Consider the following 57,671-nt stretch of genomic DNA (forward strand, 5'->3'; position numbering starts at 1 on the left):
ATTGTTCATCCTTTAGATGGAATGCCTTTGTCTTTGCCTCTTCGAGATAATAATAGGCCGAATCATATTTGAACGATTTGTATTCATCAAACAAGGACATATAAGTGGTATACAAATTCCGATCGTCTTGACTAACCGTAAACTTGTGGATGCTTTTTTTGAGTAGGTTGATTCGGGCATATTTTTGTTTTACAAATTCATTCTTGTTCAAAAGCACCTTGTCGAGTTCCTTCAATAAAGGGTCGAGTTCTTGGGCTTGAAACATGAAAGGGCTGGTTAGAAAAAGTAAAACTAAAAATCTATGCATGGGGTTGTAATTATGACTTCAAAAATATTCTTTTTTTCAAGATGTGTTTTTGATTGGTTAAATATAATGCAAATTTTCCATTTTGATAATAATTGGCTAATGGATGGCTATTATACGAAAAAAAAGAACCTATTATTTTCCATATTGCTATAAAATTATAGGTTTCAGACTTTGATTTATCTGTATAACACCTTGATTTTTTTTAGAACTACAACGTTGTAATGAATTGAAAACAAAGCGATTGTTTGTTTTTGATCGTTAGATTTATCTTGATTTTTCTCCAATATTTTTTTTTAGTTTTTTTTAACAACTAGCTTCGTGAAATCGTTTTCGTAGAAAACATATTATCTAACTAAACTACAAATTTTATGAAATGTAAACTTCTTTATGGATTGGCGATGGTCTGTTTGCTGGCTTTTGGCTGTAGCAAAAATGACGACGGTAGTCACGTAGCACCCATTACGCTTTACGAGAAAGTAAATGGAAATTGGGGCTTGATGAATTTAAAAATGGTAGATGAATTTGCAAAAAAAAATGCCATTGAACCGAGCGAACAAAATTTGAGCTCGATGTTTAATTATGCTGATTTTAAAATCAATTTTAATGTAGATGAAAAAATGCAGCCTACATCGTATGAAGTTTTAGGAGATGTTCCGCCATTATTTGCACCAACAGGCTATTGGGAATTGAGTGCGGCTTTTCAACCAACCGGACAAATTCCGTTGATGATCTATTTGTACAGCGATGTACAAAAAACACAAAAAACTGATGAATTACGATTGAGTTCGGTTCCCGGAAGCAACGGAGAGATGGAAATTCAACTGACAAGAACCTCCGAAGGAACTCCCTTTATCACTTATATCTTCAAGTTAAACACTCTTAACGAATAACAGATTATGAAAAAAATTATACAAATTGTTTTATTGACTTTTTTGTTGTTGCCGAATTTTGTTAAGGCACAAACACAAGAGGCTGGAGATGTCGGGGCGATGTGGTCGTTTCCTGTAGTATATGAATATGATGAAGAAGTGACGTGGTATTTTGATCTTTCGGGAACTACCTTTTTGGCAGAAAGCGATGTCTATCTTTGGATGTGGTCACCATCTGAACCAGATGCTGGAAACTGGGAAAACTCATCAGAATTTGCAAAACTAACGTATGAAGGAAATATGGTTTGGAGTAAAACGCTCACGCCAACCCTTTATTTCTCAAAAACACCAGAAGAAATTGCAGCAAGTGCTGGCTTTTGGTTTCGCTTGAAAGACAAAACAGGAACATTGCAATCTGGTGTGGCACAAGTGGCTTATACTAATTTCACTACATTTTATACCGATAATCAATTGATTAAGTCCTATCCTTCAGCTCCAACATTGGACAAGGGAATCAGTATTTTATTCAATTCTAATTTGCAACCGGGATTTGAAGGAGCAACGAGTGTGCATTTTCATAGCGGTTTGAACAACTGGGATGTGAAGCAAGAATATCAAGCGTGGTTGCCTGAAATTGTAGAGAAAACCAAATTGAAAGATCTTGGAAACGGCTTCTATAAAATGGATTTAATTCCGAATGAATATTATGATGTTCCAGATGGCTATGTGATGAACAACTTGGTTTTTTTGATGGTCAAGGACGAATGGGCGGCTACCACACCCGATCATGTTTTGAATGCTGGAGAATACATTCCGCCACCACCACCAGAGTTTCGTTTTTTTCCCTTGCAGCTGAGCAAGAAAGATTTTTTAGGGATTATGCGAAAAAATAATGAACCAGGAGTGAACAAATTGGTGTATACGATTACAGCAAATGATGTAATACTTACAGGAGAATTCACTGGAAATGTTAGTGAAATCAAAGGATTTGTGAATTTGGTAACGCCACTTCAAAATGTCGAGAACCTTACTTCAATTCATGTTTTGGTAAAGGATAACAACAATAATGTTATATCTGATACTACGATTCCGCTCAAAACGGTAGACTAATTATTTCACCATCAACTAAAAACAATTCTAATGAATAGTACACATATAAATAAGGTTCATGAAAAAAGGACTTCCAAAATGCTGGTTTTCCTGATGTTTATGCTTTTTCTATCGGCAGGTGTTTTTGCACAACAGAAAAAGCTGGTTTCAGGTGTGGTTTATGACACGACCAATTTTGCATTACCTGGAGTAACCGTAACGGAAGTGGGAACAACAAATGTTACCGTAACAGATGCCGACGGAAAATTTGCCTTTCAAGTCACCATTGGAAGTTCAATCGAGGTATCTTATATTGGTTATGTTTCGCAAACTGTGGTTGTGGATGCCAACACTTCAACTTTTACATTAAAGCTACAGGAAGATACTTTTATGCTCGATGCGGTTGAGTTGGTTTCGGTAGGATACGGAACCATGCGAAAATCAGATTTGACAGGAGCTATTTCTACCGTCAATGCGGATGATTTGGTAAAAGGAGCAATCTCTTCTACTGAACAAGTTTTGCAAGGAAAAGTGGCGGGTTTGACAATTACTCGAGGAACTGGCGATCCAAGTTCAGGATCCTCCATCCGTTTGAGAGGAGGAACTTCGTTAACGGCAAGTAACAATCCTTTGATCGTGGTAGATGGAATTGCAGGTGTCGATATCAATGTCGTGCAACCAAATGATATCAAATCGATTGATGTTTTGAAAGATGCTTCGGCAACGGCAATCTACGGTTCCAGAGGAGCAAATGGTGTGATTATCATTACGACAAAAGGCGGAACAAAAGGAATGTCAATCAATTATAATGGTTTTACAGGTGTTGGTTTTGCATCCAATCGTTTGGATTTACTTTCGGCTGACCAATGGAGAGGTTATGTTCGCGATAACAATATCACCGATGCGATTGATTTTGGTGGAAACACCAATTGGCAAAAAGAATTGGAGCAAACTGCTTTTACACAATCCCATACTTTAGGGATTAATTCTGGAAATGAAAATAGTGGTTTGAGAACTTCTTTGTCCTATTTTGATAATGAAGGAATCATCAAAACATCAGGAATTGAACGTTTGAGTGCTAATATCAGTACCTATCAATATGTTTTGGACAAAGCCTTGAAGTTTGATATGGGATTGTATGCCAATATCGACAAATGGAGTCCGTTGGATTACAGGATTTTTGAAAGAGCCATCAATTTGAATCCAACCATTCCAGTTTATGATGCCAACAGAAATTTCACTTCAGTGGGAGGGACACTTTATGAAAATCCGGTGGAAATCTTAACCAACAGAAAGGTAGATAACAAACGCCACCGACTTTTAGGATACTTCAAAACTGAAGCTAAATTGTTTAACGATTTCTTGGCGGTTGTCAATACTTCGCTAGAACATAATGCTATGCAAGGAAGTACCTACAAGCCATCCTATGCGGTTTTAGAAGGTTTGTCAGAAAGGGGTTATGCCCAAAAAACGTATGGCGAATTTACAAATGCTCAAATTGAAGCTTATGTAAACTATACCAAAACCTTAGGAAAAAATAACTTCAACGCCATGATTGGTTATTCGTATTTGGAAAATATCTACGAAGGTTTTGGAGCTCAACGAAGTGGTTTTGAAACGGATATTTTCGGATACAACAATTTAGGTGCGGGTTACAACTACCGTTTGGGAGATGTGTATTCCTATAAAGGAAAATCAAACTTGGCCTCTTTTTTCGGAAGAGCCAATTATTCCTATGACGGAAAATACATGTTGACAGGAACTGTTAGACGTGACGGATCAAGCCGTTTTGGTGCCAATAACAAATGGGGTGTTTTTCCATCGGCTTCTGCAGCTTGGACAATCAGCAGAGAAAATTTTATGGAATCAACTTCTAATTGGTTGAGTAATTTGAAATTTAGAGTAGGTTATGGAGTAACGGGTAACCAAGACGGAATTGGAGAATACAAATCATTGTCCATTTTAGGAGTGGGCCAGGATAGTTATTATGATCCGGTTACGGGAACGTGGAGTTTGGCCTATTCGCCAACACAAAATCCAAATCCAGATTTGAAATGGGAGTCGACTGCACAAACTAACATCGGTATCGATTTTAGCCTTTTTGACAGAATCACAGGATCTTTTGAATGGTACAATAAAACCACCAAAGATTTATTATATACCTATCAAGTGCCACAACCACCTTATCTAGTAGGGGTTATGTTAGCCAATGTTGGAGAATTGTCGAACAAAGGAATCGAACTTTCTTTGAACGCCAATATTGTGAAAGGTGACAAATTTTCGTGGGATGCAAATTTGGTGTTTGCCAAAAACAAGCAAAAAATAGAGAAACTTTCGAACCAGATTTATGAAACCGAAGAAATTTTCAGCGGATCGTTGCATGGTCTTTCAGGCATGTCCAATCAATTTTCTCAAATCATTGCCGAGGGTTATGCAGTTGGAACTTTTTGGGGTTATGAAAGCTTAGGGGTTGACGAAAGTGGAGAAATCATTTTGGGAACTGAACAAAAAGCAATTGGCGATGTTCAGCCTGATTTCACTATCGGATTAGGAATGAATTTCAACTATGGGAATTTTGATGCAGGATTCACTGGTTATGGAAGCTTTGGACAAGAAGTTTTGAATGCTACAGATATGATGTTGTATGATAATAACAGGCTTCCGGCTTATAATGTTGCCGATGATTTCTTGACAAGTGGCATTACTTCGGCACCACAATTCTCAAGCTATTGGATCGAAGATGCTTCGTTTTTCCGTCTTCAAACCGTAACGTTAGGCTATACCATGCCGTTCAAGAAAGCAGGAACTAAATTAAGAGTGTACGTTTTGGGAGAAAACTTGGCAGTATTCACAAAATATAGCGGTGTAGATCCAGAGATTGATCTAACGGGATTATCCAATCCTGGAATCGACAGGTTTAACAACTATCCAAGGCCAACCACTATTTCGTTTGGATTGAATTTTACGCTAGCAAATTAAGAATTGAAAATTATAAATTTTAGAACAATGAAAATCAAAATAATAGCAGCAATTGTAATCGCAAGTTCACTGTTTACTTATTCTTGTACCGATTTGGATGAAGAATTATACGACAGGGTAGAAGACGGCGATTTCGGGCAAACGCCTGGTGAAATCCAAGCCTTGGTTGGTGGAGCCTATTCTTCCCTAAGAGGTTTTGGCGATGCCATTTCAAATTCATATCCTACTTGTGAATATGTTTTCTTTTTGAATGAAGTCGCTTCGGATGAGGCTACGATTCCAACAAGAGGTACCGACTGGTATGACGGAGGCCAATACCAAGATGCTCAACGACACATGTGGAATGCTGATAACCGAATGATTTTGTCTTCTTGGCGTTATTGCTACACCGGAATTGCAAAAATCAATTCGATCATTTATCAAATCGACAAGTCTGGATTATCAGATGAAGCAAAGGCACCCATTTATGCTGAATTAAAATCAATTCGTGCCTATTACTATTACAACCTTTTGGATATGTTTGGGAATGTACCAATTGTAACCAACTTTGAAGATCAAGGTTTGCCATCAAATTCTTCACGTCAGGAAGTATATGATTTTGTAGAATCAGAATTATTGGAAGCTTTGCCGCTTTTGCCAGCCAATAAAGTCTATTCAAAATTCACGCAAAGTGTGGCCTATTCTTTATTGGCAAGATTATACCTGAATTCTGAAGCTTTTGTTGGAGTGCCAAGATGGGTTGATTGTATCGAAATGTGCCAGAAAGTAACAGGATATTCACTAACAACCGACTATTTTGCAAGTTTCCTGACCGAAAATCAAACTTCGTCAGAAATTATCTTGGCCATTCCGTATGATTCTGCAGCTGGAACTGTAGGGAATTATTTGTCCTCAATGAGTTGTCACTATTTACACCGATTAACAATGTCACCAACCGGAGATTATCAATGGAGCGGAAACGGAATTTGTGCTCAACCTGGTGTTTATTCTACTTTTGAAGATGTTGATAAGAGAAAGAAAGCGATGCTTCAGGGCGATCAGATCAATATGGCAACAGGAAATGTGATTGTTATGGACAGTGGAGAACCATTGACTTACACGGAAGAAATTGTAAACTTTACCAATGCGAAACAAAACGAAGGGGTAAGATTGCACAAGTATGAAATGAAAGCGGGCGAAAAATGGGAACGTGACCACGACTGGGTAGTCATTCGTTATGCCGAAATCTTGATGATGCAAGCCGAATGTTATGTACGTCTTGGTTCACCTGGTCTAGCTGAACCTTTCATCCAACAAATTACTTCTCGTGCAGGAACAGAAATGCCAGCCGTTATCGACTTGGAATTCTTGGATAAGGAATTGCTTCGCGAATTTATCTTCGAAGGAAAAAGAAGAACCGATAATATCAGGTTTGGAACATTCTTCCAGCCTTGGTGGGAAAAAGGAACTTCGGATCCTACAAAAGCAATCTTCCCGATTCCTGCTTCGGTTTTGAGTACCAATACAAATCTGGTTCAAAACCCTGGATATAATTAATTTCTAAAGGTCAGCCTTCCAAAATTTTGGTTAGTTTTACCGAAGGCTGGCTTTTTAAACATTTTAAATCATTCAAATGAAAAAAAATAGCACAATGATACTCACGCTTTTGATGGGAATTTTTACCCTCATGGGATGTGAAAACGACAATAAAGATTCTAAATTGTCTGCACAAGAATTCGAGCCCATTCCCGTTACAAAAACCAATGAGACAAAAGTATATATGCATTATATGGCATGGTTTGAAACAAAAGAAAGTAATGGAAACAATCAATGGGGCTACCACTGGACAATGGCAAACATGAATCCAGATAATGTTGATGCAAACGGAAAAAGGCAAATTGCAGCACATTATTATCCGTTAATCGGGCCTTATCATTCAGGCGACAAAGACGTTTTGGAGAATCATTTATTGATGATGAAATATGCCGGAGTCGATGGTCTTTTGATCGACTGGTACGGAACTTATGACGTAAACGATTACCGAATGATAAAGGAAAACACCGATGCTTTAGTAGAAATGCTCGACAAAGTTGGTTTGGAATATGCCATTGTCTATGAAGACCGTTTCTTGAATAATATTGTAGATGCCGGTTTGGCTACAACAGCTGTGAGTGCTGCAAAAACCGATCTGGCATTTCTGCAATCGAATTATTTTGGCGATAGCAATTACATCAAAATCAATGATAAGCCTTTATTGTTAAATTTTGGTCCAATCACTTTGCAAACGCCAGATGAATGGACAAATGTGTTCAGTTCTATCAATCCAAAGCCAACGTTTTTAACCTTGTGGTATGAATCAGGTGATGCTGGAGCCAATGCTTCGGGAGAATATTCATGGGTATATCAGGACAATTCGCACATTTCAAATTTCTACACTAATACTCTCCCAAATCTAGGTGTAGGAATGGGAAGTGCCTATCCTGGTTTCCGTGATTTTTATGCAGAAGGTGGAGGAGGAGAAGCCATTGGTTGGACAATAGAACACAACAATGGTGCTACTTTTGACGAAACACTTGCAATGGCCCAAACAGCTGGAGTTGAGCATTTGCAATTGATTACTTGGAACGATTTTGGCGAAGGAACAATGATTGAACCAACCGTAGAATTTGGATATTCGTATGTAGAAAAAGTGAAAGCTTTTGCTGGAGTTCAATCGACCGTGAATGCTTTTCCAGAAATCAGCAAATTATATGATTTGAGAATCGAATATAAAGGAAATGGAGAAATACAAGCAAAATTAGACCGTATCTTTGGCTATTTTATATCGATGCAACCCGAAAAAGCAGTAGAATTACTAAATGACTTTGAATAATTAAGAAAAACGAAAATGATTAAATTAAATAAAAGCCTTTTAATGGTTGCCTCGCTTTTGATAGCGTTTTCAACCTATGCTCAAAAAACATACAAAATAAAATCGCCTGGAAAAAAGAATGAACTTATATTCAATCTTACCAAAAATGGCGAACCGCAATACCAATTTTCATTCGACGGAAAATCGGTAATCGAGCCATCGTTGTTGGGTTTTGAATTTCAAGAACAGGCAAAAATGACAGCTGGTTTCACAGTTGTTAAGGCAGAGGAGAAATCTACAAATACGGTATGGGAACAGCCTTGGGGTGAGTTCAAAAAAGTGAGAGACAACCACAACCAGCTGATTGTTCATTTGCAGGAAACAGCAGGGGAGAAGCGTTTGGTGGACATCATTTTCAGGGTTTTTGACGATGGATTGGGTTTCAGATATTTTTTTCCTAAACAGCCAAATTTGGACAAAGTGAAAATCTCCAATGAGATTACGCAGTTTACTTTTCCGTTTGATAACGATGTATGGTCGATTCCGGTTCACCGAGAAAATAGCTACTATGAGAGTTTCTACAAAAAAACTCCGATGAGTCAAACCGATACAATCAACACGCCAGCTACTTTTGAAACAAAGGACAAATTATTTGTAGCGATTCATGAGGCTAATTTGACCGATTTTGCTTCAATGACGTTATTAAAAGCTAAAGGGAATCAGTATAAAAGCGACTTGGTGCCGTGGAGAGATGGTGTGAAAGTGTATGCTCAAACGCCTTTCGAAACGCCTTGGAGAACGATTATAGTAGGGACAAAACCCGGAGATTTGATGGCTTCAACAGTGATGCTAAATCTAAATGAACCTACTAAAATAAAAGACGTTTCGTGGATTGAACCTTCAAAATATATCGGGATTTGGTGGGGAATGCATTTGGAAAAATACAGCTGGGGACAGGGACCAAAACATGGAGCAACAACTGAAAACACAAAAAGGTACATCGATTTTGCTGCTCAACACGGTTTGGACGGTGTCTTAGTTGAAGGTTGGAACATAGGTTGGGATGGCGATTGGACAGCCGATGGAACTTCGTTCAGTTTTTTAAAGGCTTATCCCGATTTTGATTTGGACGAAATTACGGCTTACGCCAAAAAGAAAAACGTTCGTCTTATCGGTCATCATGAAACGGCGGGAGCCTCACAGCATTATGAAAGTCAAATGGATGAAGCTTTCAAGCTGTATCACTCTAAAGGTGTAAATGCTGTTAAAACGGGTTATGTGAACAAGTATTTGGACAAGAAAGAATGGCACGATAGCCAATATGGTGTTCGCCATTATAGAAAAGTAATTGAAACGGCTGCAAAACACCAAATCATGATTGACAATCACGAACCTGTAAAAGGAACTGGTTTGCAAAGAACTTATCCAAACCTGATGACACAGGAAGGTGCAAGAGGTCAGGAATACAATGCTTGGTCGGCTGATGGAGGAAACACGCCTGAACATTTAAATGTTTTACCGTTTACACGTATGCTTTCCGGACCGTTGGATTATACACCAGGAAATTTCGACTTTGATTATAAATTGCCTCAAGGAGCAAAAGTACAAACTACTTTGGCAGCACAATTGGCTTTGTATGTGGTGTTATTTAGTCCGTTGCAAATGGCTTCGGATTTACCTGAAAATTATGAAGGCAAGCCCGAGTTTCAATTTATCAAGGATGTGCCTTGCATTTGGGCAGACACTAAGCCACAGGATTCAAAAATTGGAGAATATACAGCAATCGCTCGTAAAGATTGGGATACAGAGGACTGGTATTTTGGAGCAATTACAAACGATAAAGTCCGTGAGATAAAAGTTGATTTGTCATTTCTGGAAAAAGGAACAAGCTATACCGCAACCATTTATCAGGATGGTCCTGGAGCCGATTATAAAACAAATCCATATCCTGTTGTAATTTCTACGAAGACAGTTGATCGTTCAACAGACTTAAGCTTTAAGTTAGCTAGTGGAGGTGGAGTAGCTGTAAAGTTTGCCGCTATTAAAAAATAAGTTTTGAGTTAGTTAAATTGCATGCCTCGTGATGATTTCGTCACGAGGCATTTGCATATTATAAGTTACATCTCTCTGATTAAAATCAGAGATTACAAAATGGGTCAAGCCTCTGGCTCTTAAACTTGATGTGAAAGTTCCGTAGGAACGAAATTACTGAAGCAACGAATTTTAATCCGTTGGATATTAGAATATAAAACTATGAATTTCAATCCGCAGAATCGTGCAAAATCAATTCCTGTTTTGCACCATTTTCTTAATAATTACAATTTGTCCCAAATGATAATGCAAATGTTCGATTATACCACTAAGATTTCGATAATAGTTTCCGTATTTTTCATCTATAAAATCTTCAAAGAAAATACTTTCGGGCAATTGTTCGATGAGGTTGGCAAATTTTTCGGCATCAGCCCAAGTTTTCTCTAAAAGTTGTTGCCAATCTTCTTCGGACTCAATGGGAGGATGCAGGAAACTGTATTCATCTTTTGCATTTAAGGGTTTGCCTTCCAAAACTTCTGCAACAGCACTCACAAAATAGCCCACATGATAGGTAAGAACAGCAATCGTATTGAAAGAATGGATCTGCTGGGTGGCGTGTTGCCAATTTACATCGGATAAAGTATCTTTTAGATTCGAAACGCTCCAGTTGCCACCGAAGTAAACATCTCGTAAGTGTTTTGCTATTTGTTGAGGTAGGTTCATGGTTTTATTTTTTTACAAATAAAGATATTATAAATTTTTGTAGTAATTCTTAAAATTAATGATCAACTAGCCAATATAATGTGCTAATTTCCTCTAATCCGATTAAGTATTCCAATCATCAAAGCTTTTCCATCACGCTTTTGTTTCGGAACTCCATCTGCTTTCAATGTGCCATTTTTTTCCCTAAACACATAACTGAAGGCAAATTGTGATTGGTTAGAATCTGTATTGAGCAGTCCAAAACGCAAGTCGTTAAAGTAATAGAGATTGTCTTTTTTTGTAATAATAAACCAGCCTTCGCTCACTGTTTTGAGTGTTTCAAAATCTGGATTTCCAGCAAGTTCTTTTGTGAGTTCGTTGTTCTTTTTATAACTATTAAAAGTGATAGGCTGACTATCAAATATCGAATAATCTCCTAAAAGATAGGCGTCTTTTGTAGCAACATTGGCATTCCATAAGATACAGTTGAAGGCGGTTGGCTTTACGATAAGATCATTATAAGTAATATTTTGACTTTTTAGTGCTGTTTCAAATTGATGCAAAGCGTGAAGTTTTAATCCAGAAGTCAGAGCCAAATAACCCGAAGAGATGTAAATACCTCTTAGCACATATTTTTTTCGTAAAGAAAATGTAGGCTTTCGCCAAGCTATTAGTAGCGAAATCAGCAAAGGTAACGTGTACAACGGATCAATAACGAAGATTGTTTTTAGTGCAATTCTGTCATGTAAAGGCCAGAAAATTTGTGTTCCCCACGATGTGAAAATATCCAGAAGAACGTGAGTCAGTAAGCACCAAAACACTAGTAAAGAAGAACTCTTGAAATCAATTTTTCCTCTTTCTAATTTTGTTATGATCCATCCCAATATTGGCGAAAGCAAAGCAAAAAACAATAAAGAATGACTGAGGCCTCGATGAATGGCGACACCATCGACAGGTTTCAAAAAATGTCCTACGACGATATCTAAGTCAGGAATAGTGCCTAGAATTGCCCCATATAGGAAGGTTTTCCGTTGCAGTTTTTCACCCGCACATAATTCGGCTGTTGCAATTCCTAAAACAATCTGAGTAAATGAATCCATGAAGTAGCGCTTGAATTGCAAATTTAAGGTATTGCGACTTGAAAATAGTAGCATTGATTCGAATGTTATAACATCGCTATAAGATTTTATTTCTATTTTTACGCCAAATAAAACAAATAACAAACAATTATGGCTTCAGGTTTTTTTGCAATTTTAGATGATATAGCGGCTTTGATGGATGATGTTGCAGTAACGAGTAAACTGGCCACACAAAGAACAGCTGGAATTTTAGGTGATGATTTGGCTGTAAATGCAGAAAAAGCAACAGGTTTCCTTTCTTCAAGCGAATTACCTGTTTTATGGTCTATTACAAAAGGTTCTTTCATCAACAAGTTGATAATACTGCCTGCGGTTTTTTTATTAAACTATTTCTTCCCAGTTGTAATTACAATTATTTTGGTTTTAGGAGGGGCTTTTTTAGCTTACGAAGGTGCTGAAAAAATTGTAGAATTTGTATTTCACCGTCCTAAGAAAGGTAGTGAAGTGCTAATAGAGAGTGATTTGCCTGAAAATGCTGCAAATTCTGAAAAATCAAAAATCAGTTCTGCTATAAAAACAGACTTCATTCTTTCTCTAGAAATTGTGATTATTGCTTTGGCAACAGTCATAGAACATGAACATCCTTTATTGACACAAATTCTTTCAGTTACTTTTGTAGCAATTATAGCAACAGTTGGTGTCTATGGAATTGTAGCCTTGATTGTAAGAATGGATGATGCTGGGCTTTATCTTATAAAAAAATCAAACGATAAAGGTTTTTTAGCATTTTTAGGTCAGTTTTTAGTAAAAGCCTTGCCTATCATTATCAAGATGCTATCTGTTGTAGGAACTATAGCTTTATTGTTGGTTTCTGGAGGTATATTTGTTCATAATATTGATTATTTACACCACAACTTACCTAATATTCCTTCCATAATTAATGAATTTGGAGTAGGACTAATCGTAGGATTGTTAGTTGTTGGTGTATTGACAATTGGGAAAAAAATAGTCCCGACCAAAAGTAAATAGCATCATTACTTCTATATAAAATTCAGCCATAATTTTGATTGTTTTTCTGTAGCAGAATCAAATTATAAGATAGAACTCTACAGATGTTTAATCTATTATTTGATAGCTTTTTTTTCATATTCTTTAATTTTAGTCCATAAAAATTATACATAATATAGTTTTATAAAAAATAATTATTACATTTGTGTAATCGATTACAATAAAATTATAGTATGATACATTTTAGTTTCCGTTATGCAACAAATCCTTCTGATGTAGTTGCCTATGGCACACAGAAAATAAGAGAACAATTTTTGATAGAAAAATTATTTACTCCAGAAGATATTCATTTGGTCTATTCAATGTATGATCGGTACATCGTTGGAGGGATAATGCCAGTGAAAGAGAATTTAAAACTGGAAACGATACCCTATTTAAAATCAGAACATTTTTTAGATAGAAGAGAGCTAGGAATTATAAATGTTGGCGGAAAAGGGACTGTGAGTGTTGACGGTGAAATCTTTGAATTAAGCAAAAAAGAAGCTTTATATGTGGGAAGTGGTGCGAAAGAAGTCATTTTCTCAAGTCTTGAAGAAACCCCTGCTTTGTTTTATATCAATTCGGCTCCAGCACATGCTCATTTTCCAAACAAAAAAGTGACTAAAGAAAATGCGGAAATTGTTCATCTTGGTGAAGATAAATATGCCAACAAGCGGATTATCAATAAATTAATCGTAAATAGTGTAGCTCCAACTTGCCAATTACAAATGGGATTGACTGAACTTTTACCAGGAAATATCTGGAACACAATGCCTGCTCATACTCATAACAGGAGGATGGAAGCCTATTTCTATTTTGATTTGGAAGAAGGACAAACCATCTGCCATTTTATGGGCGAACCACAAAACACAAGACACATTTTTATGCAAAATCATCAGGCGGTTTTATCACCAGAATGGTCGATTCATTCTGGAGCTGGAACCTCTAATTATTCCTTTATTTGGGGAATGGCCGGTGAAAATTTAGACTACAGTGATATGGACATTTGTCCTCCAAACGAACTAAGATAAGCTATGCAATTATTCAATTTAAAAAATAAAAACGCCCTGATTACTGGTGGAACTCACGGGTTAGGAATGGCTATAGCCGAAGGTTTGGCAATCGCTGGAGCACAGTTAATTATTACAGGAACAACGCCTTCAAAAATGGAGGAAGCAATTTCTTATTATACTTCAAAAGGATACCAAGCAAAAGGTTATTTATTTGATGTAACTGATGAAAAAGCAGCTGCTGAAAACGTAGAAAAAATCATCAACGAAGTTGGTGACATCCATATTTTGGTCAATAATGCTGGAATCATCAAAAGAGAGTTGGCTATCACAATGCCGGTTGCCGATTTCAGAAAAGTCATTGATGTAGATTTGGTTGGACCCTTTATAATGTCGCAATTGGTTGCAAAACAAATGATTGAACGTAAAGAAGGAAAGATTATCAACATCTGTTCAATGATGAGCGAATTGGGCAGAAACAGTGTTTCGGCTTATGCTGCAGCAAAAGGCGGACTAAAAATGCTCACGAAAAATTTGGCTACTGAATGGGCAAAACACAACATCCAAGTCAATGGAATTGGTCCTGGTTATTTTGCAACTTCTCAAACCGAACCCATTCGAGTTGATGGTCATCCTTTCAATGAGTTCATCATCAGCAGAACTCCAGCAGCACGTTGGGGAGATCCCGAAGATTTGGCGGGAACGGCTGTTTTCTTGGCTTCAAAAGCGAGTGATTTTGTAAACGGACAAATAATTTATGTTGATGGAGGAATCTTGGCCACCATCGGGAAACCTTCAAACGAAGAATAAAATATTTTAAAATGAGTACGACTTTTATTCACGACAATTTTTTATTAGAAAATAAATATGCTGAAGAATTGTATCACAATTATTCTAAAAATCAGCCAATTATAGATTACCACAATCATTTATCACCTAAATTGATTGCCGAAAATTATAGCTTTAAAAACATTTCCGATGTCTGGATCAACGGCGATCATTACAAGTGGAGAGCGATGAGGACGTTAGGTGTAAACGAAAAATTCATTACAGGAAATGCTTCTGACAAAGACAAATTCTTGCAATGGGGAAAAACCGTTCCATACACAATGCGAAATCCTTTGTACCATTGGACACACTTGGAATTGGCACGTTATTTTGATATTTATGAGTTTCTAAATGAAAAATCTGCACAAGCGATCTATGAAGAAACCTCTCAAAAATTAGCCACTCCAGAGTTTTCTTGCCAGAATTTACTAAAGAAAGCCAATGCAGAATTGGTTTGCACGACAGAAGATCCGACGGATAATTTGGAGTATCATCAGGCACTTAAAAAAAGCGATTTTTCGGTAAAAGTAAGTACGGCTTTCCGTCCAGATAAAGCGATTTTGATTGGTGTGGAAACTTACAATGATTATATAGATACGTTGGCTAAAGTTGCTGATTTAGAAATCAATACCTATGATGATTTATGCCAAGCACTTTCCAAAAGAATTGAATATTTCAACGAAAATGGTTGCAAGCTTTCCGATCACGGTTTGGATCAAATTTATTTCGAAGATTTTACATTGACAGAAGTGAAATCCATCTTCCAAAAGAAGCGAAAAAATCAACCTGTTACAGAAACGGAAGCATTAAAATTTCAAAGTGCCATTTTATTGTTTTTATCAGAAATGTATCATCAGTATGGATGGGTTCAACAATTTCACTTGGGTGCTTTGCGTAACAATAACACCAGAATGCATAATATTTTAGGTCCTGATACAGGCTGGGATTCGATTGGAGATTTTTCTCAAGCCAAGAATTTATCAGGATTTTTAAACGCCTTGGATAAAAAAGATAAACTGGCCAAGACAATTATCTACAACCTAAATCCGGCTGATAACGAAGTGATGGCAACGATGATTGGAAATTTCAACGATGGAAGTATCAAAGGAAAGGTACAATTTGGTTCAGGATGGTGGTTTTTAGACCAAAAAGACGGAATGACAAAACAGATGAACGCCCTGTCAAATATGGGGCTAATCAGCTGTTTTATCGGAATGCTGACCGATTCCCGAAGTTTTCTATCGTTTCCAAGACACGAATATTTCAGACGTGTTTTGTGTAATCTTTTAGGCGATGAAATCAAGCGTGGCGAGTTGCCAAATGATATGGAATGGATTGGAAAAATGGTGGCAGATATCAGCTATAACAATGCAAAAGAATATTTCAAATTTTGATTTGTGATGGAAAATATACAATCTGAACCCACTATTTTCTTTGAAAATGATGCCATTGGGTGGGAAAGAATAGATGATTTTATCGACCGACAAATTGTAGGTTATGATGATTCCGTAATGATGGTCAACGTCCGTTTTAAAAAAGGAGGCATTGGTTATTTACACCATCACGTTCACATTCAAGTGACGCATATCGCCGAAGGAAAGTTTGAAGTTTCTATCGGAAATAAAAAAAAGATATTAAAAAAAGGAGATTCTTTTTTCGTTCCTTCCAATGTGCTACACGGTGTGATTTGTCTGGAAGATGGTTTGCTGGTGGACGTTTTCAGTCCGATGCGGGAAGATTTTATAAAATAATACAGCAAAAAATAAATGAGTAAAGTAGTTACTTTCGGAGAAATAATGCTACGTCTTTCGACGGAAAAATATTTGCGTTTTTCGCAGTCGAAGAATTTTTCTGCAACTTATGGAGGAGGAGAATTCAACGTTGCAGTTTCTCTTGCAAATTATGGAATTGACGCTGAATTTGTAACGCGTTTGCCAGAAAATGAGATTGGCGAATGTGCTTTGAAAGAAATGCGAAAAATGAAAGTCAATACTCAAAATGTAATCTTTGGTGGTGACCGTTTGGGCATTTATTTTTTGGAAACAGGTTCTGGAAATAGAGGAAGCAACGTCGTTTACGACCGTTCCAACAGTGCGATTGCATCGATTGAAAAAGGTGCTTTCGATTGGGGAAAAATCTTCGAAGGAAAAACATGGTTTCATTTCAGCGGTATCACGGCAGCAATTTCAGAAAACGCGGCTGAAGAATGTTTGATTGCCATTAAAACCGCTCACAGACTTGGTTTGACCATTTCCTGCGACTTGAATTATCGTTCAAAGCTATGGAAATATGGCAAGCAACCAAGCGAAGTTATGCCAGAAATGTTAAGCTATTGCAATGTGATTTTAGGCGATATTGATACCGCAAATTTTATGTTGGGAATGAAAAAAGTGGATCCTGATTATACAGATGAAATTGCTTTAAAAGGATTTTATTCCAACATATTTGAAAAGTGTCCGAATCTAAGGATTGTAGCAACGACTTTGCGTTATTCGGTTAGTGCTTCGCATCAAAGAATAGGCGGTGTTTTATACGATGGAAATTCCATTTATAAAGCTGCCGTAAAAGAAGTCACGCCAGTTGTAGATCGAGTAGGAACAGGCGATGCCTTTATGGGAGGTTTGGTTTACAGCCTTATTTCTACACCCGAAAATTTACAGCGAAACATTGATTTTGCAGTTGCAGCTTGTTGTTTGAAACATACGATTGTTGGCGATTATAATTTGGCAACATTGCAAGAAATTGAAAATATAGTTAATGGAGATTCTTCGGGAAAAGTTTCTCGATAATTAAAAAATAAACCAAAATGGCACAATTTACTCGAATACAAGTTGTTCAAGAAATGAAGGAAACTGGTTTGGTTCCTTTGTTTTACCATCCTGATATTGAAGTATGCAAGAAGGTTGTAAAAGCTTGTTATGATGGAGGGGCCCGACTTTTTGAATTTACAGCAAGAGGTGATTTTGCTCACGAAGTTTTTCAAGAATTGATGAAATTTTCCATCAAGGAAATGCCCCAAATGATTCTTGGAGTGGGGTCTGTAACCGATGCAGCAGCAGCTTCATTTTATATGCAGATGGGTGCTAACTTCATAGTAACTCCTGTTTTTAGGGAAGATATTGCAATTGTTTGCAATCGAAGAAAAGTGCTGTGGTCACCTGGTTGCGGTTCATTGACCGAAATTGCAAAAGCTGAAGAAATGGGTTGTGAAGTGGTAAAATTATTTCCGGGAGATGTATATGGACCACAATTTGTCAAAGGTGTTTTGGCCCCACAACCTTGGACCTCGATAATGCCAACTGGTGGTGTTTCTCCAACAGAAGAAAGTTTGAAACAGTGGTTTGATGTAGATGTTATTTGTGTTGGAATGGGAAGCAAGCTCATCAGCGAAAAAATAATTGAAAGTCAAGATTTTGCCAAATTAACTAACGAAACTCAAAATGCTTTAAGTATTATAAAATCTATTAGAAAACAATAACCTCGATTAACCAAAACCAACCTAGAAACCACCAAAACTATGAATGAAAAACCAACCAATAAGGCAACCAATTTCAGGTGGAGTATCTGTGGATTGCTGTTTATTGCCACAACGATAAATTATCTGGACAGGCAAGTGCTTTCCCTAACGTGGAAAGATTATATCCAACCAGAATTTCATTGGAACAACAATGATTACGGAAATATAACGGCTTTGTTCTCCATTTTTTACGCAGTAAGTATGCTTTTCGCAGGGAAATTTGTGGATTGGATGGATACAAAAAGAGGATTCCTTTGGGCCATTTTCATTTGGTCGATCGGAGCCGTTTTACACGCTTTTTGCGGTATTGCAACTGCAGGTTATTTGACTGGAAATTGGTTCATTGGATTTGCAGAATCAAAGGAAATCATCAGTAATGTTAGTGATGTTTCGCTGGTAATTAGTACGAGTGTGACGCTTTTCATTTTTGCAAGATTCGTTCTAGCTGTGGGAGAATCTGCAAATTTTCCCGCTTCAATAAAAGCAACTGCCGAATATTTCCCTAAGAAGGACAGGGCTTTATCTACCAGTATTTTCAATGCTGGAGCCACAGTTGGAGCTTTGGCAGCACCATTGACCATTCCTTTTATCGCAAAAGCGATGGGTTGGGAAATGGCTTTTATCATCATCGGTGGTTTAGGTTTTGTTTGGATGGGATTGTGGATTTTCTATTATAAAAAACCCGAAGTTCACCCGAAAGTAAATGCTGAAGAACTGCTTTATATTCAACAAGATATCGAAGATTCGGTTGTGAATGCGACAACCGGAGTTGAAACAAAATTTACTTTGGCACAATGTTTCAAATACCGTCAGACTTGGGCTTTTATCTTTGGAAAATTCATGACTGATGGCGTTTGGTGGTTTTATTTATTCTGGACTCCCGCCTATTTGAGTTCGGTTTATGGAATGGACAGTACAGAAAGTGCAATTCCGCTAGTAGTTTTATATATGATTACACTTTTAGCGATTATCGGCGGTTGGTTGCCACGCTATTTTGTAGATAAAAAAGGAATGAATCCGTATGCAGGACGAATGCGAGCGATGCTGATTTTTGCTTTTTTTCCGTTGTTGGCTTTGTTGGCACAACCTGGAGGCGAAATCAGCTATTGGATTCCTATTTTAATCATCGGAGTTGCTGGAGCTGCACATCAGGCTTGGTCAGCAAATATTTTCTCTACAGTTGGCGATATGTTCCCAAAAAGAGCCATTGCAACCATTACAGGAATTGGTGGCATGGCGGGCGGAATTGGTTCTTTTCTCATCAATAAAAGTTCAGGTGTTTTGTTTGATTATTCCCATAAAACGTGGACAACTGTTGATGGAGTTCCGTTTTTAGAGAAGTTTCCTCAATTTGTGAATGAACGTCTTCCAGAAAATTTCTTTACAGAACTTGAAAAATCTGGAGTAGTTGTAGTCGACGGAATCAACAAAGGTTATATGATTATTTTTTCTGTATGTGCTGTCGCATATCTCATAGCTTGGGCCGTGATGAAAACCTTGGTTCCAAAATATAAAATCATCAAAAATTAAGAAATGAAAACGGATACAAAACAAAAATTGAATAGAAAAAATTTAGGTAAAGAAGTAAAGCTTCCTATAAAATTGGTGCAATTTGGAGAAGGAAATTTTTTGAGAGCCTTTGTAGATTATGCCTTTCAAGTTTTAAACAAAAAAGTAGATTTTAATGTCGGAATTGCCGTTGTGCAACCGCTTGAAAACGGATTGGTACACCTGCTAAATGACCAAGATGGATTGTACACTTTGTTTTTAAATGGCATTAAAAAAGGCGAACAAATCCAAGAGATTGAGGTCGTTGAAAACATCGTAAAAGGAATCAATCCTTATACTGAGTTTGATCAGTTTTTGGCTTTGGCCAAAGAAGAAGAATTGGAGTTTGTTATTTCAAATACCACAGAAGCCGGAATTGAATTCATTGATTCTGACACGATGGAGATGACGCCACCAAAGGCTTTTCCAGCCAGATTGGCGGTTTTATTATACGAACGTTTCCGTCATTTCAATGGCGATAATGCTAAGGGTTTGACGATAATTCCGTGTGAATTGATTAATCATAATGCCGACACTTTGAAAGCCATCTTATTGCAATATTGTAGCCTTTGGAATTTGCCAGAAACATTCAAAAATTGGTTGGAAAATGCCTGTACGTTTCATAATACATTGGTGGACAGAATCGTTCCAGGTTATCCAAGAAATGAAATTGAAGAATACAACAGCAAGATTGATTATGAAGACAATCTGATTGTTACGGCCGAACCCTTTTTCCTTTGGGTAATTGAAGGCGATGAAAAATTGAAAGCAAAATTGCCTTTTGATAAGACGAATTTGGATGTAAAAATCGTTTCAGATATGCAACCGTATCGTACCAGAAAAGTGCGAATTTTAAATGGAGCACACACAGCTTTGGTTCCGTTTTCGATTTTATATGGAAATGAAACGGTGAAGCAAAGTGTTGACAATGAATTCACTGGCGATTTTGTAAACAAAGTGATTTTTGACGAAATCAATCCGACTTTGGATATGGATAAATCAGAATTACAGCAATTTGCCGAAGAAGTTTTGGACCGTTTCAGGAATCCGTTTATCAAGCACCAACTTTCGGACATTGCTTTGAATTCAATTTCAAAATTTAAGGTTCGCGTGTTGCCAAGTTTGTTGAAATACGTAGAATTGAATCAAAAACTTCCGGTTTATTTGACATTTTCTTTGGCTTGTACGATTCGTTTTTACCAAGGTGAATGGAATGGAAAAGCGCTGCCAATAAAAGACAACCAAGAAATTGTAGAGGCTTTCAAAGAAGCCTGGAGTTCAAATGATACTGAAAAAGTAACGAAAGAAACTTTGGCCAATACCGAATTTTGGGACCAAGATTTGAACCAAGTAAGAGGCTTGACAGAAGCCATAATCCTTGCCTTGAATGAAATTGAAGCTAACGGAATTGAAAAAGGTTTCGAGAATTTTAAAAAACAATTTTAATTAAAAATTGAGATGAAAAAACTAATTAAAGTAAATCCTGCCGATAATGTGATTGTGGCCTTGACCGATTTGGTGCAAGGTGACAGGGTGGAGTTCGAAGGGAATACAGTAATCCTTGCCACAGATGTAAAGGCGAAACACAAAATTGCGGAACACGATTTGAACATCGGCGACAGCATTTTTATGTATGGTGTTTTGGTTGGAAAAGCGACTCAATTCATCCAAAAGGGAGAAGTTTTGACTACTTTAAATGTAAGACATCAAAGCGAAAAAGTAACGCATAAAACAGCAACATTACCTTGGACAGCTCCAAATATTTCCAAATGGGAAGAGAAGACTTTTATGGGATATCACCGTGAAGATGGGCAAGTGGGAACTGCAAATGTGTGGTTGTTTTTTCCATTGGTTTTTTGTGAAAACAAGAATATTGAAAAGCTGAAAGAGGTTTTTGAAAATGAATTGCTTCCAAAAAAGCAAGACGATTATCAGATGCTTTTAAGGTCATTGATGGGAAATGAGGAAGCAGAAACTCCAAAACCAACAGACGGAAGACCAGAATTAAATAATATTGAGGTAAAATTCATCACTCACGCTGGAGGTTGTGGTGGTATTCGTCAGGATTCGGAAGTGTTGGCAAAACTTTTGGCTGGTTATGTAAACAATCCGAATGTGGCTGGAGCAACGGTTTTGAGTTTGGGTTGTCAAAATCTGCAAATTGATATTTTCAAGAAAGTTTTGAAAGATATGAATCCAGATTTCAACAAAGAAATTCTGATTTATGAGCAACAGCAGATGGGAACGGTCGATCACATGCTACGAACGATTATTAAAGATTCATACAGTGCGATTTTAAAGGCAAATGCCATCGAAAGAAAACCGGCTCCATTGTCAAAGTTGGTAGTTGGTTTGGAATGTGGCGGATCTGATGGTTTCTCTGGGATCTCAGCAAATCCGGCACTTGGTGTAGTTTCTGATATTATGGTAGCTTTGGGTGGAAAGACAATTTTAGCTGAATTCCCAGAACTTTGCGGAGTCGAGCAGGAGTTGATGAACCGCTGTGTCGATGAAGAAAAAGCCAACAAATTTCTTTCGTTAATGAAGGCTTTTGAGAAATCAGTTGTGGATGCGGGTTCAGGATTTGATATGAATCCTTCTCCAGGAAATATCAAGGACGGATTGATAACAGATGCAATGAAATCGGCAGGAGCCTCTAAAAAAGGAGGTGCTGCACCAATTTCGGATGTTTTGGATTATGCAGAATATGTTTCAAAACCAGGTTTGAATTTGTTGAATACTCCAGGGAATGATGCAGAATGTACCACAGGATTGGTAGGCTCTGGGGCAACTGTTGTTTTATTTACCACAGGTTTGGGAACTCCGATGGGAAATCCTATCGCACCAGTTGTGAAGATTTCTTCGAATACCCATTTGGCACAAAAAATGAGCGATATTATTGATGTTGATGCAGGAGATGTGATCAGCGGAACCAAAACGATTTCGGAAGTTGGCGAAGATATTATCGATTACATTATAGAAGTAGCAAGCGGAAGAACCACTACAAAAGCCGATTTGCTCCAGCAAGATGATTTTATTCCTTGGAAAAGAGGAGTTTCTCTATAAAACTAAAATCCGTTTAGAATTTCTAAACGGATTTTTTTATTTCTTCGGAAGTGTTTTTTTAGTTGATTTTCTTATAATTAGCTCAGGTTCCAAAACTACCTTCTTTTCAATTTTTACCTTTTCGGAATTGTTGACCTGTTCCAAAAATACTTTGGCAGTTATCTTTCCCATGTCCAATGGAAATTGGTCTATCGTACTGATTGATAACTCCATAAACTTAGTAAAGGGCTCATTACTAAATCCAATAACAGAAATATCATCAGGAATTTTATAATTTTTAGCCCTTAATTCCTGGATAGCACCAAGTGCATCCCAATCGCTTGAAGAGAATATTGCATCGGGTGGATTTTTAAGTTTCAGTAGTTTTTTTACGGCTTTTTTACCGTCTTCGACATTACTTCTTGTCTTTACTACATATTCTTCAATGTAATCGATTCCATTATCTGTTAAAGCTTGTTTATAACCAGTAAAACGATCATTGAAAATCTCGATGTTCAAGTCCCCAGAAAAATGGGCAATCTGTCTACAACCACTTTCAATTAAATGCTTGGTGGCTTTGTATCCGCCATCAAAATCATTGATGGTAACAGAGCTGACATTGTTCATCGTTTTCTTTCTATCAAAGAAAATTAGGGGAACATCTTTTCTTAGTATTCTTTCAAATGAAGCCACGTCTTTACTAGAAGTAGAGATAAAAATACCATCTACTTGAGAATTTAAAAGTGCATCAATATTAGCAATTTCCTTGGCTTCATCTCCATTGGTTTGACAGATGATGACATGGTATCCAAATGGATTCAATTCCTCCTCAATTCCTCTGATTACTGAACCAAAAAAATTACTGTCGATTCTGGGTACAATGACACCTACATTGTTGCTTTTTCCACTTTTCAAGGCTAAAGCAAGTTTGTTTTGTTCATACCCCATTTTTTCGGCGGTCTTTAAAACTAATTCTTTGGTGGCTTTGCTAATGTTTGGATTATCATTCAGTGCTCTTGATACCGTGGCTGCTGTAATATTTAACGCATTGGCAATGTCATAAATGGTGAATTTCTTTTTCATCAAATAGTTTCTAGTTACTATAGCTTCATTTATTTTTACAAATGTATGTATTTATATCGTAATAATTTTGGCTTTTTTTTGGCCAAATTTCACGCAAATTCCGCCTTAATATGTGATATGAATATTTTTTTTAAGTTTTTTTTAAAGTTTATAAAAAAAAACTTTGTTATTATTAAAGGATTAATTATTTTTGGTAATCGATTACATAAAACGAAATATTCAAAATGCTAAATCATACCAAAAATAGTTTAAAAATTAAAAATATACTCGTACTTGGAATTCTTCTTTTGATTTCCTGTAAAAGTATGGATTCAGTTTCGCGATCCGAAAGTTCACAAGACCCTTGGAAAAAATTAATAAAAATTGAGCAGGCTATTAAAGAGCCTTTTTTTAGAACAGCAAACTATAACGTTATAGCGTATGGAGCTGTTGCTGATGGCAAAACGTTTTGCACTGAAAATTTTAAAAAAGCAATTTTGGCTTGCTCGGAAGAAGGTGGAGGAAGAGTTGTGGTTCCAAAAGGTAAATACTTGACAGGGGCTATTCATTTAGAAGATAATGTTAATCTTCATTTGGAAGATGGTGCCGAAATTCTTTTCAGTACAAATCCAGAAGATTATCCGATGGTGCATACTTCGTTCGAAGGAATGGAATTGATGAATTATTCTCCTTTGATATATGCTTTCAATAAAAAAAATATCGCCATAACAGGAAAAGGAATCTTGAACGGTCAGGCAAATCAAACGAATTGGTGGCCGTGGAAAGGCAGTACTTCCGAAGGTCATGATTATGGTTACAAAGAAGGAATGCCTTCTCAAAAAGATAAATTGAATCTTCCGGTCTTGATGGATATGGCTCAAACCGATGTTCCTGTCGAAAAAAGAATTTTTGGGAAAGGACATTATTTGAGACCAAATTTTGTGGAGCCTTTTGGTTGCACAAATGTGTTGATCAAAGATGTGAAAATCATCAATGCTCCTTTTTGGATTTTGCATCCAATAAAATGTACAAATGTAATTGTTGAAGGTGTAAATATCGAAAGCCATGGTCCAAACAACGACGGTTGTGATCCTGAATATTCTAAAAATGTACTCATCAAAAATTGCACTTTTAATACTGGAGATGACTGCATTGCTATAAAAGCGGGTAGAGATAACGAAGGTCGGAAAGTGGCCATCATGAGTGAGAATATAATTGTGAGAGATTGCAAAATGATTGACGGGCACGGAGGTGTTGTAATCGGAAGTGAAATGTCGGCGGGAGTGAAAAATGTTTTTGTTGAAAATTGCACAATGGACAGTCCAAATCTGGATAGGGCAATAAGAATCAAAACCAATTCCCGAAGAGGTGGAGTTGTGGATGGTGTTTATGTTCGGAATTTAACTGTAGGGAAAGTGAAGGAAGCTGTTTTGAAAATTAATTTGCACTATGCCATTTATGGAGATCAAACGGGGACTTTTATACCAAAAGTAAAGAATGTGATTTTAGAGAACGTTACCGTGAAAGACGGAGGGAAGTTTGCCATTTTAGCCGATGGAATAGAGAGTTCGCCTATAGAAAACATAACATTTAAAAACGTCAAGATAGAGAAAGTTGGAGAAAACTTTTCCTTGAAGCATGTTTCTAATTTACAAATAATAGACACTTATATTAATAATAAAAAAATTGATCAAGCAAACTAGATAACCAACCATTAAATTAACCAAACTCATTATGAAATTCAAATTTTTAGTTTTGAATAGATTTAAATTCATTTTAACGCTATTCTTGTTTTTGTCCGTATTGGTAGTGCAAGAAACCCAGGCACAAAATAATACGGTTCAAGTATCGGGTACCATTTTAGATGCTGCAGATGGATTGCCATTGCCAGGTGTAAATGTTGCCGAAAAAGGAACAACCAATGGAACTTCAAGCGATTTTGATGGAAACTATTCTTTCAATGTTAGTTCAAGCAATGCTATAATTGTAATCAGTTTTATGGGGTATAAGTCTCAGGAAATTCCATTGCAAGGTAGAACTAGTGTTAAAGTAAATTTGGCTCAGGACGAACAAGCTCTTGAGGAGGTGGTAGTTATTGGGTATGGAACATCTAGAAAATCAGATCTTACGGGAGCGGTTGGGATTCTTTCGGGAGAAGAGATAAAGAAACAACCCATTGCAAGTGTTGCAGAAGCCCTAACAGGAAGAATGGCAGGTGTGAGAGTAACTTCGTCCGAAGGCTCTCCAGATTCTGAAATAAATATTAGGATTAGAGGGGGAGCTTCATTGTCGCAAGATGCATCACCTTTATATATAGTAGATGGTTTTCCTGTAAATGGTATCAATGATATTTCTCCTTCTGATATTGAGAATATTACGGTTCTAAAAGATGCTTCCTCAACTGCAATTTATGGATCAAGAGGAGCAAATGGTGTTATTTTAATTACTACAAAAAGTGGTAAAAATGGCGAAAAAGTTAATGTTTCATTAGACACCTTTACCGGATTTAAAAAAATAGCCAATACGATAGATGTTCTAAATCCTGCTGATTATGCAAAATGGCAATATGAATTTGCCGTGCTTAAGGATGATTTGGAATCTTACGAAACGCTTTTTGGACCTTATAGCGAAATAGGGCAATATGATACCGCTAAAAACACTAATTGGCAAAAAGAAATTTACGGACGTACAGGAATGGTGCAAAATCATAATCTTGGAATCCGAGGTGGATCCGAGAAGTTTAGTTACAATTTCAATTACGTTCGATATGATGAAGATGCCATCATGTTGGGGTCTAATTTTAAAAGAGACAACCTTTCGTTGAATTTAAAAAACAAAGCAAGTGACAAGGTTGATGTATCGTTTACAGTTCGATATTCAAAAACAAAAATTGAAGGGGGTGGAGCCAATGAACAAAAAGAAATTTCGTCTACTGATTCCCGTTTGAAACACGTTATCGGATATTCGCCAATAGATATTCCGGGCTTGATTACAGATGATACAGATGAAGCTGTTGCAGGTTATCTTGTAAATCCATTTGTTGCAGTTGAAGACAATGACAGAAGACAAGAAAGAACAAATTATAACATGCTTGGAGGTTTGAATTGGAAGATTACTGATGACCTTCAATTAAAAACTGATTTGGGATTGGATTACTATCAATATGCTGACTATCGTTTTTATGGACGTTCTACTTATTATGTAAGTAATATACCAACGGCAGAAAACCAAGGATTGCCAGCCTTAATTTTTAGTAATCGTGACGACTCTCGATTTAGAAATGCGAATACTTTAAATTATGATTTCAAGAAAATTCTTGGCGAAGACCACAGCATAAAATTGCTTTTAGGAGAAGAGATGATCATCTATAAATCAAACACATTAACAAATGTGGTTCATGCTTATCCAAAATTATTCAGTTTTGAAAATGCGATGAATTTAACTTCCCAAGGAACTCCACAATCGGTTATTAATTTCAATAATCCAGATGATAAATTATTATCTTTTTTTGGAAGGATAAATTACGATTACAAGAACCGTTACCTTTTTACTGCAACCTATCGTGCTGATGCTTCAAGCAAGTTTTTAGACAATAACCGTTGGGGATACTTTCCTTCAGCAGCTGTGGCATGGAAGATATCTGAAGAAAGTTTCCTGAAAGATGTTTCTTGGATTGATTTGGTAAAAATGAGATTGAGTTATGGTAAGGTTGGTAACAACAATATTCCAGATGGTCAAGCTGTTCAGACTTTTCAGTCTTTTAATAATGGATGGATAAACGGAGTGCCTAATTATTTGGCTTCAACCAATGTAATGCCTAATCCAGATTTGAAATGGGAAACCACAACGACACAAAATATAGGCTTGGATTATGAGTTTGCAAAAGGTCGTTTCAGCGGTTCATTAGATTTCTATAAAAACATAACCGAGGATTTATTGCTTCGTTTTCCTGTAGCAGGTTCAGGATATGAATTCCAATACAGGAATATTGGAGAAATACAAAACAAGGGAATTGAAACAACAATAAATTTTGATGCTATTAGAAAGGAAAACTTTGGCTTGAGCCTTTCTTTCAACATCGCCTTTAATGAAAACAGGATTAATTCATTAGGTATAATGGATGATTTTACATTCTCTTCTACATGGGCTTCTACAGCAATTGGAAACGATTATGCAGTATACCAAGGTCAGCCAATTGGTATGATGTATGGCTATCAAAGTGATGGTCGTTATGAGGTTTCGGATTTTGATTATGCAGATGGAACTTATACGTTAAAAGAAGGAGTTGCAGATGGATCGTTGGTTGTTGGAAATGTTGTTCCTGGATCAATGAAGCTAAAAGATATAAATGATGATGGTATTGTTGATGAAGACGATCTTTCAATTATAGGTAACTCAAACCCTAAAAACACAGGTGGTCTGACATTAAATGGAAGAATTTATAATTTTGATTTTTCAGCCGCATTCAACTGGAGTTATGGAAACGACATCTATAACGCAAGTAAAATTGAGCATACTTCAGCTACAACTTCCTCACCAAATGGACAATATAGAAATCTTACCAATGTGATGCAAGATGGTTCCAGATGGACTAATATCAATGCTTCTGGAGAATTGGTAACAGATCCTACAGAGCTATCTGCATTGAATGCCAATACAACAATGTGGTCTCCTTATATGCAACGTTTTGTGATGAGCGATTGGGCTATCGAAGATGGCTCTTTCCTTAGACTAAATACATTAACCCTTGGATATAGCCTTCCTGAATCGATTATCAAGAAACTTGGGATTTCACGATTTAGATTGTATGGAACCATGACAAACGTATTTGTGCTAACCAATTATTCAGGTTTGGATCCGGAAGTTTCAACTCGTAGAGCTACACCGTACACTCCTGGTGCGGATTATTCACCTTATCCTCGTAATAGACAAGTTGTTTTCGGTCTGAACTTAAATTTTTAATCAAAAAAAAAACTTACAATGAAAAATAAAATAGTAATTCCAGCATTATTGTTCTTCGCACTGGCATTGTTTTCCTGTGATGATTTTGCAGAAGATTATTTAGATGTTAAGAGTGAATCCACTTTAGACGAATCAGTGATTTTTTCTACACCAGATTTGGCCGAAAGTGCTGTTAACGGAATCAAAATCCCTTTTGGTGAAACCAATTCCTATAGAGGTCGATTTCTTCCATGGTATGGGTTCAATACTGATACAGAATGGTATAACGCATCAGAAAGTACTTCAAGTGACAAGCCTGATTTAGCGATTTATGATGCTAAGCCAACTAACAGCGAAATGAATTCAACCAATAACGCTTGGGAGATGATGTTTAGAGGAATCGAACGTGCAAACCTTTGTATCAGAGGATTACGAACGTATGGCAACCCTGTTCCGGATTCTCAATTAGGATATCTTCTAGGCGAAGCACTTACACTAAGAGCCATATATTATGCAGATTTGGTAAAGGCTTGGGGAGACGTTCCAGCCCGATTTGAACCGATTACTTCAGAAACAATCTATATAACTAAATCTAGTAGGGATACTATTTACAAACAACTTATTAAAGATTTAGGAGAAGCAGCTACTCTAGTTCCTTGGCCAAACGAAACTGCTGCAACATCCAGTGTAGAAAGAATCAACAAGGCTTTTGTTAAGGGGTTTAGAGCACGTCTGGCTCTTGTTGCAAGTGGTTTTCAGCAATATCCTGACGGAGTTAGAAGAAGTAACGATCCTGAACTTTCTGTAAATGCAATGTATACTCTTGCATTAAGTGAGTGTAAAGACGTAATCGAAAGCGGAAAAGCTCATCTGGAACCTTCTTTTGAAACATTTTGGAAAAAATATAATCAAGAAGTAACAGCAGCGGGAGGAGAATCACTTTGGGAAATTCCTTTTGCAGCAGGTAGAGGAAGGATGCTTTTTACATTTGCTGTAAATCATACTAACAATGATCAATATCATGCCAATGGAAACAACAGGGGCGGAGTTTCAGGACCTCTTCCAACTGTTTTTTATGACTTTGATGAGTTAGACACTAGAAGGGATGTAACTTGTGTTCCTTATAAATATGGTCCAGCCGTAAATGGTATTGCTAAACAACAATTGGGAACATTCAATAAATGGTGTTTCGGAAAATACCGCTACGAATGGATGAACCGTTTCGTAACTTCTACAAATGATGATGGTATCAATAAAATATATATGCGTTATGCCGAAGTTTTATTGATGGCTGCCGAAACTGCTAATGAGTTAGAAGGTCCTGGAGCTGCTGCAATTTATTTGAAAGAGTTAAGAATGAGAGCATTCAAGCCAGAAGATCATGCACAAAAAGTAGATAACTATGTAAACTCTTTAACCAGCAAGGATGCGATGTTTAATGCAATTGTAAACGAGCATAAATATGAATTTACAGGCGAAATGGAACGTAAGCAAGCGTTAATAAGATGGAATCTATTAGGAACAAATTTAGATTTGGCCAAAGAAAAAATGATCCAATTGAGAGATAGGACAGGAGAATATGAAGATGTGCCAACTGTTTTGCATTTTAAATTTGCAGCAGATAATGAATCATTGATCATCTATGGTTTGAATAGAGGTGAACACAATAGTCCTGGTCCAGATTATACCCCTTATGATTGGAATGCTCTTTCGGATTCTAAAATAAATTCACTCTACAAAGCTGGTATTGATCCAGATAATCGACAGTTTTGGCCAATTTGGCAAGTATTCATAGATAATAGTAATGGTACTTTAGTGAACGATTACGGATATTAAGAGTTAGGTAATTTGTATTAGTTAGTTGGGCTTGTTGATGGGATTAGTTGTCTTTCTTGATAATTAATGATTTGAGAATTAGATTTTAGTGATCGAAATGTGTAAATCTTAATTACTAAAGCAACTAATCCCTAGCAAGCTTTTTTATTTTGAAATAAAATCCAAAAGCAAGTTGTCTCAAATGAAAACATTATGAAGAAAATCAACAATTTCTTAATTTTATTGCTAATCAGTTCGTCGCTTTTCGGACAGGATTTTCCAGACAATACTCATAAATGGATGCGAAATCCCGATAACGGAGACGGAACATATAGCAACCCAATCATCAACAGCGATTATTCTGATCCTGATGCAATTAGAGTTGAAAATAAATTTTACATGACCGCTTCTTCCTTTAATTGTATTCCAGGTTTGCCCATTTTAGAGTCGGATGATTTGGTAAATTGGAAATTGATTGGTTATGCTCTAAATAGACAAAAACCAGAAGTAACTTATGATCTTGCTCAACACGGAAATGGTGTTTGGGCTCCTTGCATCCGATTTCACAAAAAAGAATTTTATATCTATTATCCCGATCCCGATTTTGGAATTTATATGACAAAAGCTCAAAAACCCGAAGGCCCTTGGTCCGAGCCTGTGATGGTGAAATCAGGAAAAGGTTTGATAGATCCAACACCGCTTTGGGATGATGACGGGAAAGTCTATTTGGTTTATGCTTTTGCAGGAAGTCGGGCAGGAATTAAAAGCATATTGACAATTTGCACCATGAATTCCAACGGAACATTAGCCAACAATGATGATGTTCTTTTGATTGATGGCCATGAAGAAGAACCAACAATAGAAGGACCAAAAATCTATAAGAGAAACGACTATTATTACATTTTTGCACCAGCTGGTGGAGTAGCTACAGGATGGCAAACCGTCATGAGATCTAAAAATATTTACGGTCCTTATGAAAAACGCAAGGTATTGGATCAAGGAACAACAACAGTAAACGGGCCACATCAAGGAGCTTGGGTAGAAACAGCTACTGGCGAAGATTGGTTCCTGCATTTTCAAGACAAAGGTATTTTTGGAAGGGTTGTGCATTTGCAACCGATGAAATGGGAAAATGATTGGCCTTTTATGGGGATTGATACTAATGATGATGGAATTGGTGAACCTGTGACAAAATTTAAAAAACCGAATGTTGGTAAATCTTTTCCAATGGTTTCGCCATCCGATTCGGATGAGTTTAATGAGCCAAAATTAGGTTTGCAATGGCAATGGCATGCGAATCCAAAAGTAAATTGGGGCTTTCCAAGTACAATGGGATTTTATACACTCAATTGCATTCCAAAACCGAGACAGGCTCTTAACCTGTTTGATGTTCCGAATTTACTATTGCAAAAATTTCCAGATGATAATTTTACCGCTACAACAAAACTTCAATTCAATTCTTATTCTGATGGAGATGAAGCTGGACTTGTAATTATGGGTTTGGATTATAATTATCTGAAACTAAAAAAAGCAAACGGAAAAATTTTTCTCTCCCAAATGATTTGTAAAAACGCCAATAAGAAAGAGTTGGAAAAAGAAATGGAAAATGTGGAACTAAAAACCAACATGATTTTTCTTCAGGTGAAAGTAACCGAAAATGGAAATTGCACTTTTGCTTTCAGCGAAGACGGAAAAATTTTCACGAATATCGGAATACCTTTTACAGCGAAAGAAGGCAAGTGGATTGGTGCAAAATTAGGCTTTGTAGCACTAAGGGAAGACTTTATAAACGATGCAGGAAACATAAAAATAGATTGGATACGCTTTAATAAAATACAATAGATAGATATGGAAAAAATAATGGCTTTTTTGATTCTTATTTTGATTGGAACTTCTTTTACTTCATCTGCTCAAGACAAGAAAATAACTTGGAAAAAAATTACTGAAAGTGAAGATGAAAGTTGGTTTGCATCGGATGAAGCTAAAAATTATGCAGAAAATGTGCTTTTATACCAGCGAGAAATTGGCGGATGGCCAAAAAACATTGAAATGCAGGAAAAAATATCGGCATCAGAAAGACAAAATCTCATCAAACTAAAATCGGACCCAAAAGGCTGTACCATCGATAATGGAGCAACGTGTCAGGAAATGCTTTTTCTGTCTAAAATGTATAAGGCAAATCCAGATGAAAGATACAAGACTGCTTTTCTAAAAGGGTTGATGTATTTGATTACAGCCCAATACAAAAATGGAGGCTGGCCTCAATATTATCCGTTGAAGGAAGGATATTATACTCATATTACTTACAATGACAATGCAATGGTTAATGTCTTGAAGATTCTCAACGAGGTAAAAAATAAATCAGGCTTCTATTCAATTCCTGTTTCGGACGAAATCATCAACCTTGCAACAACTTCTTTCAGCAAAGGAATTGATTGTATAATAAAAACACAATACAAGCAAAACGGAAAACTTACAGGCTGGTGTGCTCAACATGACCGAGAAACCCTACAACCAGCAAAGGCTAGGGCTTATGAGTTACCTTCTCTCAGCGGAAAGGAATCTTCAAAGATTGTATTGCTTTTGATGTCAATTGATAAACCATCCAAAGAAATAATTGATGCTGTCGAAAGTGCCGTTGCTTGGTTTGAAACTACTAAAATTAAAGGAATCAAGATAGAATCTGTAGCAACTGGAAAAGGAGATAAAAAAGACAGAGTGGTTGTGGAAAGCCCCGATGCAGAGCCTTTGTGGGCGAGATTTATGGAACTCAAAGACAACAGGCCATTTTTTTGTGACAGAGATGGAGTGAAAAAATATGCTTTGTCTGAAATTGGTTATGAACGTAGAAACGGCTATGCCTGGTACACTAACGAGCCGAAAGAAGTCTTGAAGAAATACAATAAATGGAAAAAATCTTTAGAATAATCAGGAGTTAGCAAACTTTTAAAAACACATTATTATGCAAAAAATTACTCAATTGCTCGTTTTGTTTTTTATCGTGACAGGATTTTCAGTACAATCGCAAGTCACTGATGTTTGGGATTTTGGTGCAACCCAACTGGACAACACTTTGTTCAATAATCAATTGAATGAAACCATTATTAATTCTTGGTATGATAGCTCCATTACTCCTGGAAGTGCCGGTACAACCAATACATTTCCCGTGAGTTTTATAGCTGGGGCATTGTCTTGGACAGGTGGTGCAAGTGACAGGCTGAGAACAACGAATACTGCATTGACAAGGTACGACAACAATATTGCCAGTGTGACAACACACAACGGAAGGGTTTATTGTAATGCTTTTGCTCCACTTTCTAACGGATTGCCAACTTCGCGCTATTTTACTTTGGCCTTAGATGAAGATGATGAAGTAAAAATAATTGCCAGAGGCGATACGGCAGGATCTTTAAGTTTTGTTTACCAGTCAAATCCAGAACTTCAAAATGATAGTTTTCCAATAACAGCAACTTCAGGAAGTGTGACAGAGGCTAGTTTTGTGGCAAAAAATGCAGGAAATTATATTTTTTATGATGCTTCCGCCAAGGCCAGTATTTATAGGATTTATAGAAAAGATGCGGTTTATACTTCCGTAACCGGAAATGTAGATGTTTCGCAAGCGGTCGGAATTCCAGAAGGCTATTCGGTTGTTTTTACAAACCTGGCAGGAAAATCTTGGACAGCTACAATTAATGCTGGCGTATATAATATTTCAGTTCCGGTTGGTTATGCTTATACTTTGAGTTTGGCAGATGCAAGCGGATATATCATTACTACAGGAGATTCATTTGACACTACTGGTGTTGCAACGCCTTCGGTTGATCATAATATTGCAATTACTGGAGTAAATTTATTTACGGTTTCGGGAAGTATCAGTGGTTTGGGAACTTCAATTTCAAATCTTGGTTTGATGTTCACTCCAGATCCGGCAAGTAATTCAGCTTATACACCATCTCCAATTTTTGATTTTGAAACTTCAACTTATTCTGTTCAATTAGAACCCAATATACAATATACCATCACGGCCCAAGGTGTAAATGATTTTGAAATAATTGCAAATACAGTGACGGTTTCAAGTCAAGATACTTTTGATATTGTTTTTACTCCAAAACCGGTCTATCCAGTAACAATCACAACAACAGGTTTGACTGAAAATCAATTAAGCGACTTGCAATTGACGTTTACCAATTTAAACGAAAGTGGATACAGCTATACATTTGAGGAGTTGAATTCGATTGCATTACGAAACGGAACTTACGGAATTTCCTTCAGCGGATTGGATAATCATCCTGTTGAATTGGGATTAACATCAAATTTAGGTGTAAATGGGGTTGGGACTTCAAAAACGATAAACTTCAATCCAGTGACGGTTTGGTCGTTTAATGATAAAGCAATCAATTCCAGTACAACTGCTTATTATAAAGGTATGGTGTTGACAGGTCAGGTTTCAACCGTAACCAGTTCGGGGCATTTGACTGCAAAAACCGAAGCGACAATGCAAGTTCCAATACTTCCCAACCAAAAGGTTATAGTGTCCTACTATTATTCGGCTAATTTTTCGATTGAAGGGGGAGCTTCAATTACTACAGCATCTAACAGCACTTCAATCGTAGAAAATGTCGAATATGTTTATACTGGAATTACACCCGGAAATGTAACCATCACCGTTGGTGGTCCATCCAATCTGACTAGTTATTTTACAGAAGTAAAAACGGTTCCCAATGTTGCCTACAGCCCTATAATTACAGTTGGAGTTGATAAGCAATATCAAACCATTAACGACGCGCTTTTGGCAGTTTCAAACATGACAAGAACCAATACAGATAGGGTAACCATCATGATTGATTCAGGAAATTATGAAGAAATGTTGGTTATCAATCAAGCAAATATCACTTTGAAAAATGCCTCTACAACTCCAAATATTGACTTGATAAACGGTGGGGTTGACATAACGGATGGTGCTGTAAGAGTCACATCCTATTATGGTCATGGATATAGCTATTACAGTATGGCATCCAATCAGAAATGGAACCAGCAAACCTTGGATGTGAATTTGGCCAACGGAAATTTTTCCTATCAAAATGCTGGAGCCGGAACCACGAATGGTTCTTTTTGGAACGCTACAGTTGTGGTAAATGCAAATGGTTTTGAAGCAGAAGATATTATTTTCGAAAATTCGTTCAACCAATACATCTCAATAAAAGAATCTCAGGATGTGGTTGTGGCTTGGTCATCGGGAAGTCCGGGAGTAAGGCCTACAAATAGCGGAAACACAGAGGTCCAAAACAAGACATTTGTAGAAAGAGCGGCGGCTTTGGCTGTCAACAATAATGTTCAGAAAGTTGTTTTAAATAAATGTAGGGTTGTTGGCCGTCAAGATTCTTTTTTTGGTGGAACTGGAGCTAGGGTTGCGGTATATAAAGGAACGGTCATGGGGGCTGTCGATTATATTTTTGGAGCTATGGATGCGGTTTTCTATAAGACAGAATTAAGTATGAATACAAGCGATCAATCCAGTGATGTTTCTTATATAACTGCTGCACAACAAGCATCGGGTAGGGGATATTTGATGTTTGAATGCACGGTTACTACAGCTGAACCTTTAATTGAAACGGCTTCAGTATATCGATCAAAACCGGGATATTTTGGACGTCCTTGGTTGGCCACTACCAGCGAAGTTGTTTTTTATAATACTACTATTGAAACTACAAATTTTCCAGGTTATGAAGGAAATTCATTGATTCTACCTTTAGGTTGGCAAAATACCTTGGGAGGAACATCAAGCGGAATGTATGAATACGGAACAATTGAAAACTCAGGGATTGATAATTCTTTGACTCGTGCCAATTGGGCAACAAATCTTGTAACCCCTGTGCTAAATGATGGCACTTCAATTACAACATTCAATTTTACAAAAGGTACCGATGATTGGGATCCTTTTCCGGAACTAATCAATAATGACCTGGGAGTTGGGATGTATAATCCACAATCGGAGGTGAAAGTTTTTGCGGTTGACAGTTCAATTTACATTCAGAATGTCTTGCATAAAACACAAGTCAATGTATATGCGGTTAATGGGGTTTTGGTAAAATCATCAGAGATAGTAAGTGACAGTAACATTGACATTAGTGATGGTATTTGGATTGTAGTGCTGAAATCTACGGCTGGATATAAAGCTGTAAAAGTAATAACCCATTGATAGGATTGCAATTCTAGCAATCATTTTATTTTTCATCTATTTAAATCAATTTTTCATAAAAATTAACGCCTATTTTTTTGTAGATCAAAATTATATAATTACTTTTATGTAATCGATTGTATAAATTTTTTAATCAACATTTTAAACTATTAATTATGAAAAAAACATTACTATTCTCAATTTTTGCATCTTTCCTTTGTTCGACTATGTCCTATTCCCAGACAAAAGTTTGGGATTTTGGAAATGATAGTGATACTTGGCCTTTAAGTTCAGGAATTTCTTCTGAAGTGATTGTTGATAATTTGGGCTTGTTTCCAATTGCAACCAATACCAATTTCGCTGCAGTTACTGCTCAAAACAACACTTTTTCTGATGGTTATACATCAGTAAATCGTTTCCAAATGAATGGTGGAGGTGGTGTTACAGCTCCAGATTATATGCCTATTCAACGTTTTTTATATTTTGATGTAGATAGTGATTGTGTCGTAAAAGTATGGTTCAAGACGGGAAGCAATGGTGCCGTAAGAACTGTCATGGTAACAGATGGTACCTCTTTGGTAGGAAGTGCTACAACAAATACGGGTTCCAATACTGATACAGCAATTATTACTGCAAATTACACGGGAACAGGCGGAAGACTTTATATTTATGGTGACGGAACAGCCAACAACTTGATGAAAGTCCAGGTTACTGGTGCAACCGTTAGCACAACTACCTTGTCGAAAGATGATTTCCATGCAAATGTTTCGAACGTTTTTTCTGATGGAAACAAGGTATATTTAAGCAATATTAAATCAAATACAGAAGTAAAAGTTTATAGTGTTACTGGGGCTTTAGTAAAATCTTTTGCTACTTCATCAGATATAGATTTCCAATTGGATCAAGGTCTATTTATCGTTAACGTAAAATCAGCTGAAGGTGCTGAAAAATCAGTTAAAGTTGCCTTGAAATAATTTTGCATTAAATTAGATAGTTAGGTTTAATAAATTGTGTTTTTTAAGAAGCAGTAAATGAAAATTTACTGCTTTTTTTTGGCGTTTGATGAGATGAGATATGAATTAAATATTAATCGATTACAATGTTGAAGCTTACTAAGATGGTATCAAAATAAAAGATAACAAACAATAACAAAAAATGATGACACTAATTGCATGAATTTCTGCGAATTAATTGGTTGAAATCTGTATTGGAAAATAGATTTCAAATCTATTGTAGTTTAGCCAAAATTAATTTGTGAAATTAGTGAAAGCTTGCAAATGCATATCTAGTAAGGATGGCGTTATGCTTTCCTTAAAAAAAGGCCCTTTCAAAATCATGAAAGGGCCTTTTAAATGAATATAATTAAATCGCATTAAATTACTTCTTGTTTATCTTCTTATCAAAAACACCTTCATTGGTTTGAATCTTAACCAAATATATACCACTGCTCAATTCGCTAATATCAATTTTAGCAGTATTGTCTCTGATTGTTTTAACCAGTTGCCCGAGAATACTATAAACCGAAATACTCTGAATAATTTGATTGTCTGAAAGTGAAATGTTCAGCTCATTTGTAACAGGATTTGGATATAAAGCGATATCATTTTTGGTAAAATCATTTGTTCCCAGGGAACTGTATTGGGTTTTGATGTAGTATAAATTCGTAGTACCTCCTTTTGTGATTGTGTTGGTTCCTGCAGGAACGTTCGGGATAATTGCTACACCTGAAGAGGCTGTGTGATTGACACCATTAAGCTTAATAACGCCATTAAAGGTTGGATCAAAAACCAATGTTAATGTTGAAGGAATTAAAGTAGTATAAGTAATTACGGTCGGAGTTTCAATCTTTAAACGGGCCGTCAATGTCAAATCATCATACGTGGTTAGTCCTGGATTTGAATTCATATTGGCAGATGTAAAGCTGTAGAAAGAACTCGTTAATCCCGAAGTGGTAAAATTATGGATTTCATCTCCAGTAGGAGGAAGTCCAATAGTTATCGAACCAGAGCCAGATACTGAAGTTCCTGATGTTCCGGTTGTGGCAATAGTAAAAGTTATATCACCCGTTGGTGTCCCGGATACTGTAACGGTTTTGTCGGTCATATTTTTAACGAAATCAATCCCAAAAGCCGGTAATCCGGTAACGGTTACATCGGTTGCGGTTCCGCCCCAGGTGAAAACCATAGTGCTTATTGTACTTCCTTCGGTAACAGTTTGCTCGTTGTTTTCAGGAATAATCAAGGTTTGACTACTTTCAATTGGGGTTATTCCTTGAATCGCTACCAACGAGGATGTATATCCATTTAAAAGTGCCATCAGGCCTGCATTTACAGCTGAGTGGGTATCATCGATTGCATTGTTGAAAGTCCAACTGATATCTCCTCCAGAAACCCTTCCAGAATAGAGCATTACATTATCTTTTGCAATTGCTGGAGCGTCAATAACTAAGTCGTTTATATATAATGTCGCATCGGTATCAAAATTATTATAAGGAGTATTGCCCTGAAAAGAAGTGATGGTATTACTTACAACTTCGTTTCTTGTAGTAGCTACATAAGCGTCAAACTGACTAGGATTTGTTGTAGCATTGTAAGGAAGAAAGCTTGTTTGTCCGCTCATTTCATTGTTGAAAGCTTTAATAATTCCGCCATTTTCTCCCGAGAATGTTCCATTTGCACCACCTAGGATATCGGTTCCTTGTTTGGAAATCATCATAGGGTATTTGCAAGTGCGGAAAAAATTCCCTTCTACAAAAACCGATGAACCCAATGTGGATCCTACGCCATATTTAGAAATTCCGTCAAAATAATTGTTGTAAACGTGTGCTGAATAATAGCGAACCCTTGGATGACGCGAATCTGAATGATCAAACCAGTTGTGATGGTAGGTGATATACAATCCTGAAGTGGTATTTTCGCTTAAACCCAAAAGACACGATTTTCCTGTATCCCAAAAATGATTATAGGAAAAAGTAACATAAGTAGATTTTTTGCAATCCAATGAACCATCGCCCTTCACTTGATCGGCATCTCCACCAGGAGCTCCATAAAACATATCGCAATGATGCACCCATACATATTCATTGTCTTGTTGAAGGCTAACATTGTCGCCTTCGCTTGCATTTGTAAGCATAAATCCAAGATTTCTGACCTCTATATTCGATCCTTTCTTGATGCGTAATCCCCATCCGTTGACTAATGCATCTGAACCCACACCTTCAAAAGTGATAGAACCATTAATATTGTTGTCATTTTCAATCACGATGTCGCCACTAAGCATATAATTCAAATCAGTAATATTCCCTATCAATCTCACAATCAGCGGACGATTGTCATCTCCTTTTTTGTAACCGTCCAAAATGGTTTGCAAACCCACACAAGGATTGTTATTGGCTCCGACTACTACAAGCGAAACCGTGTTTTTTGTCTCTTCGGAAATGTATAGAATAACAGCATTAGTTTTTACAGTTCCATCAAGATTGTAGCCTCCTGGAATTTTATTATTGCTGTGTGCGAAACCATTTCGGTCATGGGCCAAAACCGTAACACTTTCAGAAATCGTTGCTTCTCCTTCTATATTGGCTGTAACGGGAACCACTTTTAAAGTATAATTTCCTGCCGAAAGCCCGAGTACATCTGCCCGAAAATAGCTTCCATAACTCCTAATCAGTTGGGTGTCGATTATTTGGTCGGTCAAACCGCCACCAGTGTAGTAAACATTATAACTGTCAACACCTTCAACAGGGCTCCAAGTAACATATGCTGTTTCTAGCCAACCTGTTGCTTGCGTGATGGTAACGTTTTGTGCCTTCATTTGAAAGGAAAATAAAAACAATAACGTTAACTGTACTATTTTTTTCATAAGATAATTTTTGATAAGCTATAAAATTTTATGTAATGGATTACACAAAATTATAAATTATAAAATAACAATCCAATGTTTTTATGCTAAATAAAAATAAAACCAAAATATTTTATGATAAATTCAATGTATATAAGACTTTATAAGGAAATCTATTCATTAAGGATATTCTTGTTTAGGTGAATTTAAGATCTAAACGTATGGGACTGCTGACTCTAATAGAAAAATATTTAGCTTTAAAATGTCATTTTCTCCTATTTTTTATAATTTAATGGAATATTGATGGTTTTTAAAGTTCAGTTTATATTCTCTTTTTTTAATGATATTATTATTTTGTGCCCTATTATCAATACGATATTAATTTTTGGTCTAATATTTTTATTAATATAGTATTTTTAGTATTTTTGTGTAATCGATTACTTTTTTTAAATAAGTTTTTTGAACAAATTTTATATTTTTAATGTTTAAAAAATTAATAATGAGATATTTAGTTATTTTTTTTGTTTTAATGAATTTGAATTTGGCTTCTGGTCAGGTTACAAAGGATACTTCCTTTACTATTTTATCAGAATATAAAAAGCAACTAAAAAAATATCCTTCTATAAAAATTGTAGAACCTCAAAGGAATCCATTGGTTTTGGAACAAAAAGATATTGTTTATACTTATCAAAAACGACCTTTACACCTTGATGCCTATCTTTTTAAGTCCAATAAAAAACTTCCAGCGGTTGTAATGCTTCACGGTGGCGGATGGAAATCGGGCGATAAATCGATGCTAGAACCATTTGCAGAAAAAATCACATTAAATGGATATCAATGTTTTGCTATCGAATACCGTTTATCCGATGAAGCTCAATATCCTGCAGGAATTGATGATGTACTAAAGGCCATTACATTTATTAAAAATAATGCTGAAAGATTTAATGTTGATACTTCCAAAATTGTAATTCTAGGACAATCTTCTGGAGCTCAAATGGCTTCTTTGATCGGAACAAAATACAATACAGAAGTAAATGCAATCATTAACATTGATGGCGTTCTGGCATTTCATCATCCAGAATCATCAGAAGGTAAATATGCCTCGTTATGGCTTGGCGGAACGTATGAGGAAATTCCCGAAATTTGGATGGATGCATCGGCACTATCTCATACAGACGAAAATACACCGCCCATTTTGTACATCAACAGTCAACACGAACGTTTTCACGCAGGTAGAAATGATATGAACGAGATATTGAAAAAGCATAAAATTTATTCAAGAATAGAAACCATTCCGGATAGTCCACACACATTTTGGCTGTTTGAGCCGTGGTTTGACAAAACGGTACAATACACACTCGATTTCCTAAACGAAAAATTAAAATCTTAAATAATGAATTCATCCAAATTATTTCTAGCAACTTCAATTGTTTGTCTATTGGCAAGTTGCAGTTCGAAACAATCAAGTTTGCAATCTAAAAACCAAAAAACCTATGCCGAAATTTCGATAAAAGAAGGAGGAAAATGGAATGGAAAAAAATACGAAGGTGGTACTTTTAAAAATGTCGAAAATTTAAAAGTTCCCGAAAGCCACACCGATCATTCGTTTTACATTCGCTATGAAGGTCCGGGTTGGGAAAGCAATAAAGTAGGATACAGGCTTTACCTGGATTGGCGAAATGCGATTGATATTTACGGAAAGAAAACAGATACTTTGGTCTTGTCGCAAGTAGGTCAGGATGGTTTTGATTCCTATCACAATATGAGCGATTGGGGAGCTGATATTTTAAAAGTGGCCAAGGGTATGGGAGTTGGCTCCATCGGAAGGATTCTCAATAACGAAATGCATCATTTTAAGGAAGTAGATTCTACCTTTGCAAAAGTTTCCAATGAAAAGCACAACTCTGAAGTGAAAGTGGATTATTTTGGTTGGAAAACCAATAACCAAAAAAACAATCTGCAATCGTGGCTGACTATTTTTCCAGACGAACGTTATACGAAACATACGATCCAATCATCTGAATTGATGGACGGAATTTGTACAGGGATTGTTAAACTGAATAATCTTCCTGTCATAGAAAAATCAAGTGAAAACAAAAAATGGGCTTATATTGCAACCTATGGCGTTCAAACTCTTTTTGATGATCAACTTGGAATGGCGGTTTTCTATGAAGTGTCAACTGCCGAAAAACCTTTTGAAGGGCCACATGATCATCTGATTCAGTTTAAACCAACAAAAAATAAGATTACGTTCTATTTTCTTGGAGCTTGGGAAAAAGAACCGAACGGCATTAAAAGCAGGGAAGCCTTTATTCACTATTTGGATGAAAATTTAAAAAAACTAAACGATGGCAATTCACTCAATTAATATGAAAAGAAGAAGCAAATTATATGTATTGATTGTTGCAACATCGATAGTGATGGGGTGCAAATCCAATAAAACAGTTACAACCAATTCTAATTTGGAAGTTCCAACAGAGTTAAAATGGTCGGAAAGAATGGCTTTAACCTTGATGAAGCAACATCCAAATGCTTACGAGATTGATCATAAAACCCAACCAAAATGGGATTATGTTCACGGATTGGTCATGACTTCTTTTGAGAAATTATACGAAGAAACCAAAAAGCAAGCCTATTATGATTATCTAAAAGGATATTATGATGCCACGATTCAGCCCGACGGAAGTATCCCAACCTATAAATTAGAGAATTACAATATTGACATGTTGGCGTCAGGAAATGCACTTTTTTATATGTATGACACGACAAAGGAAGAAAAATATTTGAAGGCTTTAAAGTTACTCCGAAGCCAGCTGGAAAAGCATCCTCGAACTTCTGAAAAGGGTTTTTGGCACAAGAAAGTCTATCCAAACCAAATGTGGCTGGATGGTTTGTATATGGGTTCGCCTTTTTATGCACATTACACGGTAAAATTTGAAAACGGAATAAATCTGGACGATGTTGCACTTCAATTTGAACAGATCCAGAAGCATTTGTTGGATGCCAAAACAGGACTTTTATACCACGGTTGGGACGAAAGTAAGGAAATGGCTTGGGCCAATAAGCAAACAGGAACTTCACCGAATTTTTGGTCAAGATCGTTGGGTTGGTATGCCATGGCTTTGGTCGATGTGTTGGACTATATGCCAGAAAATCATCCGAAACACAAAGAATTGGTTGTTTATTTGAACCAATTGGCGGAAGCCTTGAAAAAACAGCAACACGCTTCAGGACTTTGGTACCAAGTTACAGATCAGGGAAATAGAGAAGGAAATTACTTGGAAGCATCGGGAACGGCCATGTTTGCTTATTCTTTCGCGAAAGGAGCAAATAAAGGCTATTTACCAAAAGAATATAAAAAAGTAGCCGAAAAGGCATTCGACGGATTGACAAGGGATTTAGTGAAAATAGCTCCCGAAGGTTATGTTATTATTACAGAAGCTTGTGCTGTTGCAGGTTTGGGAGGAAAACCCTATCGCGATGGATCTTATGAATATTATGTAAACGAACGGAAGCAAGATAATGATCCAAAAGCAACTGGGCCGTTTATCTTAGCAGCTTTAGAATTAAATAAATAAGCAATCCAGATGCAAAAAACAATTGTACTTTTTCTCTTGCTTGTTGTTTTTTCAAAGGGTCAAGCCCAAATTTTGAAAACTTCTTGGAAAGATATTGTCAATAAAATGGATGAGGCTTGGTTTCAATCTAAAGAAGCCGAGGAAATAGCCCAAAATGTTTTGTTGTACCAGCGGGATATTGGAGGTTGGCCTAAAAATATCCAAATGCAGGAACCGCTTTCTGAAAAGGAAAAGTCGGATTTGGTAGCCTTAAAATCCAGTTCAAAAGGATGTACGATTGACAATGGTGCTACCATTTTGGAGATGCTTTTTTTATCCAAAATCTATAAGCAAAATCCAAAGGAAGAATATAAAAACGCATTCTTGAAAGGATTGGATTATTTGTTGATGGCACAATATGAAAACGGTGGATGGCCTCAATTTTATCCGTTAGAAAAAAAATATTCTTCACACATTACCTACAATGATGATGCTATGGCAAATGTGATGCCTATCTTGAAGGAAATAAAAGATAAGACGGATCATTTTTCAATCCAACCTTCGCAAGAAATCAGAGAAAAAGCAAGCCGGGCATTTGATAAAGGAATTGATTGCATTTTGAAAACCCAGTACCGACAAAGAGGCGTTTTGACAAGCTGGTGTGCTCAACATGATGAATTTACGTTATTACCAGCCGATGCACGAAGTTTTGAATTGGCTTCCTTGAGTGGTTATGAGTCGGCAAAAATTGTATTGCTTTTGATGGATATCAAAAAGCCTTCGCGTGAGGTGATAACATCCGTAAACAGTGTCGTTGACTGGTTTGAAAAAACTAAAATCACGAATTTAAGAGAAGAGCGGATTTATGATGAGAAGGGCAAGATGATTGATAAAAAGATGGTTCCTGCTGAAAATGCCGAACCAATTTGGGCTCGTTTTATGGAATTGGAAAACAACAAACCATTTTTTTGTGACCGTGACGGAATCAAGAAAGATTCTATTTCTCAGATTGGTATCGAAAGAAGAGTGGGATATGCTTGGTACAGCTCAGCTCCACAAAAGGTTTTAGATAAATTTGAAAAATGGAGCAAGCAAAATTTTATCAAAAAGCCGGTTGATGAAAACTATGTAACCGTTGCCCAAGATGGTTCTGGCGATTATACTTCGATTCAGGAAGCTATCAATCAGGCAAAGGCTTTTCCATATGAAAAGATTACGATTTTCATCAAAAATGGGATTTATAAAGAGAAAATAAAAATCCACGAGTGGAACACCAACCTGCAGTTAATCGGCGAAAGCCAAGAAAAAACAATTATCACATTTGATGACTATTTTGGCAAAATGGGTTTGGGCAGAAACAGCACTTTTTATACCTATACTTTGATGGTTGATGCTGATGATGTGGTGTTGCAAAACCTTACCATTGAAAATGCTGCTGGAGAAGTTGGTCAGGCTGTGGCACTTTCGGTAACTTCAAATAGGGTGGCGGTTATAAATTGCAAACTACTTGGAAATCAAGATACTTTGTATGCAACAGGAACTGGAAAACAATATTTTAAAAATTGCTACATCGAAGGTACAACCGATTTTATCTTCGGAAGTGCAACTGCATTTTTTGAAAATTGCGAGATTCACAGCAAAAAAGATTCCTTTATAACGGCGTCTTCCACTCCGAAAGATAGCAGTTTTGGTTATGTTTTCACTAATTGCAAATTAACAGCCGCCGATGATATTTCTAAAGTATATCTAGGACGACCTTGGAGAATTTATGCTAAAACAGTATTTCTGAATTGCAATTTAGGAAATCATATTTTGCCTGAAGGATGGCACAATTGGTCGAAGCCAGAAGCTGAAAAGACTACTTTTTATGCTGAATTTAAAAATAATGGTGAAGGTTCAAAAACGCAATCACGGGTAAAATGGTCTTCTCAGCTTTCAAAAAAGGAAGCAAAAAAATATACGATAGAAAATATTCTAAAACAATCACAGCCTGATTCAAAAAAACATTGGTATGAAATGAGCATGCCCTAAAATTGGTCGCAAAAACCAATGAAGATATGTGAATTACATATGACCGATAAAAAAACAATAAACAGCTACATATGAAAATTTATAAGACTTTATTTTTAGTTTTAATTTTGGCTTTTGGATGTAAGAGTGCCCAAACAGTAGATGGAAATTCTCCAGTTGTGATTTACACCATCGGAGATTCGACTATGGCAAACAAACCAAATCCTAATGAAAATCCAGAACGTGGCTGGGTTCAGGTTCTAAGTCCGTTTTTCAACGAAAAAGTAACAATTAAAAACCACGCGGTAAACGGAAGAAGTACCAGAAGTTTTAGGGATTTGAAGCATTGGCAACCGGTTTTAGACTCGTTGCAACCTGGAAATTATGTCTTTATTCAATTTGGCCATAACGATGGGAAAGATACCGATCCCACACGTTATACCAATCCGCAAACTTCTTACCGACACAATCTAATGCGTTATGTGGAGGAAACTCGTGCAAAAGGAGCGATCCCAATTTTGTTTTCATCAATTGCCAGAAGAAAATTCAATGAGCAAGGTGTTTTATTGGATTCCCACGGAAATTATACTTTGCAGGCACGTCTGGTAGCTCAAGAAATGAACGTTCCTTTCTTTGATATGCAATATTATACCGAACTTTTGGAAGAATCCTATGGAGTTGAAGGTTCCAAGAAACTGCATCTGCATTTTGCTCCAAATGAAAATAGTTATATCCCAAAAGGAATAGAGGACAATACGCATTTATCGGTTTTAGGAGCTACTGAAATTTCTAAGATTTTTGTAAATGAATTGAAAAGACAGAAACATCCTTTGGCAAAGTATGTTAAGGAGTAAGAATTTCTTAAATTTTGATAATTTCAGATAAAAGTTAGAATTACTTCCCGATGCAAAAATTCGCAAAAATATTTCCCAACAATTCATCATTGGTAACTTCTCCTGTGATGTTTCCAAAATGATACAACGCTTCCCGAATATCAATAGCCATCAAGTCACTTGGTAAATTGGTTTGTAAGCCATAATTTACTTTTTGAATTTCTTCCAAAGCTTTCAATAACGAATCGTAATGTCTTGTATTTGTGATGATTGTTTCATTATTTCGCAAAGCACCCGTGTTCACAAACGAAAGTAATTGCTTTTTTAAATCCTCAATTCCAGCATTGTTTTTGGCAGAAATCAATTCGAGTTTCACGTTTAATGGTTCAAGTTGTTTTTTGATATTTTGAACCTCGTTTTCCGATAGCAAATCAACTTTATTAATAACAACAACCAAGGGTTTTAAAGGAAACTGATTCTTTATTTTTTCGATTTCTATGATGTATTCAGAGCTTTGAACTTTAAACTTTAAACTGTCAAATAAATAAAGGACAACCTGTGCTTGCTCAATTTTTTCAAAAGTTTTTTTGATTCCAATGCTTTCCACCACATCTTTAGTTTCGCGAATTCCGGCCGTATCAATAAAGCGGAAACTCATGCCATCAATTATCAGTTCATCTTCAATCGTGTCGCGAGTCGTTCCTGCAATATCCGAAACAATGGCTCGTTCCTCGTTTAATAAAGCGTTTAAAAGTGTCGATTTTCCAACATTTGGTTCGCCAACAATGGCAACTGGAATTCCGTTTTTGATAACATTTCCAACGGCAAACGAATCGATAAGACGTTTCAGGACAAATTCAATTCGGCTTAAAAGTTCATAGAATTGAGTTCTATCAGCAAATTCTACATCTTCTTCGGCAAAGTCTAATTCGAGTTCAATCAGTGATGCAAAATTCAACAATTCCTCACGCAATTTGGCAATTTCATTACTAAAGCCACCACGCATTTGCTGCATGGCAATTTGATGCGAAGCTTCGTTATCAGAATTGATCAAATCAGCAACAGCTTCGGCTTGAGAAAGATCTAATTTGCCGTTTAGAAAGGCTCTCAAAGTAAACTCTCCCGCTTGAGCCATTCGGCAACCTTTTCGCAATAATAATTGTATAATTTGCTGCTGGATATAGGTCGATCCATGACAAGAAATTTCAATCGTGTTTTCGCCCGTATAGGAATTCGGCCCTTTAAAAACTGAAACCAAAACTTGGTCAAGCACTTTTTCTCCTTCCACTATATGTCCCAAATGAATGGTATGGGTTTTCTGTTTGGCAAGATTTTTTCCTGAAACCGACTGGAAAACGCTAGCTCCAATATTGATAGCATTTTCACCCGAAATACGAATAACAGCAATCGCTCCCGCTCCAGAAGGTGTTGCCAATGCCACGATAGAATCCTGATTGATCATAAAAAAAATATTTTGTGCAAAAGTAATTAAAAAGGAATTAATGATCGGGATGATTTAAAGATCGAAAGATCCCTTGTGAGGATATTGAGTCTTTCAGTCATATAGCTTTTTTTTAAATCATTTTTTCGTTAAATATATGTAAAACTGATAATTGTCATACTAATAACTTGAATGTTTTCGTAACTTTAGATTGTTAATTAACAACCGCAATCGCTATGAGAAAGATATTGTTTCCCACAGATTTTTCAGAAACTTCAAACAATGCCTTCGTTTATGCTTTGAAACTCGCCGAGAACATTGGAGCTGAATTGATTACACTTCATGTTTATGAACTGCCAATTATCGATATGAGTTATACGGATATCCCTGTTTATCAGGCAGAAGTTTATGAAAGCTTGGAGCTGAACAACTTTGAAAACTTCAAGGATCAGATTCCAATGTTAAGAAAAATCGCTGAAAAACATAAATTGGAACACATTAAAATCAGCAATGTGATGTTGCAGGGTGACTTGGTTGCCAATATCATCCAAACAGTGAAAGATGAGTTTATAGACTATGTCGTAATGGGGACTGGTGGTGCATCAGGTTTGAAGGAGTTTTTCATTGGCTCTACAACGGCAAGTGTTATGACAGGAACAAAAGCATTAGTGTTGGGTGTTCCTGCAAATTCTGAATATGAACCGATAAAGAAAATTGGCTTTACGACACAATTCACTATCGAAGAATTGGATGCTTTGCGTAAATTAATTCCGCTTGCAAAAGGTTTTAAAGCAGATATTGAATGCCTGTTTGTAAAGAACAGCGAAAACGAGGTTAATGAAGTAATCATTGCCGATTGGAAAGTGATTTTCAAGGAAGAAAAAGTGACGTTTCATATTATCGAAAGTAAAGATGTAGAAGACACTATTGTAGATTTTGTAAACCTTTACAGAATTAATATTTTAGCTATGCTCAACCAAAAAAGAAGCTTCTGGGAAGGTCTTTTCCATACCAGTTTAACCAAGAAAATGGCCTTTCATCTCAAGATTCCGTTATTGGCACTTCATAATGATTAGTTAATTTTGGCTTTCGCCAAATAATTGCTGCATCTTTAAAAATAGTATTCTAAAAGCAAAAAACCGTAACTCAAATTGAATTACGGTTTTTTAAATATAAAAAATGGTTGGTTGATTAGCGAATTTTAGTTGTTCAGCATTACAGGCATCACAAGCATTGTAACGGTTTCACCATCTTCAAGTCCATCAACAGGAGTCAAAATACCAGCTCTGTTAGGTAATGACATTTCCAATTGAATTTCATCCGATTGAAGGTTAGTAAGCATTTCGGTAAGGAAACGTGAGTTGAAACCAATTTGCATATCGTCTCCTTGATAATCACAAGTCAAACGTTCTTCTGCCTTGTTTGAGTAATCTATATCTTCGGCAGAAATATTCAATTCTGCACCAGCAATTTTCAAACGGATTTGGTGTGTAGTCTTGTTTGAGAAAATCGCAACACGACGAACAGAACTCAAAAATTGAGCACGGTTAATCAATAATTTGTTTGGATTTTCTTTCGGAATTACCGCTTCATAGTTTGGATATTTTCCATCAATCAAGCGACACATCAAGATATAATTATCGAATGAAAAAGTAGCATTCGAATCGTTGTATTCAATTTTTACTTCAGCATCAGATGCACCTAAAATACTTTTCAAGATATTTAAAGGTTTCTTCGGCATAATAAAATCAGCAACCTGAGAAGCTTTCACATCTGTTCTTGCATATTTTACCAATTTATGAGCATCTGTTGCCACGAAAGTCAAACCTTCTGGAGAAAACTGGAAGAAAACGCCAGACATAACGGGTCTCAAATCATCATTTCCTGCAGCGAAAATCGTTTTGCTAACGGCAGTCGCCAAAACATCAGCAGGAACCAAAGTCGTAGAAGGATCGTCCAAGCTTACAGATTTTGGAAATTCGTCTCCTGGAGCATACGCCAAGGCATATTTACCAGAATTAGAGCTGATTTCGATGGTGTTATTATCTTCAACGGTAAAAGTTAGAGGCTGTTCTGGAAAAGTTTTAAGGATTTCCAAAAGCAATTTTGCAGGAACGGCAACGCTTCCTTTGCTTGTAGAATCAATCTCAAGTGTGGCTGACATTGTTGTTTCTAAATCGGATGCAGAAACAGTCAATAAATTATTGTCTAATTCAAAAAGGAAATTATCCAGGATAGGCAAGGTATTGTTGCTATTAATAACGCTACCTAAAACCTGTAATTGTTTTAATAAGTACGAACTCGATACTATAAACTTCATTGTCATTTTTTTTAAATCAAACACTTTTTGTGGAGTGTATTGTTTTTATGTTCCACAAATATATCTTAAAGAATCAAATATTGGAAACAAATTTATTAACATTTATTCTTTATAAATTTCAAAAGACAAATTCTAAAATCCAAATAAATTCCAATTGTTTAAATTTCAAAAACTTAAATGTGAAATTTTGGAAATTATTTCTTCACAAAATAGGTTTTGTTATTTGTGTTTTGTCTTTTGGGATTTCCCTTAGCTGTATTTTTTCTTTCTCAAAAAGGTAAAAACTAAACCAAAAATCCCTAACAAAATAATTGGTAATCCGACAGTTATAATTTGTGAGAAGGTATAATTATCGGCAACTTTTTGATCGTCCAGCAAAGGCAATTCGATATTTTTGCTTCGGATGTTGATAAGTCCGTTATCATCCAAAAGATAATTCACGCAATTCATCATAAAATCTTTGTTGCCATATACCTGCTGTGTCCATTGATCTAAACCATTTACGAGCGGTTTTTTGTTGACATAATTGTAGTTTACGATGTCGCCATCAGCAATCACAATCATCTTGTTTGGAACTCCATCGTCAGCAGGTTTTGGAATTGAAAAAGGTTTTACTCTATTTTTGAATGCAGATGTAAAATTTCCTTCCAATAAGGCTCCCGTAATTTGATTCCCACTATTAAAAACAGATTCATCAAGCTCTTGCATAAACTGGTTTAAACCCACCAAAACAGGTGTTCCAACTACTCTCGATTGTGGAGAGGTTTTCAATAAAACGGTTTTCTTGATGTTGTTTTTTAAGGTATCAATCTGGTTGGCAAATTCCATTTTTACCAAATTGATATTTTTATTAATTGGATGGTTTTCTTCCGATTTTAAAATAGGAGAATACAACCAATCGATAGGAAAATCAGCACCTTCGGCAGATTTGGCAGTAATGGGTGTCGACAATAAATCCTGAACCAATCGAGGATTGATTCGGACGCCATATTTAAAGAACATATCATCGATATTCAGATTATTGGCTGTAGCCAAACTCATCTGTTCCTCATTTTGAAGATGATCGAGGTCAATATTTACTTGATCAATCAGCCAGATGGTTTTCCCACCGTTCATGATATATTGATCCAAAATGTATTTTTCTTCATCAGAAAAAGCTTCGGTTGGTTTGGCAATTATCGCGGCATCAAAACGTTTCAAATTTTCCAAAACTTTTGGCAAATCATTTTTTAAAGAGTCAAGATTGAATTCGCCTAAAGCGTAATATTCTTTCGTACTCAATAGAAAATCAGCCAGATATTTGTCCTGCATTTCGCCATTTCCTTTCAGGATGGCAATTTTTTTCTTTGCGGTATTGGTCAGTTTTGTGATGGCATCTGTGAAAGCAAATTCCAATAATTGGACCGATTGGTTGATGTTTTGATCCGGTTTGTTTCCAAAATTATTCACTAGTAAAGGCACAGCCACTGATTTTTGTCCGACGTTTGCAATTGCCCAAGGAAATATTGGCGTAAGCGATTTTTTTCCCTTTACATTCTGGTTGATATTCGTTGGTGTCAATCCGATGCTCATTAATTCAGTCGTGTACTGTTCGGCAGTTGCTGCATCAGCAAGTGGATCGTTGAAATTAAAAATAATATTTTCGTTGTAAGCCTTAAATTCTTCTAGTATTTGACGAGTTTCGCTTTGCAAACGCTTGAATTGGGCTGGAAATTCTCCTTCTAGAAAAACATCAATTATAAGAGGATCTTTGACGTTTTTCAAAGTGTTTAAAGTGGTTTCCGACAAGGTGTATCGATTGTCAGAAGTAAGGTCGAAACGCTTGAAAAACTGATTTCCGAGAATATTCAGGATTACAATAATTACAACGGTAATCAGCAGTTTTTTGATGTTATTTTTTGTATAGCTGGTCATTACGATTTTAAAGATTTTAATTTAAAAACAGTAAACGATAAAAATAAAACTGTTACACTCACAAAATAAAGAATGTCTCTGGTGTCCAAAACACCACGGCTCATACTCTTGAAATGGCTGTCCATTCCGAGGGTTGAAACCGTTTGTTCAAAACCTGTCAAATAGCCTGCAAGTCCTTCAAAACCAAAATAGAAAAAGAAGCACAAAAATACCGAAAGTATAAACGCCACAATTTGATTATCGGATAGGGTAGAGGTGAAAATACCAATGGCAGAATAGGCCGAAATTAAGAATAAAAGGCCAAAATAGGAACCTAAAGTGCTTCCCAAATCAAGGTTTCCTTCAGGCAATCCCAAACCATAAATGACCCAAACATAAATCAGGGTCGGGATGATGGCGATGATGATTAAAAGCAAAGCTCCGAAAAACTTTCCGTTTACTATTTGCCAGATTGTGACAGGTTTAGTCAATAGCAATTCAAGTGTTCCTTGTTTCTTTTCATCCGAAAAACTTCGCATCGTAACGGCTGGAATCAAGAAGATTAAAATCCACGGAGCCAAGGTGAAAAACGGACTCAAATCGGCAAAACCGCTGTCTAAAATATTAAAATCTCCTTCAAAAACCCAAAGGAACAATCCGTTGAGCAAAAGAAAAATGGCAATCACCAGATAACCTATTGGCGAACCGAAAAAGGATTTTATTTCCCTGAAAAGAATGGCTTTCATCTACTTTTTTGTTTAAAAATTTAAGGTTTAAAGTTTAAGGTTGTTCAACTAGGAACTTTGAACCTCAAACTAAAGTAACTAATTTATCGACACTCCAAGCCTCTGGTTTGTCGTTGAAAAATTGCTTTGTATAGGTCCAAACATCATAAAAAAGTTCAGAGTTCCTATAATTTTCTAAGTCTTCTTCGGTTTCCCAATAGCTGTAAGTAAAAAAGATACACTTGTTGTTCTTGTCCTGATACAATTCTAAGAAACGGTTTCCTGGAGCATTTCGTATTTTCTCTTTCATCAATTCGAAATTTTCCAGAAACAACGGAATCTTTTCTTCGTGAAAACTCAATTTTACTATTCGTACAAACATATTTAAACTATAAATTATTTTCCAAAAACAACGGTAATACCATCCCTATAATTCAAGCCTAAAAGACTCGAAGCACTTCCAACAGTATTGGGATTACTCCTAAAAATGGCAATTTCTAAATAACCAGCTTCATTAAAAATCGCCAATTTTTGTCCTTCAAAATACTTTACCGGATATTTATCTGAAATGGCAATATCCGAATATTTGGGCCAGATGTTTTTAATATTTGCCTTGTCTTGTCGCAACCCTTTGTTCATCTCGATTTCATAAGGACGACCTTTGGCCGTTTCCATAAAAAGCTTCTTAGAAATATTGGTAACAACGTTTCCAAAATGATCAATATAAATCACATATCCTTTGATGGAATTTCCATCGGTTGCAACCACAGGCTGTAATTCGGTAATTTCTTTTATGGTTTTTATTTCTTTCCCAATAACATTCAATAAACCGCCTTTTGACAAATGACAAGCTACTTTCACAAACACATCAAGGTCAGTTGCATCAGTTGGAAAACGATCGTGAATATTGATTGTTACCATCTTTTGAGGCAGGATTTTTTGTGTCAGCATGCTTAGAATTCCGTTATCGGCACAAATAAAAAAATGATCGTTCCATTCAATCGCTATATGTTGGTTCTCTTTATTTCGTTCCAAATCAACACCAATTATATGTACGGTTCCTTTGGGAAAACTGGCATATCCGGCTCCAATAACATAACTGGCTTCGGCTGTATTAAATGGATCAATGTTATGCGAAATGTCAATAATCTTAGCCTCAGCAAATTCCGATAGAATTTTACCCTTCAAAGCACCAACAAAGTGGTCTTTTAATCCATAATCGGTAGTAAGGGTAATTATTGACATCATTTTGTTTATAACTATTGGCAGAACCTTAGCCTATTTTTTATTAAATTTGAGAAACGCAAAGCTAAAGCATTTTCGGCTTTAATTAAATAGAATTTTTTATTTGTAGTTTCGGAATACCATAAAAATACTAATCCTAATAAATCTGCTTTTGAACGAAAGAACCATCGAGCTCATAGACATCGCCCCGAAAGATTTTTGGGGTGCTCAAGACACTCATCTTGAAACCATTAAAAAATATTATCCAAAATTGAAAATCGTTGCCAGAGGGACAACAATCAAGGCATTTGGAGAAAAAGAAGTGCTGGACGAGTTTGAAAACCGCTTCCAACGATTGATGCTTCACTTTACACGTTACAATAATATCGACGATAATGTCATCGAAAGAGTCATAGAAGGAGGAAGCCAACAAGTAGAACGAATGGGCGATCACGACAAGATTCTTGTTCACGGCGTTGGGGGAAAAATCATCAAGGCGATGACTCCAAACCAGCAATTGCTTGTCGATACGGTAAACAAGAACGACATGGTTTTTGCAGTAGGTCCAGCCGGAACAGGAAAAACCTATACAGGTGTCGCCATGGCCGTGAAAGCCTTGAAAGAAAAGCAAGTCAAGCGAATTATCCTGACACGTCCTGCGGTTGAAGCTGGTGAAAACCTCGGATTCCTTCCTGGAGACATGAAGGAAAAGCTAGATCCTTATATGCAACCGCTTTACGATGCTTTACGCGACATGCTTCCGAATGAAAAACTCGAAGATTATATCCTAAAAGGAATCATCCAAATTGCACCATTGGCGTTTATGAGAGGAAGAACCCTCGATAATGCCTTTGTGATTCTTGATGAAGCCCAAAATACGACCCATTCTCAAATGAAAATGTTCCTGACCCGTATGGGAAAAAATGCCAAGTTCATGATAACGGGCGATCCAGGACAAGTCGATTTGCCTCGAAGAACCATTTCAGGACTCAAGGAAGCGATTTTGGTTTTGAAAGATGTAGAAGGCATTGGAATTATTTATCTGGATGACAAGGATATTGTCCGTCATCGATTAGTGAAAAAGGTAATTGATGCTTACAAGCAGATTGAAAATCACGATTAATTTTTTTAGAAACGAATCGCTCGGGCAGAGAATAATCCATGTTCCCGCTTTCCGTTACAATAAAATTCCCCCAAACCCTGGGGGAATTTTATTTCCACTTCAATCGGGGTTAGTTGGTAAATGTAATTTATGAAAAAACTAGTCGTAATTCTTTTTATTGTGGGTATAGTGCTTCTAGCATTTCTTAGCAATTTTGATTTTTTTACATCCATCGTTCCAAGTTGGCACACCACCATTTATCCACTTTGGGCAATCGGTTTAGCAATTCTATTAGCTTTGATTTTTATACTAATAGCAATTAAAATTCTAAAATTATTTTTTAATAAAAAGTAAAAAGCCTTTAAAAAATCTGTGAATCAGTGGCAAAAACACACACACAATAATCTTTAAAACAAACTTTGCAAAACTCTCTGAAATAGTTTTAAATTTGTACTTCAAAATAACAACACAACAACCCACTAAATGAGCAATACAATAACTACAACCGACTTCAATTTTCCCAACCAAAAATCAGTTTACAGAGGAAAAGTGCGTGAAGTTTATAACATCAATGATGAGCTTCTTGTAATGGTAGCTACCGATAGGCTTTCGGCATTTGACGTCGTGATGCCAAAAGGAATTCCCTACAAAGGTCAAATCCTGAACCAAATTGCCACTCGTTTCATGCAAATGACCGAACATTTGGTACCAAATTGGTTGATTGCCACTCCTGATCCAAACGTAGCTGTTGGTCATTTGTGTGAACCTTTCAAAGTAGAAATGGTCATCAGAGGCTATCTTTCGGGTCATGCCGCAAGAGAATACAATGCAGGAAAAAGAACGATTTGTGGTGTTACAATGCCAGAAGGTTTAAAAGAAAACGATAAATTTCCAGAACCCATCATTACTCCAACAACAAAGGCAGACAATGGCGAACACGACGAAGATATTTCCCGCGAGGATATTTTGGCAAAAGGAATCGTTTCTGAAGAAGATTACCTAGTTCTTGAAAATTATACCCATGTTTTATACAACAAAGGAACCGAAATTGCTGCCGATAGAGGTTTGATTTTAGTGGATACAAAATATGAATTCGGAAAAACAAAAGACGGCAAAATTGTCCTGATTGATGAAATCCACACACCAGATTCTTCTCGTTATTTCTACAAAGAAGGTTATCAGGAGCGTCAGGATAGAGGAGAGGAACAAAAGCAACTTTCAAAGGAATTTGTGCGTCAATGGTTGATTGCAAATGGTTTTCAAGGAAAAGACGGTCAGCAAATTCCAGACATGAATGAGGAATATATCGCTTCGGTTTCTGAACGTTATATCGAATTATTTGAAAATATCTTAGGAGAAAAATTCAACAAAGCCGATATTTCAAATATAAATGATAGAATAGAAAGCAATGTAAATCAGTTTTTGGAAGAATATAAAAACACTCAATCTTAATTTTTTTTGTTAAAATTAAAAAATTTTTTTGAACGAAAATACGCTCGAAACCGCCGTCAAATGGCGGTTTTTTGTTTTCATAAGATTTTGATAAATGTTAAAATTTATTTTTTAATAAACTGATGCTGTAACAAATATAAAAGCTTGGCGTCTACTTTTATATAATCATCAATCAATCATTTAAATCAATTATCATGAAATCAATCACAACATTAGTACTGGCGTTAGTCGCTTTTTCTAACGTAACATTAGCTTCAACTTCTGAATCAAAAGCTAATCATTATTTAACTACAACTTTCAACATCGAAAACAATTCTGAAGTAATTTTATCAAAATTTAAAAAGGTAAAAGCAGAAGAAGCAGGTCAGTTGAGCGAAGATGTAGAAAAATTAAAACA

43 protein-coding genes (2 of these 43 only partly in view) are annotated in these 57,671 nt (G+C 36.4%); 32 read left to right on the forward strand and 11 right to left on the reverse strand.

From position 1 onward, the window contains the following. On the reverse strand, positions 1–307 hold the 5' end (the start) of the coding sequence (locus G508_RS0111505; protein WP_026705458.1) for a DUF6377 domain-containing protein. It extends 1,292 nt beyond the left edge of the window; only the first 307 of its 1,599 coding nucleotides appear in the window; the start codon lies at positions 305–307; its stop codon lies off the left edge, out of view. A 368-nt stretch (positions 308–675) separates the two neighbouring features. Between G508_RS0111505 and G508_RS0111510 the strand changes: the two genes are divergently transcribed. The 6 genes from G508_RS0111510 (at position 676) to G508_RS0111535 (ending at position 10,126) form a co-directional block, all read left to right on the forward strand. Beyond that, the gene (locus G508_RS0111510) at positions 676–1,197 is read left to right on the forward strand and encodes a DUF5004 domain-containing protein (RefSeq protein WP_026705459.1); all 522 of its coding nucleotides are present in this window, start codon (positions 676–678) and stop codon (positions 1,195–1,197) included. A 6-nt stretch (positions 1,198–1,203) separates the two neighbouring features. Next, positions 1,204–2,286, forward strand: a complete 1,083-nt coding sequence (locus G508_RS0111515; protein ID WP_026705460.1) for a hypothetical protein — start codon at positions 1,204–1,206, stop codon at positions 2,284–2,286. A gap of 30 nt (positions 2,287–2,316) precedes the next feature. Further along, positions 2,317–5,244 (forward strand): SusC/RagA family TonB-linked outer membrane protein, encoded by a 2,928-nt coding sequence (locus tag G508_RS0111520; RefSeq protein WP_035694618.1) that lies wholly within the window; start codon positions 2,317–2,319, stop codon positions 5,242–5,244. A gap of 27 nt (positions 5,245–5,271) precedes the next feature. Then, positions 5,272–6,780 carry a RagB/SusD family nutrient uptake outer membrane protein gene (locus G508_RS0111525; protein WP_026705462.1) on the forward strand — a complete coding sequence of 503 codons (1,509 nt, stop codon included), beginning with the start codon at positions 5,272–5,274 and terminating at the stop codon, positions 6,778–6,780. Positions 6,781–6,856: 76 nt separating this feature from the next. Then, positions 6,857–8,095 (forward strand): glycoside hydrolase family 71/99-like protein, encoded by a 1,239-nt coding sequence (locus G508_RS0111530; RefSeq protein WP_026705463.1) that lies wholly within the window; start codon positions 6,857–6,859, stop codon positions 8,093–8,095. Positions 8,096–8,110: 15 nt separating this feature from the next. Continuing rightward, positions 8,111–10,126, forward strand: a complete 2,016-nt coding sequence (locus tag G508_RS0111535) for a glycoside hydrolase family 97 protein (RefSeq protein WP_026705464.1) — start codon at positions 8,111–8,113, stop codon at positions 10,124–10,126. A 231-nt stretch (positions 10,127–10,357) separates the two neighbouring features. On the opposite strand, the gene G508_RS0111540 is transcribed toward G508_RS0111535, so the two are convergent. After that, on the reverse strand, positions 10,358–10,828 hold the full coding sequence (locus G508_RS0111540) for a hypothetical protein (protein ID WP_026705465.1): 471 nt from the start codon (positions 10,826–10,828) through the stop codon (positions 10,358–10,360). Between the two features lie 83 nt (positions 10,829–10,911). After that, positions 10,912–11,907, reverse strand: a complete 996-nt coding sequence (locus G508_RS0111545) for a metal-dependent hydrolase (RefSeq protein WP_026705466.1) — start codon at positions 11,905–11,907, stop codon at positions 10,912–10,914. Positions 11,908–12,036: 129 nt separating this feature from the next. Here G508_RS0111545 and G508_RS0111550 point away from each other — a divergent pair, with 129 nt between their 5' ends. The 10 genes from G508_RS0111550 (at position 12,037) to G508_RS0111595 (ending at position 22,902) form a co-directional block, all read left to right on the forward strand. Continuing rightward, positions 12,037–12,915, forward strand: a complete 879-nt coding sequence (locus G508_RS0111550) for a DUF808 domain-containing protein (protein ID WP_026705467.1) — start codon at positions 12,037–12,039, stop codon at positions 12,913–12,915. Positions 12,916–13,127: 212 nt separating this feature from the next. Beyond that, entirely contained in the window at positions 13,128–13,964 is an 837-nt protein-coding gene (kduI, locus tag G508_RS0111555) for a 5-dehydro-4-deoxy-D-glucuronate isomerase (protein WP_026705468.1), read from the forward strand. Between the two features lie 3 nt (positions 13,965–13,967). After that, on the forward strand, positions 13,968–14,753 hold the full coding sequence (locus tag G508_RS0111560; RefSeq protein WP_026705469.1) for a gluconate 5-dehydrogenase: 786 nt from the start codon (positions 13,968–13,970) through the stop codon (positions 14,751–14,753). Between the two features lie 11 nt (positions 14,754–14,764). Further along, a complete protein-coding gene (gene uxaC, locus G508_RS0111565; protein ID WP_026705470.1) occupies positions 14,765–16,165 on the forward strand; it encodes a glucuronate isomerase in 1,401 nt (466 codons plus the stop codon). A gap of 6 nt (positions 16,166–16,171) precedes the next feature. Further along, complete coding sequence (locus G508_RS0111570; protein ID WP_026705471.1) at positions 16,172–16,522, forward strand: cupin domain-containing protein; 351 nt, start codon at positions 16,172–16,174, stop codon at positions 16,520–16,522. A 15-nt stretch (positions 16,523–16,537) separates the two neighbouring features. Continuing rightward, the gene (locus tag G508_RS0111575; protein ID WP_026705472.1) at positions 16,538–17,560 is read left to right on the forward strand and encodes a sugar kinase; all 1,023 of its coding nucleotides are present in this window, start codon (positions 16,538–16,540) and stop codon (positions 17,558–17,560) included. 17 nt (positions 17,561–17,577) lie between these two features. After that, positions 17,578–18,249, forward strand: coding sequence for a bifunctional 4-hydroxy-2-oxoglutarate aldolase/2-dehydro-3-deoxy-phosphogluconate aldolase (locus G508_RS0111580; protein ID WP_026705473.1), 672 nt, complete (start codon positions 17,578–17,580; stop codon positions 18,247–18,249). 39 nt (positions 18,250–18,288) lie between these two features. Beyond that, positions 18,289–19,818 carry an MFS transporter gene (locus G508_RS0111585; protein WP_026705474.1) on the forward strand — a complete coding sequence of 510 codons (1,530 nt, stop codon included), beginning with the start codon at positions 18,289–18,291 and terminating at the stop codon, positions 19,816–19,818. 3 nt (positions 19,819–19,821) lie between these two features. Then, entirely contained in the window at positions 19,822–21,282 is a 1,461-nt protein-coding gene (locus G508_RS0111590; protein ID WP_026705475.1) for a tagaturonate reductase, read from the forward strand. A gap of 12 nt (positions 21,283–21,294) precedes the next feature. Continuing rightward, complete coding sequence (locus tag G508_RS0111595; RefSeq protein WP_026705476.1) at positions 21,295–22,902, forward strand: UxaA family hydrolase; 1,608 nt, start codon at positions 21,295–21,297, stop codon at positions 22,900–22,902. Between the two features lie 36 nt (positions 22,903–22,938). Here G508_RS0111595 and G508_RS0111600 read toward each other — a convergent pair whose 3' ends face one another. Continuing rightward, on the reverse strand, positions 22,939–23,964 hold the full coding sequence (locus G508_RS0111600; protein WP_026705477.1) for a LacI family DNA-binding transcriptional regulator: 1,026 nt from the start codon (positions 23,962–23,964) through the stop codon (positions 22,939–22,941). 305 nt (positions 23,965–24,269) lie between these two features. Here G508_RS0111600 and G508_RS0111605 point away from each other — a divergent pair, with 305 nt between their 5' ends. From G508_RS0111605 to G508_RS0111635, 7 genes are all read left to right on the forward strand, one after another. Continuing rightward, entirely contained in the window at positions 24,270–25,646 is a 1,377-nt protein-coding gene (locus G508_RS0111605; protein ID WP_342662963.1) for a glycoside hydrolase family 28 protein, read from the forward strand. 31 nt (positions 25,647–25,677) lie between these two features. Next, positions 25,678–28,905 (forward strand): SusC/RagA family TonB-linked outer membrane protein, encoded by a 3,228-nt coding sequence (locus tag G508_RS0111610; protein WP_026705479.1) that lies wholly within the window; start codon positions 25,678–25,680, stop codon positions 28,903–28,905. An 18-nt stretch (positions 28,906–28,923) separates the two neighbouring features. After that, positions 28,924–30,720 (forward strand): RagB/SusD family nutrient uptake outer membrane protein, encoded by a 1,797-nt coding sequence (locus tag G508_RS0111615; protein WP_026705480.1) that lies wholly within the window; start codon positions 28,924–28,926, stop codon positions 30,718–30,720. Between the two features lie 192 nt (positions 30,721–30,912). Then, the gene (locus G508_RS0111620) at positions 30,913–32,541 is read left to right on the forward strand and encodes a glycoside hydrolase family 43 protein (protein WP_026705481.1); all 1,629 of its coding nucleotides are present in this window, start codon (positions 30,913–30,915) and stop codon (positions 32,539–32,541) included. Positions 32,542–32,547: 6 nt separating this feature from the next. Beyond that, positions 32,548–33,627, forward strand: coding sequence for a pectate lyase (gene pelA, locus G508_RS0111625; RefSeq protein WP_026705482.1), 1,080 nt, complete (start codon positions 32,548–32,550; stop codon positions 33,625–33,627). A 34-nt stretch (positions 33,628–33,661) separates the two neighbouring features. Next, positions 33,662–36,898 (forward strand): pectinesterase family protein, encoded by a 3,237-nt coding sequence (locus G508_RS18925; protein WP_051197580.1) that lies wholly within the window; start codon positions 33,662–33,664, stop codon positions 36,896–36,898. A 155-nt stretch (positions 36,899–37,053) separates the two neighbouring features. Then, positions 37,054–37,851, forward strand: coding sequence for a T9SS type A sorting domain-containing protein (locus G508_RS0111635; RefSeq protein WP_157485999.1), 798 nt, complete (start codon positions 37,054–37,056; stop codon positions 37,849–37,851). A 403-nt stretch (positions 37,852–38,254) separates the two neighbouring features. Here the strand turns inward: G508_RS0111635 and G508_RS0111640 are convergent, their stop codons facing one another. Continuing rightward, positions 38,255–40,738: a pectate lyase family protein gene (locus G508_RS0111640; RefSeq protein WP_026705484.1), complete on the reverse strand. Its 2,484-nt coding sequence runs from the start codon at positions 40,736–40,738 to the stop codon at positions 38,255–38,257. A 478-nt stretch (positions 40,739–41,216) separates the two neighbouring features. Between G508_RS0111640 and G508_RS0111645 the strand changes: the two genes are divergently transcribed. The 5 genes from G508_RS0111645 (at position 41,217) to G508_RS0111665 (ending at position 47,138) form a co-directional block, all read left to right on the forward strand. Next, positions 41,217–42,107, forward strand: coding sequence for an alpha/beta hydrolase (locus tag G508_RS0111645; protein WP_026705485.1), 891 nt, complete (start codon positions 41,217–41,219; stop codon positions 42,105–42,107). 3 nt (positions 42,108–42,110) lie between these two features. Next, the gene (locus G508_RS0111650) at positions 42,111–43,085 is read left to right on the forward strand and encodes a DUF4861 family protein (protein WP_035694622.1); all 975 of its coding nucleotides are present in this window, start codon (positions 42,111–42,113) and stop codon (positions 43,083–43,085) included. Beyond that, positions 43,066–44,295 (forward strand): glycoside hydrolase family 88/105 protein, encoded by a 1,230-nt coding sequence (locus tag G508_RS0111655; protein WP_051197582.1) that lies wholly within the window; start codon positions 43,066–43,068, stop codon positions 44,293–44,295. The genes G508_RS0111650 and G508_RS0111655 overlap by 20 nt, the downstream gene beginning before the upstream one ends. Before the next feature lie 9 nt (positions 44,296–44,304). Beyond that, positions 44,305–46,305, forward strand: coding sequence for a pectate lyase (gene pelA, locus G508_RS0111660; protein ID WP_035694623.1), 2,001 nt, complete (start codon positions 44,305–44,307; stop codon positions 46,303–46,305). Positions 46,306–46,376: 71 nt separating this feature from the next. Beyond that, on the forward strand, positions 46,377–47,138 hold the full coding sequence (locus tag G508_RS0111665; protein WP_026705489.1) for a rhamnogalacturonan acetylesterase: 762 nt from the start codon (positions 46,377–46,379) through the stop codon (positions 47,136–47,138). A gap of 40 nt (positions 47,139–47,178) precedes the next feature. Here the strand turns inward: G508_RS0111665 and mnmE are convergent, their stop codons facing one another. Then, positions 47,179–48,579 carry a tRNA uridine-5-carboxymethylaminomethyl(34) synthesis GTPase MnmE gene (mnmE, locus tag G508_RS0111670; RefSeq protein WP_026705490.1) on the reverse strand — a complete coding sequence of 467 codons (1,401 nt, stop codon included), beginning with the start codon at positions 48,577–48,579 and terminating at the stop codon, positions 47,179–47,181. A gap of 215 nt (positions 48,580–48,794) precedes the next feature. On the opposite strand from mnmE, the gene G508_RS0111675 reads away from it, so the two are divergent. Continuing rightward, entirely contained in the window at positions 48,795–49,634 is an 840-nt protein-coding gene (locus tag G508_RS0111675) for a universal stress protein (RefSeq protein WP_026705491.1), read from the forward strand. Positions 49,635–49,759: 125 nt separating this feature from the next. Here the strand turns inward: G508_RS0111675 and dnaN are convergent, their stop codons facing one another. The 5 genes from dnaN to G508_RS0111705 form a co-directional block, all read right to left on the reverse strand. Continuing rightward, positions 49,760–50,878 carry a DNA polymerase III subunit beta gene (gene dnaN / locus G508_RS0111680; RefSeq protein WP_026705492.1) on the reverse strand — a complete coding sequence of 373 codons (1,119 nt, stop codon included), beginning with the start codon at positions 50,876–50,878 and terminating at the stop codon, positions 49,760–49,762. A 249-nt stretch (positions 50,879–51,127) separates the two neighbouring features. Continuing rightward, the gene (gldG, locus tag G508_RS0111690; RefSeq protein WP_026705494.1) at positions 51,128–52,792 is read right to left on the reverse strand and encodes a gliding motility-associated ABC transporter substrate-binding protein GldG; all 1,665 of its coding nucleotides are present in this window, start codon (positions 52,790–52,792) and stop codon (positions 51,128–51,130) included. Next, complete coding sequence (gene gldF / locus G508_RS0111695; protein ID WP_026705495.1) at positions 52,792–53,517, reverse strand: gliding motility-associated ABC transporter permease subunit GldF; 726 nt, start codon at positions 53,515–53,517, stop codon at positions 52,792–52,794. The genes gldG and gldF overlap by 1 nt, the downstream gene beginning before the upstream one ends. Before the next feature lie 64 nt (positions 53,518–53,581). After that, positions 53,582–53,878, reverse strand: coding sequence for a putative quinol monooxygenase (locus tag G508_RS0111700; RefSeq protein WP_026705496.1), 297 nt, complete (start codon positions 53,876–53,878; stop codon positions 53,582–53,584). A gap of 14 nt (positions 53,879–53,892) precedes the next feature. Beyond that, complete coding sequence (locus tag G508_RS0111705) at positions 53,893–54,741, reverse strand: SAM hydrolase/SAM-dependent halogenase family protein (RefSeq protein ID WP_026705497.1); 849 nt, start codon at positions 54,739–54,741, stop codon at positions 53,893–53,895. Between the two features lie 151 nt (positions 54,742–54,892). On the opposite strand from G508_RS0111705, the gene G508_RS0111710 reads away from it, so the two are divergent. The 3 genes from G508_RS0111710 to G508_RS0111725 all read left to right on the forward strand — a co-directional run. Then, positions 54,893–55,843 carry a PhoH family protein gene (locus G508_RS0111710; RefSeq protein WP_026705498.1) on the forward strand — a complete coding sequence of 317 codons (951 nt, stop codon included), beginning with the start codon at positions 54,893–54,895 and terminating at the stop codon, positions 55,841–55,843. A gap of 462 nt (positions 55,844–56,305) precedes the next feature. After that, the gene (locus G508_RS0111720; protein ID WP_026705500.1) at positions 56,306–57,274 is read left to right on the forward strand and encodes a phosphoribosylaminoimidazolesuccinocarboxamide synthase; all 969 of its coding nucleotides are present in this window, start codon (positions 56,306–56,308) and stop codon (positions 57,272–57,274) included. Positions 57,275–57,468: 194 nt separating this feature from the next. Continuing rightward, positions 57,469–57,671, forward strand: partial view of a hypothetical protein gene (locus G508_RS0111725; RefSeq protein WP_026705501.1) — the 5' portion only. It continues 163 nt past the right edge of the window; the window shows 203 of its 366 coding nt (coding positions 1–203); it begins with the start codon at positions 57,469–57,471; its stop codon lies beyond the right edge, outside the window.

The sequence above is a fragment of the Flavobacterium soli DSM 19725 genome (assembly GCF_000422705.1).
GTDB lineage: Bacteria > Bacteroidota > Bacteroidia > Flavobacteriales > Flavobacteriaceae > Flavobacterium > Flavobacterium soli.

What these genes read in the sequence shown, in the direction of transcription:
- G508_RS0111510 (WP_026705459.1), top strand. Translation starts at nt 676, where the DNA reads ATGAAATGTAAACTTCTTTATGGATTGGCGATGGTCTGTTTGCTGGCT.
- G508_RS0111515 (WP_026705460.1), top strand. Translation starts at nt 1,204, where the DNA reads ATGAAAAAAATTATACAAATTGTTTTATTGACTTTTTTGTTGTTGCCG.
- G508_RS0111520 (WP_035694618.1), top strand. Translation starts at nt 2,317, where the DNA reads ATGAATAGTACACATATAAATAAGGTTCATGAAAAAAGGACTTCCAAA.
- G508_RS0111525 (WP_026705462.1), top strand. Translation starts at nt 5,272, where the DNA reads ATGAAAATCAAAATAATAGCAGCAATTGTAATCGCAAGTTCACTGTTT.
- G508_RS0111530 (WP_026705463.1), top strand. Translation starts at nt 6,857, where the DNA reads ATGAAAAAAAATAGCACAATGATACTCACGCTTTTGATGGGAATTTTT.
- G508_RS0111535 (WP_026705464.1), top strand. Translation starts at nt 8,111, where the DNA reads ATGATTAAATTAAATAAAAGCCTTTTAATGGTTGCCTCGCTTTTGATA.
- G508_RS0111540 (WP_026705465.1), bottom strand. Translation starts at nt 10,828, where the DNA reads ATGAACCTACCTCAACAAATAGCAAAACACTTACGAGATGTTTACTTC.
- G508_RS0111545 (WP_026705466.1), bottom strand. Translation starts at nt 11,907, where the DNA reads ATGGATTCATTTACTCAGATTGTTTTAGGAATTGCAACAGCCGAATTA.
- G508_RS0111550 (WP_026705467.1), top strand. Translation starts at nt 12,037, where the DNA reads ATGGCTTCAGGTTTTTTTGCAATTTTAGATGATATAGCGGCTTTGATG.
- kduI (WP_026705468.1), top strand. Translation starts at nt 13,128, where the DNA reads ATGATACATTTTAGTTTCCGTTATGCAACAAATCCTTCTGATGTAGTT.
- G508_RS0111560 (WP_026705469.1), top strand. Translation starts at nt 13,968, where the DNA reads ATGCAATTATTCAATTTAAAAAATAAAAACGCCCTGATTACTGGTGGA.
- uxaC (WP_026705470.1), top strand. Translation starts at nt 14,765, where the DNA reads ATGAGTACGACTTTTATTCACGACAATTTTTTATTAGAAAATAAATAT.
- G508_RS0111570 (WP_026705471.1), top strand. Translation starts at nt 16,172, where the DNA reads ATGGAAAATATACAATCTGAACCCACTATTTTCTTTGAAAATGATGCC.
- G508_RS0111575 (WP_026705472.1), top strand. Translation starts at nt 16,538, where the DNA reads ATGAGTAAAGTAGTTACTTTCGGAGAAATAATGCTACGTCTTTCGACG.
- G508_RS0111580 (WP_026705473.1), top strand. Translation starts at nt 17,578, where the DNA reads ATGGCACAATTTACTCGAATACAAGTTGTTCAAGAAATGAAGGAAACT.
- G508_RS0111585 (WP_026705474.1), top strand. Translation starts at nt 18,289, where the DNA reads ATGAATGAAAAACCAACCAATAAGGCAACCAATTTCAGGTGGAGTATC.
- G508_RS0111590 (WP_026705475.1), top strand. Translation starts at nt 19,822, where the DNA reads ATGAAAACGGATACAAAACAAAAATTGAATAGAAAAAATTTAGGTAAA.
- G508_RS0111595 (WP_026705476.1), top strand. Translation starts at nt 21,295, where the DNA reads ATGAAAAAACTAATTAAAGTAAATCCTGCCGATAATGTGATTGTGGCC.
- G508_RS0111600 (WP_026705477.1), bottom strand. Translation starts at nt 23,964, where the DNA reads ATGAAAAAGAAATTCACCATTTATGACATTGCCAATGCGTTAAATATT.
- G508_RS0111605 (WP_342662963.1), top strand. Translation starts at nt 24,270, where the DNA reads ATGGATTCAGTTTCGCGATCCGAAAGTTCACAAGACCCTTGGAAAAAA.
- G508_RS0111610 (WP_026705479.1), top strand. Translation starts at nt 25,678, where the DNA reads ATGAAATTCAAATTTTTAGTTTTGAATAGATTTAAATTCATTTTAACG.
- G508_RS0111615 (WP_026705480.1), top strand. Translation starts at nt 28,924, where the DNA reads ATGAAAAATAAAATAGTAATTCCAGCATTATTGTTCTTCGCACTGGCA.
- G508_RS0111620 (WP_026705481.1), top strand. Translation starts at nt 30,913, where the DNA reads ATGAAGAAAATCAACAATTTCTTAATTTTATTGCTAATCAGTTCGTCG.
- pelA (WP_026705482.1), top strand. Translation starts at nt 32,548, where the DNA reads ATGGAAAAAATAATGGCTTTTTTGATTCTTATTTTGATTGGAACTTCT.
- G508_RS18925 (WP_051197580.1), top strand. Translation starts at nt 33,662, where the DNA reads ATGCAAAAAATTACTCAATTGCTCGTTTTGTTTTTTATCGTGACAGGA.
- G508_RS0111635 (WP_157485999.1), top strand. Translation starts at nt 37,054, where the DNA reads ATGAAAAAAACATTACTATTCTCAATTTTTGCATCTTTCCTTTGTTCG.
- G508_RS0111640 (WP_026705484.1), bottom strand. Translation starts at nt 40,738, where the DNA reads ATGAAAAAAATAGTACAGTTAACGTTATTGTTTTTATTTTCCTTTCAA.
- G508_RS0111645 (WP_026705485.1), top strand. Translation starts at nt 41,217, where the DNA reads ATGAGATATTTAGTTATTTTTTTTGTTTTAATGAATTTGAATTTGGCT.
- G508_RS0111650 (WP_035694622.1), top strand. Translation starts at nt 42,111, where the DNA reads ATGAATTCATCCAAATTATTTCTAGCAACTTCAATTGTTTGTCTATTG.
- G508_RS0111655 (WP_051197582.1), top strand. Translation starts at nt 43,066, where the DNA reads ATGGCAATTCACTCAATTAATATGAAAAGAAGAAGCAAATTATATGTA.
- pelA (WP_035694623.1), top strand. Translation starts at nt 44,305, where the DNA reads ATGCAAAAAACAATTGTACTTTTTCTCTTGCTTGTTGTTTTTTCAAAG.
- G508_RS0111665 (WP_026705489.1), top strand. Translation starts at nt 46,377, where the DNA reads ATGAAAATTTATAAGACTTTATTTTTAGTTTTAATTTTGGCTTTTGGA.
- mnmE (WP_026705490.1), bottom strand. Translation starts at nt 48,579, where the DNA reads ATGATCAATCAGGATTCTATCGTGGCATTGGCAACACCTTCTGGAGCG.
- G508_RS0111675 (WP_026705491.1), top strand. Translation starts at nt 48,795, where the DNA reads ATGAGAAAGATATTGTTTCCCACAGATTTTTCAGAAACTTCAAACAAT.
- dnaN (WP_026705492.1), bottom strand. Translation starts at nt 50,878, where the DNA reads ATGAAGTTTATAGTATCGAGTTCGTACTTATTAAAACAATTACAGGTT.
- gldG (WP_026705494.1), bottom strand. Translation starts at nt 52,792, where the DNA reads ATGACCAGCTATACAAAAAATAACATCAAAAAACTGCTGATTACCGTT.
- gldF (WP_026705495.1), bottom strand. Translation starts at nt 53,517, where the DNA reads ATGAAAGCCATTCTTTTCAGGGAAATAAAATCCTTTTTCGGTTCGCCA.
- G508_RS0111700 (WP_026705496.1), bottom strand. Translation starts at nt 53,878, where the DNA reads ATGTTTGTACGAATAGTAAAATTGAGTTTTCACGAAGAAAAGATTCCG.
- G508_RS0111705 (WP_026705497.1), bottom strand. Translation starts at nt 54,741, where the DNA reads ATGTCAATAATTACCCTTACTACCGATTATGGATTAAAAGACCACTTT.
- G508_RS0111720 (WP_026705500.1), top strand. Translation starts at nt 56,306, where the DNA reads ATGAGCAATACAATAACTACAACCGACTTCAATTTTCCCAACCAAAAA.